Genomic DNA, 56,493 nt, shown 5'->3' with positions numbered 1-56,493 from the left:
CTGAGGGCGCGGGCATGAAACGCAGTAAAAGCGTGCGCCTGGTGCTGCTGGGCAGTGTGCCGTTCGCCCTGGTTGCCTGTGACGGCCAGCCTCAGGCAACCCGCGAAGTGCGCCAGACCCAGCATTTCAGCAGTGTCCGCGACTGCGTACTGGCACAGGTTCCGTCCGCGATCTGCCAGGACGCTTTCGATGATGCCCGCGAGCGTGGAGAGCTGATAGCGCCGCGTTATCTCGACCTGCAACGCTGTGAAGACGACTTCTTCGCGGGCAACTGCATGGTGTCCAGAGACAACCGCGCCTACGTGCCGATTGCCAAGGGCCTCGCCCTGACCACCCAGCGCACGGTGCCGGTTCAGCCCGAAGACGAACAACCCGAGCAGGCCAGCTCCAGCAGTTCGGGTGGTGGTGGTGGTGGTGGTGGTGGTGGTGGTGGTGGTGGTGGTGGTCACTCCTATGGCGCCCGCGCAGGTTCCAGCTTCTGGCGCTGGATCGGCCTGGATTCCACGCCCGAGCCGCGCTATTTCAGCGAGACGCTGTACAAGGAGCGTGACGGTCGGGGCGGCTCGCAACTGAGCACCCTCAGCCAGCAGGTGGAGGCCGGCAAGACCTTCTCCGGCGCCAACGGTGGACGCTTCGGCATTTCCAGCCCGGACCACTTCACCAGCGCCGGCAATCCCCTGGCCGGTGCCCATGAAGTGGTCAGTCGTGGCGGCTTCGGTTCCTCCAGCCACAGCAGTTGGAGCTTCGGTTCTTGAAGCGCATCCCCAGCACCCCGCGTGCGGATTGGCAGGCCACGGCGCAGCAGTTGGGCTTTGCCTTCCACACTTTCGACGGCGAGCCGTACTGGGACGAGTCGGCCTACTACCGCTTCAGCCTGCGGCAGATCGAGGACGACCTGGAAGACCCGACCCGGGAACTGCACGAGCTGTGCATGGCCCTGGTGGCCGAAGTGGTGGACAGCGAAGCCTTGCTGGAGCGCCTGGCGATCCCTGCGGCCTTTCATGACTTGGTCCGCCAGTCGTGGAAGCAGGGCGACCCCCATCTCTACGGGCGCATGGACCTGTGCTACGACGGCAGTGGCCCGGCCAAGCTGCTGGAGACCAATTACGACACGCCGACTTCGCTGTATGAGGCGAGCTTCTTCCAGTACGTCTGGCTTGAGCAGCAGTTGCAGCGCGGGCAGTTGCCGGCTGGCTGCGATCAGTTCAACAGCATCGAGGACAAGCTGCTGCAGGCCTTTGTCCAGGGCGGCTTCAAGTCGCCGATGCACTTTGCCTCGGTGCGGGACTCGCTGGAGGATCGCGGCACCGTCGAATACCTGCGCGACATTGCCCGTCAGGCTGGCCTGGGCACGCGCCTGATCAATATCGAGGACATCGGCCTGAATGCCGGTGGGCGTTTCGTCGACCTGCTGGAGATGCCCATCGACAGCCTGTTCAAGCTCTATCCCTGGGAACAGCTGTTCACCGAAGCCTATGGCCCGGCGCTTGCCGGCAGCGGCACGCAGTTTGTCGAGCCGCCGTGGAAGGCGATTCTTTCCAACAAGGGCGCGCTGGCCCTGCTCTGGGAGCGGCATGCGGGGCATCCGAACCTGTTGCCGGCGTTCATCGACGACGATCCCACTGCCAGCCTGGGCCCGGGCTGGGTGCGCAAGCCGTTCTTTTCCCGAGAGGGCGCCAATGTGGAAATCTGCACCGAGGGCGGTGAGCGCCTGATCGAGGCCGGGCCCTATGGCGGGCCGTGCATCCGCCAGCGGTTTCACCCGCTGCCGGTGTTTGCCGGCAACCACACGGTGATTGGCAGTTGGGTGATTGGCGACCAGCCGGCGGGGATCGGCATTCGTGAAGACAACTCGCCGATCACCAAGGACAGCAGCCGTTTCCTGCCCCATGTGATCAGCGATTGATCAGCGGCGTTCGCTCAGCAGTTCGCTGATGCGCTGGTCCTTGTCGGTCCACAGCCGGTTGACCCAGTCCTGCACCTGCTGGCGGAACGCCGGGTCGTTTTCGTAATCGCCGTGCCACAGCGCCCGGTCCAGCTCGCGGGTGCGGATGTCGATGATCACCTTGGGCACGCTGCCGCTGATCAGGTCCCAGAAACCGGGAATGCGTTGCTGGGGATAAACCACGGTCACGTCCAGCACCGCGTCCAGCTGTTCGCCCAGGGCCGCGAGGACGAAGGCCACGCCGCCGGCCTTGGGCTTGAGCAGGTGCTGGAAGGGCGAGTCTTGCTGCTGGCGCTTGGCCTCGGTGAAGCGGGTGCCTTCCAGGTAGTTGACCACGGTCACCGGCTGGCGCTTGAACAGCTCGCAGGCGGCCTTGGTGATCTCCAGGTCCTTGCCTTGCAGCTCCGGGTGCCTGGCCAGGAACGCCTTGCTGTAGCGCTTCATGAAGGGGTAGTCCAGGGCCCACCAGGCCAGACCGAGGAACGGCACCCAGATCAGCTCCTTCTTGAGGAAGAACTTGAAGAACGGCGTGCGCCGGTTGAGGGTCTGGATCAGCGCCGGGATGTCGACCCAGGACTGGTGGTTGCTCACCACCAGGTAGGAGGTGTCGACCCGCAGGCCTTCGCCGCCGCGAATGTCCCAGCGGGTCGGGATGCACAGTGCGAAGATCAGCTTGTCGATCTCGGCCCAGGTCTCGGCGATCCACATCACCGCGGCCGAGGCGTAATCGCGCAGGCGCCCCGGCAGGACCAGCTTGAGCAGGGCAAACACCATCAGCGGGCCGAACAGCACCAGGGTGTTGAGCAGCAGGAGCAGGGTGACGAAACAGCCGGTGAGCAGGCGGCGCATAAGGCACTCTTTGCAATCTTTTGGGCGCGCCATGATAAGCAGCTTCGGTGGGCAGGCCAAATTCTAAGTGGCAGCGGCAAGCGGCAAGCGGCAAGCTCCAAGCTTGAGGCTTGAGGCTTGAGGCTGCTTCTATACGAACCAATTCGTTGGCTGCGGTCTAAAATCCCGCTGCCCCTCTCTTCAAGGAATCCACTGTCGTGAAATCTGTCCTTGCTCTTGTTTCGCTGTTGGCGCTGCCGGTGATGGCCGCCGAGCCGACCCTGTATGGCCGTTACGAATACATCCGCCTGCCGGAAATCGGCGAAACCCTGCAGGCCAAGATGGACACCGGGGCCCTGACCGCGTCGCTGTCGGCCAGGGATATCCAGACCTTTACCCGCGACGGCGAGGACTGGGTGCGTTTCCGCCTGGCGACCAAGGATGCCGGGAACAAGGTCTACGAGCACAAGGTGGCGCGCATCAGCAAGATCAAGAGCCGCGCCGACGAGGGCGATGAGGCTGAAGAACCGCAGTCGGCCAAGCGCCCGGTGGTGGAGCTGGAGATGTGCCTGGGCAACGTCAAGCGCACGGTGGAGGTCAACCTCACCGACCGCAGCAGCTTCAACTATCCGCTGCTGATCGGTGCCAAGGCGCTGCGGGAATTCGGTGCGGCGGTGAACCCGGCGCGGCGCTACACCGCGGATAAACCCGACTGCTGATTGACGGCTTACCAGGCATCCGGCACCGTTCGCCCACTGAATTTGCGTGCTTGGATGCCATGCCCCATATCCTGATTGTCGAAGACGAAGCGGCCATTGCCGACACCCTGATCTTTGCCCTGCAAGGCGAAGGTTTCACCACCACCTGGCTGAGCCTGGGGCGTGCGGCCCTGGACTATCAGCAGGCAACCCCGGCGGACCTGATCATCCTCGATATCGGCCTGCCGGATATCAGCGGCTTTGAAACCTGCAAGCAGCTGCGCCGCTTCAGCGAGGTGCCGGTGATGTTCCTCAGCGCCCGGGACGGTGAGATCGACCGGGTGGTGGGCCTGGAAATCGGCGCCGACGATTATGTGGTCAAGCCCTTCAGCCCCCGGGAAGTGGCGGCGCGGGTCAAGGCGATCCTCAAGCGCATGGCTCCGCGAGCGGCTCCCGAGGCAGCCCCGGCGCTGTTCGTCATCGACGCCGAGCGGGTGCAGATCAGTTACCGGGCCCAGCCCCTGAGCCTGACCCGGCATGAGTTCCGCCTGCTGCAATGCCTGCTGGAGCAGCCCGAGCGGGTGTTCAGCCGCGAGCAGTTGCTCGATGCCCTGGGGGTGGTGGCGGACGTTGGCTACGAGCGCAATATCGACAGCCACATCAAGAGCCTGCGGGCCAAGCTGCGCCTGGTGGCGGCCGAGGCCGAGCCGATCCAGACCCATCGCGGCCTGGGCTACAGCTACAGCCCGAGCCACGCCTGATGACCTTGGGCATCCGCATCTTCCTGGTCTATTTGCTGTTCATCAGCCTGACCGGCTATTTCGTGCTGAGCACGGTGATGAAGGAGATCCGCCCCGGCGTGCGCCAGTCCACCGAGGAAACCCTGGTGGACACCGCCAACCTGCTGGCGGAGATCCTGCGGGACGACTTCAAGGCCGGCACCCTCAGCGAGAACCGCTGGCCGCAATTGCTGCGGGCCTATGGCGAGCGGCAACCGGCGGCGACCATCTGGGGCCTGCCAAAGAATCAGGTCAACCACCGCATCTACGTCACCGACGCCAAGGGCATCGTGGTCCTGGACTCCAGTGGCCTGGCGGTGGGCCAGGATTATTCGCGCTGGAACGACGTGTACCTGACCTTGCGCGGCCAATATGGCGCGCGTTCGTCGCGCTCGCTGGCCGACGATCCCAATTCTTCGGTGATGCACGTGGGCGCGCCGATCCGCGACAACGGCCAGATCATCGGCGTGGTCACCGTGGCCAAGCCCAACAGTTCCCTGCAGCCCTACGTCGACCGCACCGAACGCCGCCTGCTGTGGTACGGCGCCGGGCTGATTGCCATGGGCCTGCTGTTTGGCGCCTTGCTGTCCTGGTGGCTGAGCGCGGCGTTGCGACGCATGACCGCCTACGCCCTGGCGGTCAGTGAAGGGCGCCGCGCCGAGCTGCCGCACTATCGCGGTGGCGAGCTGGAGCAACTGGCGACGGCGGTGGAACACATGCGCACCCAGCTCGAAGGCAAGGCCTATGTCGAGCGCTACGTGCACACCCTGACCCACGAACTGAAGAGCCCCCTGGCGGCGATTCGCGGGGCGGCGGAACTGCTGCAGAGCGAGATGCCCCTGGAGCAGCGCCAGCGTTTCGTCGGCAATATCGACAGTGAAAGCGCGCGCATGCAGCAGTTGATCGAGCGTCTGCTGAACCTGGCGCAAGTGGAGCAGCGTCAGGGCCTGGAAGAGCGGGTGAAGGTGCCCCTGGCGCCGTTGTGCAAGGAGCTGCTGAACAGCCAGCACGGGCGTATCGAAGGCAAGCAACTGCAGGTGCAACTGCGGGTGCCGGCGGACCTGGCCTGGTCCGGCGAGCCGTTCCTGCTGCGCCAGGCCCTGGGCAACCTGCTGACCAACGCCCTGGACTTCAGCCCCGCAGGCGGCCTGCTGCGTTGCAGCGCGCAACCTGTGGAGGAGGGCGTGGAGCTGGTGCTGTTCAACCAGGGCGAGCCGATTCCGGACTATGCCCTGCCGCGCCTGTGCGAGCGCTTCTATTCCCTGCCGCGCCCGGACAGCGGACGCAAGAGCACCGGCTTGGGGCTGAATTTTGTCGAGGAAGTGGTGCAACTGCATGGCGGCCAGATGCGCATTGAGAACGTTGCGGGTGGGGTGCAGGTGACCTTGCGGCTGCCCTGAGCGGGGATTCTCCACAGAGTCTCCACATTGCCCCCATAAAACCCCCATGCCCGGGTTCCAGACTCTCGCCCATTCCAACTGGGAGAGCCTCATGAACCGTAACCTGACCTTCAAACTCGGGGCCATTGGCCTGTTGATCGTGCTGTTGCTGATACCGCTGCTGATGATCAGCGGCCTGATCGGCGAGCGCCAGAGCCTGCGCGACGGCGTGCTCGAGGATATCGCCCGCAGCTCCAGCACCCAGCAGCAGATCAGCGGCCCGGTGATGGTGGTGGACTACCGCAAGACCGTGCGCACCTGGAAAACCGACGAAAAGACCAAGAAGCGCTACCAGGAAACCAGCGAGCAGCAGGGACGGCTGTTCTTCCTGCCCGAGCATTTCGAACTGGACAGCAAGGCCCAGACCGAGCTGCGCGCCCGGGGGATCTACGAGGCGCGGCTGTTCCACGCCGACAACTACATCAGCGGCCACTTTGCGGTGCCCGAGCAGTACGGCATCAAGGAGGATTTTGCGGATTACCAGTTCGACCAGCCGTTCCTGGCGGTGGGCATCAGCGACATCCGCGGCATCGAAAACGCCCTGCAACTGCAGCTCAACGGCCAGACCCTGGACTTTGCCCCCGGCACTTTTGTCAGCTGGCTGGACGAAGGCGTGCACGTGCTGCTGCCGCCCCTGGACCTGAAGAAGAACACTCGCCTGGACTTCGCCTTCGACCTGCGCCTGCAGGGCACCGGGCAACTGCAGGTGCTGCCGGTGGGCAAGACCAGCAAGGTGCTGTTGACGGCCAACTGGCCCCATCCGAGCTTTGTCGGCAACTACCTGCCGGTGCAGCGTGAGATTACCGAGCAGGGCTTTTCGGCGCTCTGGCAGACCTCGTTCTTCTCCACCAACCTGGAACAGGCCATGGAGCGCTGCGCCTACAGCAGCCAATGCCAGGACTTCAACAGCCGCAGCTTTGGCGTGAGCTTCATCGACCCGGTGGACCAGTACCTGAAAAGCGACCGGGCGATCAAATACGCCCTGCTGTTCATCGGCCTGACCTTTGCCGGCTTCTTTCTCTTCGAGGTGCTCAAGAGCCTGTCGGTGCACCCGATCCAGTACGCCCTGGTGGGCGTGGCACTGGCGTTCTTCTACCTGTTGCTGCTGTCGCTGTCGGAACACCTGGGTTTCGAACTGGCCTACGGCGTGTCGGCGGCGGCCTGTGTCGGCTTGATCGGCTTCTACGTCAGCCATGTGCTGCACAGCTGGCGTAACGGCGCAGTGTTCGCGCTCTCGCTGGCGGCCTTGTACGGCTTGCTGTATGGCCTGCTCAGCGCCGAGGACTATGCGCTGCTGATGGGCTCGCTGTTGCTGTTCGGCCTGCTGGGCGTGTTCATGGTGCTGACCCGCAAGCTGGACTGGTATGGCCTGGGCCAGCGCAAGGAACCGGCCCCCCTGCAGTTCGATCTGGAGGCCATCCATGAGTAAGTCACTGGGCTTGCGTGAGGACCAGCGTCAGCGCGAGCGCCTGACGCAGCGGATTGGCCTGTTGTTTCCACCGGAGGCGTGGTGGCGGGTGCGCCAGCAAGCTGCTCCCCGTGCTACAGGAGCCGGCTTGCCGGCGAACAGGGCCGAGCGCCTGACCGACTAGACCGGCGGTTGGGTCGCCAGCATCGACGGCCGCTGACTGACCTCGAAGTACCAGGCCGCGAGCCCGGGCTGTTGCTGGCGCCACTCCAGGTCCGGATGGCGGAAGTCCAGGTAAGCCAGGGCACAGGCGACGCTGATGGCGGCCACGTCGAAGTGGCTGGCCAGCTCGGCCAGCGCCTGCGCCTCAAGCACTGCCAGGGCCCGTCGGATCTTGTCGCGCTGGCCTTCGAGCCACGGCGCCCAGTGGTGTTCCGGTGGCCGCAGGGTCAGCTCGTAACGCACCAGCACTGCCGCCTCCAGGATCCCGTCGGCCAGGGCCGCCAGGGTCAGGCGCCGCCAGCGGGCCGAACCCTCTTGGGGAATCAGTGGGTTGCCGACATGTTGCTGGTCCAGGTACTCGAGGATCACCCGGCTGTCGTAGAGCACCTGGCCGTTGGCCAGGCGCAGGGCAGGAATCTTGCCCAGGGGGTTGTCCTGGTTCAGCGCGTTGTCCGGGTTTACCGGGGTCAGTTGGCAGGCTTGCAGGGCCACACGGTCGAGCTGCCCGGTTTCGTGCAGCAGCACCATGATTTTGCGTACGTAAGGTGATGCCCGGTTGTGGAACAGCGTCATGCTTGGGGTAGACATGAATATTCCTCGCGGTTGGTAACGGAGCACAGGCTCGCGGCCCGAGGATCTTAGCGCAGCCTGTGGCACTGGCCACAGGGGCGGCACAAGGGACAGACAAGGAGTGATGAATGCGCAGGTCCTATCTTTTGCACGGGCTGTACAGTCTGGCCCTGACCCTGTTGGGTGGGCTGGCGGTGTACCTGGCCCTGCAGTACGAGTTCCGCCGCAAGGGCGAGGGTGAGCCTGAGCTGATCATGGCGTTTGCCTACATGGCCTGGTACTGGGCGCTGCCGGCGCTGGCCCTGCCGGCCCTGGGGTGTGGGCTGCTGGGCCTGCGTGGCCCAGAGCCGGTGACCCGGCCCTGGCGCTGGAGTCTGGCGGCGAGCTATGTGCCGCTGCTGGGGCTGGCGCTGTTTTGCGTACTGGTCGCGGCTGAGGCGCTGCTGGAAAACCGCGTGTTCATTCCGGTGCTGCTGATCAGCCTGGGGCTGTCGGTGTATCTGTGGCGCGGTTTCCCCTCGGCAGCCGTCAAGCCGCTCGCCCGCGGCTGAACAAGCCCCGCAGGGCGATCAGCGCCGGCAGGCCCAGGCCGAGCCAGCTCAGGCTGTCCCAGATCCCATCCCCCAGCAGCGCCGCGAACAGGCCGCCGGCGCTGAGCAGGGCCAGGGCCAGCGGCGCCCTGAAGACTTTCCAGAAGTTCGATTGCCGGGGCTTCATGGGCGCACCTGCGCAACCGACTTCGCAGCACGCCGCCGGACTGTCCACAGGTACAGGCCACTGCCCAGGACAATGATGGTCAGCCCATCCATGGTTGCCCACAGCACCTTCATCGGCATGCCGCCGTAGTCACCGAAGTGCAGCGGCTGGGACATGCCCATGGCATCCATGTACCAGGGGCGCGTGCCCACGGCGGTGACCTGCAGGGTGCTGGCGTCGATCAGCACCGGGGTCAGCAGGTGCGAAGTCAGGTGGCTGCTGCCCTTGAGGAACACCGCGTAGTGGTGCTCGCTGGAGAAGCGCGTACCGGGGAAGGCGATGAAGTCCGGCTGCATGCCTGGGGCGGCTTCCCGGGCGATGTCCAGCAGGCGGCTGGCGGGAGCCAGCGCGGTCAGGGGCGGGGCGTCGCGGTAGGGTGCGACCATGGCGCTGAGGCTGTCGTTGCGCCAGGCGGCGATGATCAGGTCGGCGCAGGCGCTGATGACCCCGGTCACCCCCACCACCAGGGCCCAGGTCAGGGTGACCACGCCAATCAGGTTGTGCAGGTCGAGCCAGCGCAGGCGGCTGGATTTGTCCTGGCGCACGCTGGCGAATTTCAAGCGGCGCATGAACGGCAGATAGAGCACGGTGCCAGAGATGATCGCCAGCACGAAGAGGATGCCCATGAAGGCCAGCAGCAGCTTGCCCGGCAGCCCGGCGAACATGTCCACATGCAGGCGCAGCATGACCATCATCAGCCCGCCGTTGGCCGAGGGCATGGCCACGGCTTCGCCGGTGCGGGCGTCGAGCATGAAGGTGTGGGAGGAATTGGGCTCGGTGCCGGCGGTCTTGGCCATGATCGCCATCACACCGTTGGGCTCGTCTTCGTCCCAGCCGAAGTACTGCATGACTTCCCCCGGGCGGTGAGCTTCGGCGGCCTTGACCAGCTGTTGCAGGTCCAGGCGCGGGGTGTCGGCGGGCAGCTCCCGCAGCTCGGGGGAATCCCCCAGCAGGTGGTCGATCTCGTGGTGGAAGATCAGCGGCAGGCCGGTGAGCGCGAGCAGCAGCAGAAATACCGTGCAGATCAGGCTGGTCCAGGTGTGGATAAAGGACCAGCGGCGGATTGTCTTGCTTTTCATTTCTTAGCCTTCAGGCACACCAAGGCCGTCCTTGTCGGACGGCCTGGTTGTTAATTCAGCCGATTACCATTGATAGGTGGCGCTGGCGACCACGCTGCGCTGATCGCCGAAATAGCAGTAGGAACCATCGCAGGTGGACAGGTAGTCCTTGTCGAACAGGTTGGTGGCGTTGAGTTTCAGCGACGCCCCTTTGAGGCTGTTGTCCAGGCGACCGAGGTCGTAATGCACGGCAGCGTCGAACACCGTGTAGGCGTCGGCCTTGCCCAGCCAGGTGTTGGCCTGGTCGCCATAGGTATTGCCGGTGTAGCGGGCGCCGGCACCGATGCCGAAACCGTCGAGTACGCCGGAGTGCCAGGTGTAGTCCGTCCACAGGGAGGCTTGCTGGTTGGGCATCAGCTGCAGACGGTTGCCTTTGTGGATGCCTTTTTGTACCTCGGACTTGGCCAGGGTGTAGGCCGCGATGACCTTGAGGTTTTCGGTCAGGTCAGACACGGCTTCCAGTTCCAGGCCTTTGACCTTCACTTCGCCAGTCTGGTTGGTGATCGATTCGCCTCCTGCCCCGATGCTGGTGACCAGGACATTCTTCTGGGTCAGGTCGTAGACCGCCGCACTCAGCAGCGTGTTCGAACCCGGTGGTTGATACTTGATACCCAGCTCCCACTGGCTACCTTCCGTGGGTTTATACGATTCGGTCGGTGAAACGCTGGCGTTGCTCGCTGGCTGGAAGGATTCGGCGTAGGAAATGTACGGCACGACACCTGAGTCGAACACATAGCTGAGCGCCGCATTGCCACTGAAGTTCTTGCTGCGATCAGTGTTGGTCGCGTCTTTCTTGTTGAGGTAGGTGGTGCCTTGGTGCACCCAGTCCTCACGGCCACCCAGGGTCAGGCGCCAGTTGTCCAGGGCCATCTGGTCCTGGACGTAGAGGCCGGTCTGAATGGTTTTCTGGTCGTAGTCGTAGTAAGCGTCGGTGCGCGAAGGACGAACAATCGGCTGGCCATAGACCGGGTTGAAGATATTGGTTTTGCCCCCGTCGCCATAGATCGACAGGTACGAAGTGCTGGTGCGCTGGTGGTCCAGGCCGATGAGCACGGTGTGGTCGATGTCGCCGGTGGCGAAGTTGGCCTGGAAGTTGTTGTCGACCGCGAACTGGCCGATGTCTTCGTTGACGTTGGTCGAGGTCCGGCTGATGTTGCCCGCCGCATCAGCCGGGGAGTAGGCATAGGAACCCACGGTCAACTGCTGGAAGGACAGCTCCGATTTGGTGTAGCGCAGGTTCTGACGGAACTGCCAGACATCGTTGAAGCGGTGCTCGAAGGCGTAGCCCAGGGCGTAGTAGGTGCGGTCGTAGAACTCGTAGTCCGGGTCACCCAGGTTCTTGTGATGGGAGACCTCGCCCAGTGGCGACTTGATCTTGGTGCCCTGGATCGGCATGAACTGGCTGGTGGCACCGGTATCGTCGCGGGTGAACTGCGTGAGCAGGGTCAGCTTGGTATCGGTATCGATGTTCCAAGTCAGGCTGGGGGCAATGTTGTAGCGCTTGTTGTCGATGTGGTCGACCTGGGTACCGGCATCGCGCACCACGCCGCTGAGCCCATAGAGGAACTGGCCTTCGTCGTCGATCTTGCCGGTGCTGGCGAAGTTGATCTGGCGGTAGTTGTCGCTGCCGTACTGGATCTGCACGGCATGGCTGGTGTCTGCGCTGGGGCGGCGGCTGACCATGTCCAGCAGGCCACCCGGCGGGGTCTGGCCATACACCGAGGACGCCGGGCCGCGCAGCAGGGCCAGGCGGTCGAGGTTCCAGGTTTCCGCTTTCGGGTTGGCATACACACCGCGGGGCAGGGGCAAGCCGTCGAGGAACTGTGTGGGTTCGAAGCCCCGTACACGCATCCAGTCATAGCGGGTGTCGCTGCCGTAGCTGGCAGAAACAATCCCGGGCATGTAACGCACGGCATCGTCGAGGTTCTGCACGTTGCGGTCTTCCATCTGCTGGCGGGTAGCGACGGAAATCGAGCGCGGAGCCTCAACCAGCGAGGTGTCGGTCTTGGTGCCGGCGGCGGTACGTGTGGCGAGGTAACCGTCGACCGGGCCCCAGGCACTCTCGCCAGCCAGCTGGCCAGTGATATTGGTTTCCGGCAAGGTCACCACGCCTTCCGGTGCCGCCACCAGGCTGTAGGTGCCGGCGCTGCTGTGCTCCAGTTGCAAGCCGGTGCCGCGCAGGGCTTCGCGCAAGGCGCCCGGGGCGTCGAACTGGCCATTGACTGGAGCCGAGGTCTTGCCCGCCGCCAGGGCCGGATTCAGGCTCAGGGCCAGGCCAGCCTGACTGGCAATCTGGTTCAGGGTGCTGGCCAGGGGCGCTGCTGGCAGGTTGTAGGCGCGCACGCTGCTGGCCTGTTCGGCGGCCATCAGCGCTGGGCTGGTCAGGGGGGCGCTGAGCGCGATGGCAACGGCCAAGAGACTGGGGCGCAACAGAGTGTCTAGCGGGCGGTACATACGGCGGCTCCTGAATGGAAATGTTTCGCAATTGCCTAGGTGCCGGACGAGATTGGAAAAGTGATAGGGCAGATTGAAAATAATTTAGATTTAGATTGATTGAGGTTAATTCGCTGGCAAGCCAGCTCCCAAGGGATCGGTGTAGGAGCGGGCTTGCTAGCGAAGGCCACGACACCGACCTCAGCGCTTGGCGTCAGCCTTGGCCACCACCGTCACCCACCAGTCGGTGTGCCGCTCGATCTTCACGGGCAGGGTCGGCAGCAGGGCATTGAGGGCCAGGTCGGTGTCCTGCAACGGGAAGCTGCCGGTGATCCGCAGGTCGGCCACTTCCGGGGCCACGCCCAGGTGACCGCGGCGATAACGGCCCAGCTCATCGATCAGGTCACCGAGGCGGGCGTTGTCCACCACCAACATGCCTCGGGTCCAGGCATCGGCGCCCAGGTTCAGCGCCTGCAGCGGCCCGAGACCGTCGCGGCGCATCAGCACTTGTTGGCCTTCCTTGAACACCTGCTCGTCCTGGCCGGCTTCCGGCCGTGCCGCCACCGCCGATTGCAGCACGCCGAGGCGGGTGCCCTGGTCTTCACGCTTGACCAGGAAGCGCGTACCCAGGGCACGCATCCGGCCGTCGCGGGTTTCGACGATGAAGGGGCGACTGTCGTTGTGCCCGGTCTCGATGAGGATTTCGCCTTCCTGGAGAACGATTCGGCGCTGCTTCTCATCGAAGCGCACATCCAGCGCACTGTGGGTATTGAGGTTGATCACCGTGCCGTCTGTCAGGCGTAGGGTGCGCTGCTCACCGGTGGCGGTGCGCTGGTCGGCCAGCCAGTAGTCCACCGGCAGGTAGCGCTCGCTGGCAAACAGCGCCAGCCCCGCCACCAGCACCACGCTGGCGACTCCGCGTCCCATTTTGCGCACGCGCCGGCGCAGGCCTTCGCGAGATTGCACCAAGGCATTGCGGGCCGGGCCGGCCGCCACGCTAAAGCGCTGGTCGAGCATGCCCAACTGGCGCCAGGCGCGGGCGTGTTCTTCATGGGCGGCATGCCATTTGGCGAACTCTTCGCGCTCCACGGCACTGGCGCCGCCGTCCAGGGACAGTTGCCAGGCAATGGCGGCATCCAGCACCCGGGCGGACACCGGCTTGGAGCTGATGGGGGTCATACCGGCTCCCCGTACAGGGCGATGTAGCACTGGCGGATGCCCTGGGCCAGGTACTGACGCACCCGTGGCACCGAGACCCCCAGGCGTTCGGCGATCTCGGCGTGGCTCAGGCCGTCGAGGCGGTTATAGAGGAAGGCCATGCGCGCCTTGCTGGAGAGTTTGCCCAACAGGCGGTCGATGGCCTTGAGGTCTTCGAGGATCATCTGCTGCTCTTCCGGCGACGGTTGTTCGCCTTCGGGGATCAACATCAGTTCACTGAGGTAGGCCTGTTCCAGGGCGGCGCGGCGGAAGTAGTCGAACAGCAGGCCCTTGGCGATGGCCACCAGAAAGGCCCTGGGTTCCCGTGGAGCCTTGAGTTCATCGCGGCCCAGCAGGCGCACGAAGGTGTCCTGGCTCAGGTCCTCGGCCCGTTGAGCGCAGGCAACGTTGCGCCGCAGCCAGGCCAATAGCCAACGGCGATGGTCGCGATACAGCGCACCAACCAGCTCATTGTGGGGGCTTTGGACTGACGACAACGGGGCTCACCGATCGAGAAGTTTAAAATAACGAGAACTATTCGCGATTGTGGCAGAGGCGAAACACAGGCGCAATTGGCGCTGGTCGGCTGCTCTTTCCCGAGGGTTGCACGCTTTTTTCTGATGTGGCGAGGGAGCCTGTGCCCTCGCTACGGTCAATTGCCGCGGATCAGAACGAGTGTGCCTGCTGGCGGCGTTTCCATTGGCTGAGGCGCTGTTGCAGGTTCAGCGGGCTGTCAATCTGCTGCTGGCGGGCACGGTTGAACAGGATCAGTGCCAGCTCTGCGGTGGCCAGGGCGTCGGCCGCTGCGTGGTGACGCTCGGCCACTTGCAGCTTGAACACGTTGATCCAGTCATCCAGGCCGGCCTCACGGAAAGCGGCCTTGGGACAGAGCATGGGCGCCATGTCCGCCACGTCGAGGAAACTGTGCTGCAGGCGATAGCCCAGGCTGTCCTTGAGTGCCCGACCGAGCATGTGCTGGTCGAAGGGGGCATGAAACGCCAGGAGCGGGCTGTCACCGACGAACTCCATGAAGTCCAGCAGAGCCTCCACCGGATCGCAGCCGGCGGCGATGGCGCTGGGCCCCAGGCCATGGATCAGCACGCTGGGGCTGAGCTTGTGGCCTTCACGCTGCAGGGTGCGTTCGAACTGCTGGCTGAAGTCGATGGCACCGTCCTCGATCACCACCGCGCCGATGGACAGCACCTGATCGCGGTTGAGGTTGAGGCCGGTGGTTTCCAGGTCCACCACCACCCAGCGTTGCTCTCGCAGGCTGCACTCACCCAGCTCGGTGAACGCGGGCAGGCGGTCGCGGCGTTGTTGCTGTTGGGCCGTCAGGACGCTGACGGCGGGACGGAACCAGGCAAACAGGCTCATGACTGATAGCTCATAACTGGTAGCGCAGGGCCAGGCTGCTTTGCAGGCGCTGGGCCTGGCGCAGGGACTCGCGCAGGATGCGTCGGTCCAGGTGATTGAGGCTGTCGGGGTCGACCCGATTGGAATAGGGCTGGTTCTCCCGGGTCTGGCGTTGATGTTGCTGCATGCGGGTCTGCTGGATGAAGTGGTAGGCCTCTTCATAAGCGGCGCCGTCCAGGGGCTCGATGACCTGCTTGGACACCAGCTGGCGCAGACGCTCCAGGGTGTTGATGGCGCCGATGCCGTTGGCCAGGGCCAGCAGCCGGGCGCCATCGACGAAGGGGGTGAGGCCCTGGACCTTGAGGTCGAGGGTGGCTTTTTCGCCGTTCTTTTTGGCCAGGACGAATTCGCGGAAGCGGCCCACGGGCGGGCGCTGGCGCAAGGCGTTTTCCGCCAGCATGCGCTGGAACAGACGGTTGTCGCCGACTTGGTCGAGGATGGCCCGGCGCAGTTGTTCGGCGCCTTGTTCATCGCCCCAGACCACCCGCAGATCGAAATAGATGCTCGAACCCAGCAGGTTCTCCGGTGTTGCCTCGCGGATGAAGGCGGCAAAGCGTCGGGCCCATTCGGCTCGGGACAGGCACAGCTCGGGGTTGCCGGCCATGATGTTGCCCTTGCACAGGGTAAAGCCGCACAGCGCCAGGCTCTGGTTGATCTGCTGGGCGATGGGCAGCAGCTTGCCGCGGATCTCGGCGGCGTGGGCCGCGTCTCGGGCCTCGAACAGGATGCCGTTGTCCTGGTCGGTGTGCAGGGTCTGTTCGCGCCGGCCTTCGCTGCCGAAGCACAACCAGCTGAAGGGCACGCCGGGGTCGCCCTTGTCCGCCAGGGTCAACTCGATCACCCGGCATACGGTGTGATCGTTGAGCAGGGTGATGATGTGGGTGATCTGGGTCGACGACGCACCGTGGGCCAGCATGCGCTCCACCAGTTGGCCGATCTCGCCTCGCAGCGCCACCAGGTGTTCCACCCGGGGAGCATTGCGGATGGTTCGCGCCAGGTGCACCAGATCGACCCGTTGCAGGGAAAACAGGTCGCGCTCGGAGACCACGCCGCACAGGCGCTGGTCTTTCACCAGGCAGACGTGGGCGATATGGCGCTCGGTCATGGCGATGGCGGCGTCGAAGGCACTGTGGTCCGGGCTGAGGAAGAAAGGGGCCTGGGTCATGTGCTGTTCGATGGGCTGGTTGAGGTCCTGGGTGCGGTCGGCGACGACCTGGCGCAGGTCCCTCAGGGTGAAGATCCCCAGGGGTGCCTTGTGCTCGTCCACCACCACGATGCTGCCCACCTGTTGCTCGTGCATCAGCGCCACGGCCTCACGCAGCGGCATCTGTGGGGCGCAGGCGACCGGATGACGCATGGCCAGTTCGCCCAGGCGGGTGTTCAGCGAGTATTGGGTGCCAAGGGTTTCCACGGCCTTTTGCTTGACCTGCTGATTGACCTGATCCAGCAGGCTGCTGACCCCGCGCAAGGCGAAATCGCGGAACTCGTCGGACAAGGCGAAGAGTTTGATGAAGGCGCTCTTGTTCAATTGCAGGCAGAAGGTGTCTTCGGCGGCCCGGTGTTCGGTGCGGGTGGCGCGTTCGCCCAGCAGTGCAGCCAGGGGAAAACATTCGCCGGTGGTGATTTCGAAGGTGGTTTCGGTGCTGCCCTTGGCGGCGTGGGTGCGTTCGCCCACCACGCGTCCCTGCTTGACGATATAGAAGTGCTCAACCGGGCCGTCGGCGGGCTTGATGATGCTGTCGCCGGGCCCGTAGAAACGCAGATGGCATTGTTCCACCAGATAGGCCAGGTGGAGGTTTTCCATCTGGTTGAAGGGCGGGAACCGCTGCAGGAACTGCACGGTCCCCTGGATGTTCTGCAACACCGCGGTCTTCCCTGCCTGGGTGAAGGCGTCCGCTTTACTCATAACGATTACCGCAGTCTTTTTGGATTTGTTGTGGTCGGATCACGGCAATGGTCGGACTCCCAGCGCGAGGTGCCCATTGGACGTAAGTCTAGGTAGCGGCCGGAGCCCGGACATTTGGCTTTGAGCGGCGTTTAATCAATGCAAAAAAGCTCTGATCAAGGCTCTTGGCAATTTTTCCGACGAAGTGCACATTGGAGGTCTGCTTAGCGATGTCTGACCAATGTGCTAGGGGATTGATCTGTTCATGTAGAGAAATGTATGCCCGACCACGATATTTTGAGTGACGCCGAGCGCGAGGCGCTGAGTGCAGTCATGCTGGAGCCGGATCTGCCGGCCCAGCGGGTATTGATTGCCGATGACGACAAGGATGCACGGGAACTGCTGGCGGAAATTCTTGGCCTGGATGGTATCCGTTGCATCACGGCTGCCAGCGGCAAGGCCGCTCTTGAATTACTCGAATCGAACAAGTCCATCGGCCTGCTGATCACCGATCTGCGCATGGCGCCCTGCAGTGGTCTTGACCTGATTCGCCAGGTGCGGGAATCGGAACGGGCGGCGCTGCCGATCATCATCATTTCCGGTGACGCCGATGTGCGCGACGCCATCGCTGCCATGCACTTGAGCGTGGTGGACTTCCTGCTCAAACCCATCGACACCGGCAAGTTGCTGGCCCTGGTCAAACACGAACTGGGTGTCATTCACTGAGCTGCAAGCGCCGAGTCAGGGCGACACACTAAAAAGCCCCGGCGGACCGGGGCTTTTTGTCTGTTGCCAGGCGTGCTTACAGGCCGTTCTTGGCCTTGAACTCGCGACGACGACGGTGCAATACCGGCTCGGTGTAGCCGTTAGGCTGCTTGGTGCCTTCGATCACCAGCTCCAGGGCGGCCTGGAAGGCGATGTTGCTGTCGAAGTCCGGAGCCAGCGGGCGGTACAGCGGGTCACCGGCGTTCTGCCGGTCGACCACCGGGGCCATGCGCTTGAGGCTTTCCAGCACCTGCGCCTGGGTGACCACACCGTGGCGCAGCCAGTTGGCGATGTGCTGGCTGGAGATGCGCAGGGTGGCGCGGTCTTCCATCAGGCCAACGTCGTTGATGTCCGGCACTTTCGAGCAACCCACGCCCTGGTCGATCCAGCGCACCACGTAACCGAGAATGCCCTGGGCGTTGTTGTCCAGTTCGTTCTTGATCTGCTCGGCCGACCAGTTGGTGTCGCTGGCCAGAGGGATGGTCAGGATGTCGTCCACCGAAGCGCGGGCACGCTTGGCCAGTTCGGCCTGACGGGCGAACACGTCGACCTTGTGGTAGTGCAGTACGTGCAGGGCGGCGGCGGTCGGCGACGGCACCCAGGCGGTGTTGGCACCGGCCAGCGGGTGGGCGATTTTCTGTTCGAGCATGGCGGCCATCAGGTCCGGCATGGCCCACATGCCCTTGCCGATCTGCGCACGGCCTTGCAGGCCGGTGGACAGGCCGATATCGACGTTCCAGTTCTCGTAGGCGCCGATCCATTTCTCGGCCTTCATGTCGGCCTTGCGCACCATGGCGCCGGCTTCCATGGAGGTGTGGATCTCGTCACCGGTGCGGTCGAGGAAGCCGGTGTTGATGAACACCACGCGCTCGCTGGCCGCCTTGATGCAGGCCTTGAGGTTGACCGTGGTGCGGCGCTCCTCGTCCATGATCCCGACTTTCAGGGTATTGCGCGGCAGGTTCAGCACCTCTTCGATGCGGCCGAACAGTTCGTTGGTGAACGCGGCTTCTTCAGGGCCGTGCATCTTCGGCTTGACGATGTACACCGAGCCGGTGCGGCTGTTCTTGCGCGAGGTGTTGCCGTTGAGGTTGTGGATCGCCGCGAGGCTGGTAACCAGGCCGTCGAGGATGCCTTCCGGCACTTCGTTGCCATGCTTGTCGAGGATCGCGTCGATGGTCATCAGGTGGCCGACGTTACGCACGAACAGCAGCGAACGGCCGTGCAGCTTCACCGGCTCACCGTTGACGCCGGTGTACTCGCGGTCGGCATTCATGGTGCGGGTAAAGGACTTGCCGCCCTTGGAAACCTCTTCCGCCAGGTCGCCCGTCATCAGGCCGAGCCAGTTGCGGTAGATCACCACCTTGTCGTCGGCATCAACCGCGGCAACCGAGTCTTCGCAGTCCATGATGGTGGTCAGGGCCGCTTCCATCAGCAGGTCCTTGACCCCGGCGGCGTCGGTCTGGCCGACCGGGCTTGCGGCGTCGATCTGGATCTCGAAGTGCAGACCGTTGTGCTTGAGCAGGATCGCGCTAGGAGCTGCGGCGTCGCCCTGGTAGCCGATCAGTTGCGCGTCGTTGCGCAGGCCGCTGTTGCTGCCGCCCTTGAGGCCCACCACCAGCTTGCCGCCGACGATCTTGTAGCTCACGGAGTCCACGTGGGAGCCGGCGGTCAGTGGCGCCGATTCATCGAGGAAGGCGCGGGCGAAGGCGATGACCTTGTCGCCGCGAACCTTGTTGTAGCCTTTGCCTTTTTCCGCGCCATCGGCTTCGCTGATGGCGTCGGTGCCGTACAGCGCGTCGTACAGCGAGCCCCAGCGGGCGTTGGAGGCGTTGAGGGCGAAGCGCGCGTTCATCACCGGCACTACCAGCTGCGGGCCGGCCATGTGGGCGATTTCTTCATCGACGTTCTGGGTGCTGGCCTGGAAGTCAGCCGCTTCTGGCAGCAGGTAGCCGATGTCTTGCAGGAAGGCTTTGTAGGCCACGGCATCGTGTGCCTGGCCGGCACGGGACTGGTGCCAGGCATCGATCCGTGCCTGGAAATCATCGCGTTTGGCGAGTAGGGCTTTGTTCTTCGGCGCCAGGTCGTGGATGACCTTGTCGGCACCGGCCCAGAATGCGTCGGCGGTGAGGCCGGTACCGGGAATGGCTTCGTTGTTCACGAAGTCGAACAGGACTCTGGCGACCTGCAGGCCACCGACTTGAACGTGTTCAGTCATTGCTTGCCTCACTCTGCTCAGCTATTTCGCTTTTCAGCTCTTCAAATTAACAATGAAGCCGGCGGCCATTTAAAGCACAACCCTGTTCACCAGTACATGCCATTGCTGGCGGCTGGGTGCTTCCAATCAACGGCGGAGCCTTGCTGATGGGCGGTTGCGAGGGTTGCGATCAGGCCTTGGCAGACATCGTTCCAACGTTATGTAGTGCGCGCTGCGGCATACTACATGATGAATTGCGCTTGTGAAAATTAGACTAAATACGTCGTTCCGCGACTTAAGAATGCAGTGCGGTCACGCTGGGGAACGTGATGTTCTCAAAAAAGCTGGTGGATTGTTCCATATAAATACAAAAAGTTGTACACGATTTGTGTTTTGCCCTGTGCGCCCACGTAGGAGCCGGATTGCCGGCGAGTGGGCCTTCGGGGGGCGTCGGCCTTGCGGGCACTTTCGCTGGCAAGCCAGCGCCTACGCAAGCTGCTGCGATGTGGGTTGGAAGGCGCGGGGAGTGAGGCTGCCTATAATTGCTCTTTCATCAAGCAAAGAGGGCTGCGCCATGGACCATCTCGTTCTCACGGTTTTCGCCCCGGACAAGGCCGGACAGGTCGAGCGTATTGCCCAGTGCATCGCCGAGCACGGCGGCAACTGGCTGGAAAGCCGTCTGTCGCGCATGGCGGGGCAGTTTGCCGGCATCTTGCGGGTCGGGGTCCCGGCCGAGGCCTACGATGAGCTGGTGGATGCCTTGCAGGGGCTCTCCGCCCAGGGCATCCGGGTATTGATCGCCGAAAGCGGCATCGAGCAGTCCTGCACCTGGAAACCCATCGCCATGGAGCTGGTGGGCAATGATCGTCCGGGAATCGTCCGGGATATCACCCGCTTGCTGGCGGAGCAGGGGGTCAACCTTGAACGGCTGGTGACCGAGGTGCGCCCAGCGCCCATGAGCAGCGAGCCGTTGTTTCATGCCGAGGCGATTCTGGCGGTGCCCCTGACGTTGTCCCTGGAGGTATTGCAGTCGCGCCTGGAAACCCTGGCCGACGATCTGATGGTGGAGTTGGTGCTGCGCAGCGAGGTCTGAACACCGTCCCGCAGGTTATCCCAGTAATCCGTGCATGCGCCTGTGGATAACCTGTAGAGACCTGTCGCCAGCCCAGTGCAGCCGCGGCTTAGCCCGCTCTGATCAAAAAACCAGCAGTTTCAAGGGCTTGTGCACAAACGGCGGGGATCAGGTTGTGGATAACCTTGGGAAGAACCGCTGCAGGCCACGAATGGCCTGGCCTGCAGGGCGTTGTACGTTTATTGATCAGCGGCGGCCGCGCAGGCTGAGCCAGGCATCGACGCTGTACACCGCCAGGCCGGCCCAGATGAACATGAACGCCAGCAAGGTGCTGGAGGACAGGTGTTCGCCAAACAGCAGCACCGCTTGCAGCAGCACCAGGGTTGGCGCCAGGTACTGAAGGAAGCCCAGGGTGGTGTAGGGCAAGTGCCGAGCCGCGGCGTTGAAGCACACCAGCGGGATCAGCGTGACCGGGCCGGCGGCTACGAGCCACCAGGCTTCGGAGCTGGTCCAGAAGGCGGCATGGGCACTGCTGGCTTCGGGGTGCAGGAGCAGCCAGGCCATGGCGATGGGCACCAGCATCCAGGTTTCCACCACCAGCCCGGGCAAGGCCTTGACCGGGGCCTGTTTACGGATCAGGCCATAGAAGCCGAAGCTCAGGGCCAGTATCAGTGAGACCCAGGGCAAACTGCCTACTTGCCACACTTGCTGGGCCACGCCCACCGCCGCCAGGATCACCGCCAGCCACTGCATGCGCCGCAGGCGTTCGCCAAGAATCAGCATGCCCAGCAGCACATTGATCAGGGGATTGATGTAGTAGCCCAGGCTGGCCTCAAGCATGCGCCCATTGTTCACGGCCCAGACATAGGTCAGCCAGTTGCCGGCGATCAGGGTGCCACTCAGGGCCAGGATGGCCAGGCGCCTGGGGTTTTCTCGCAGCTCGCGCCACCAGCCGGGATGTTTCCATACCATCAGCAACACAGCGCCGAACAGCGCCGACCAGAGTACCCGGTGGACGATGATTTCCACGGCCGGAACGCTGGCGATGGCTTTGAAGTAGATCGGAAACAGACCCCAGATGATGTAGGCGGTCAGGCCCAGGATGTACCCGCGACGCGGGTTGGCGGCTTGCATGCAGAGTCCTTGCTTAGGCAGCTAACGAAGACGGGATTGTAAGGACAATTGTCAGGACATGTCCTGACTTTTGCGCCGCCCGTTTCTGCGGGGGAGGGCTGGTGGGCGAAGGCGAACTTACGGGCCTCTTCGCTGGCGAGCCAGCTCCTGCGGTTGGCGTTGTATCGAGGCGGATTCTTGTAGGAGCCGGCTTGCCGGCGAAGGCGACCGCATGGGCCTCTTCGCTGCCAAGCCAGCTCCTGCAGGCAGGGTCAGAACAGTTTGAGAGGTTCTTCGTTGAGGGCCGCCAGCTGTTCGCGCAGGGCCAGGACCTGATCCCCCCAGTAACGTTCGCTGCCGAACCAGGGGAAGCTGTGGGGAAAGGCCGGATCGTCCCAGCGTCGTGCCAGCCAGGCGCTGTAGTGCATCAGGCGCAGCGCTCGCAGCGGTTCGATCAGGGCCAGTTCCCGCGGGTCGAAATCATGGAACTCGCTGTAGCCGTCCATCAGTTCGGAGAGCTGGCTGAGGCACTCCTGGCGGTCGCCGGCCAGCATCATCCACAGGTCCTGCACCGCCGGGCCCATGCGGCAGTCGTCCAGGTCGACGATATGGAACATCTCGTCGCGGCACATCATGTTGCCGGGGTGGCAATCGCCGTGCATGCGGATGTTCTGGTGCGGGGTGGCCTGGTAGACCTCTTCCACCCGCTTGAGCAGGTCCCGGGCCACGGACTCGTAGGCCGGCAGCAGGCTCTTGGGAATGAAGTTGCCTTGCAGCAGGGTCGCCAGTGAGTCATGACCGAAGTTCTTCACGCCCAGGGCTTCGCGGTGCTCGAAGGGGCGGGTGGCGCCCACGGCATGCAGGCGACCGAGCAATTGCCCGAGGCGATAGAGTTGATCCAGGTTGCCCGGTTCGGGCGCGCGCCCGCCACGTCGGGGAAACAGGGCGAAGCGAAAGCCCGCATGCTCGAACAGGCTGGCACCGTCGTGGATGATCGGTGCGACCACCGGCACATCGCACTCGGCGAGTTCGAAGGTGAAGCGGTGTTCTTCCAGGATCGCTTCGTTGGTCCAGCGCTGGGGGCGGTAGAACTTGGCGATCAGCGGTTCGCCTTCGTCGATGCCGACTTGATAGACGCGATTTTCGTAGCTGTTGAGCGCCAGCACGCGGGCGTCGCTGAGAAAACCGATGCTTTCAACGGCGTCCAGAACCAGGTCGGGGGTCAGTGTTTCAAACGGGTGCGACATGCTTACTCCTGCGCGCAGCAGGCTGCCGCGTCCGGCCAAGCATGGTAACGCAGACGGGGAGCCAGCGGGGGAGGGTTTGCTGGTGGTTCGGCCGGGCGCCAGGTTGGCCGGCGAGCCGGCTGCTACGGATGTAGGAGCCGGTTGGGCGCGGGGCGGGTTCAGGCGCCGATGATGCCGCCGTCTTCCCGGGTGATAGCCATCACCGAGGAGCGCGGCTTGCCGTTGGGCAGGTGCTCGGGGAAGGTTGAGCCACCGGTTTCTCCCGGGTGCTGGATGCCGACGAACAGGGTCTTCTGGTCCGGGGCGAAGGCGATCCCGGTGACTTCGCAGCCCACAGGTCCGACCATGAAACGACGGATTTCACCGCTGTCCGGGTCGGCGCAGAGCATCTGGTTATTGCCCATGCCGGCAAAATCGCCGCTGTTGCTGTAGTCGCCGTCGGTGAGGATCCACAGGCGTCCGGCTTGGTCGAAACCCAGGCCGTCGGGGCTGTTGAACATGTTCTCTGGGGTGATGTTGGAGGAGCCGCCCTTGGGCTGGCCGGCATGCACAGCGGGGTTGCCGGCGACCACGAACAGGTCCCAGGAAAAACTCATCGCGCCATGATCGTCGCCGCCGGTGCGCCAGCGCAGGATCTGTCCGTAGACATTCTTCTCCCGCGGGTTGGGGCCACCTGCTGGCTGGCCGTCTTCGCCACGCTTGGCGTTGTTGGTCAGGGTGCAATAGACCTGGCCGTCCTTGGGACTGACCACAATCCATTCCGGGCGGTCCATGCGCGTGGCCTGGACCACGCTGGCCGCCAGGCGTGCCTGGATCAGTACCTGGGCCTGGTCGGCGAAGCCGCTGCTGGCGTCGATGCCGTTCTTGCCGTGAGTCAACTCGATCCACTGGCCCTGGCCCTTGGGACGGTCCGGGTTGCCGTCGCCGGCATCGAAGCGCGCCACGTACAGGGTGCCGTGGTCCAGCAGGTCGCGGTTGGCCTTGGGGTTGCGGTGGTTGATCTTGTCGCGGCTGATGAACTTGTAGATGAATTCCCCGCGCTCATCGTCGCCCATGTAGACCACGGCGCGGCCGTCGCGGGTTTGCGCCAGGGCCGCGTTTTCATGCTTGAAGCGGCCCAGGGCGGTGCGTTTGACCGGGGTCGATTGCGGGTCGAAGGGATCGATTTCCACCACCCAGCCGTGACGGTTGAGCTCGTTGGGATTCTTGGCCAGGTCGAAACGCGGATCGTGGGGGTGCCAGTTGATGTCCTTGCTGGTCACCACCGCGCCGTAGCGTTTCTGCGCGGCGTCGAACTTCTGCTCGGGGTTGCTGCTGCCGAAGCAGTCGGTGAAGTTCTCTTCGCAGGTCAGGTAGGTGCCCCAGGGGGTCTTGCCGTTGGCGCAGTTCTGGAAGGTGCCGAGGACTTTCCTGCCCTTGGGGTCGGCAGCGGTCTTGAGCAGGTCGTGACCGGCGGCAGGGCCGCTGAGGCGGATTGGCGTGTTGCCGTGGATGCGCCGGTTGTAGCGTGAACCCTGGACGAACTGCCACTGGCCGTTCTTGCGCTGCACTTCGATGACCGACACCCCTTCGCTGGCCTGGGCCTTGCGCACGTCCTCGGCCGATTGCGGCTGGCCGCCGTGGGAATAGAGGTAGCGGTAGTTGGTGTATTCGTTGTTGATCGCCATCAGTGCCCGGTGCTTGTCGTCCGGGAAGGCGAACAGGCTCATGCCGTCGTTGTTGTCGCCAAACTGCACTTCCTGGGCCTGGGCGGTGCCATTGCCGCTGGGGTCGAAGGCCGGCCCGTTCTTGGTCAGCGGCTGGCCCCAACTGATCAGTACCGAGGATTTGTAGCCCGCCGGCAGGGTGATGTTGTCGCTGGTGGCGGCGGCAATGCCGGCAAAACCCAGCAGCTGGCTGTTGCCGGCGCTGACACTGGTGGCCAGGGCGCTGCGGCCGAGCAGTCCGCCACCGAGAAACAGGGCGGCGCCGCACAGGGCACCGGCACCGATGAAACCCCGGCGGCTGAGGCCGACCATCTGTTCCAGGTCGGTGGGTTGGTCTTCTTCTAACAGGCTCATAGCAGGCTCCCTGCGGGTTTTTGCAGCCACCTTAATGAGCGCCTATGACGAATATGTTGCAGCCTGAAGTCGTCGCATTCCGCTTACAGCGGGGTGCCGAGCAGGACATGGGAGGCAGAGAACTGCACCTGGACCGGTTTGCCCTCTGTCATTTCCAGCGTCTTGAGCCGGTGCGGCTCGGCCAGGGCGCAGAGGGTCTGGCCGTTGGGCAGGGTGATGCGCACCTCGCAGGGGCCGTCTTCGGCGTCGAGAATCTGCTCGACGGTCCCGCTCAGGCAATTGTGTCCAGTTGTTACTTGGGCGTCGGCAGGGTGCAGGTCCAGCCAGCCGGCCTTGATCAAGGCCACCACTTCAGTGCCGGTTTCCAGTTCCAGGCGCTGGGTGCTGTCGTGGGTGATCTGCGCTTTGAGGAGCAGGCCTTCTGGCAGCTCCAGGCTGATCAGGTCATTGCAGCCTAGAGGTGCGATCTCGCGGATCTTGCCGTGCAGCTGGTTGCGGGCACTGGTGCGCAGCATCAGGCGCCCCAGCAGATCGAGATCGCTGGCATCTTCTGCGGCTTCCAGCACTTGGGCCTGCAGTGCTTGCAGGCGTTGGTAAAGCCGCAGCACGCGTTCGCCCTCGGCGGAGAGTTTGGCCCCGCCACCGCCCTTGCCGCCGACGTTGCGCTCTACCAGCGGGCGCTGAGCCAGGTTGTTGAGCTCATCGATGGCATCCCAGGCGGCCTTGTAGCTCAGGCCGGCGCTTTTGGCCGCGCGGGTGATGGAACCCTGTTCGGCAATGTGTTGCAGCAGGGCGATGCGTTGCGGGCGGCGGGCGATGTGCTGGGTCAACAGAGTGGGCAAGGACATGGCAGGGACGCTTTGGGCACTGAAGATGGACAGGGAGTTTGCGGTTTGAGCGATGAGAGTCAAGTCAGTCGGGGGTGTCGGGTCTTGCGGTTCGGGCCAGGCAATAGACATCCACTTGACGGGCGCCGGCATTGATCAGCATCCGGGCCAGGGCCTGGGCAGTGGCACCTGTGGTGAGGACGTCGTCCACCAGGGCCAGGTGGCGGCCGGCCACAGGCGCGTCGGCGGCGAGGGCGAAGGCCTGGCGCAGGTTGCGCTGACGGGCACGTGCCCCCAGGCCTTGTTGTGCCGGGGTGTCCTGGGTGCGCAGCAGCAGAAGGGGCTCCACCGCCAGTTGCAGGTGTTCTCCCAGCCACTGGGCCAGCATGCCGGCCTGGTTGAAGCCTCGCTGGCGCAGGCGTCGACGGGACAGCGGCACCGGCAGCAGGCAGTCTGGCCGGGGCAGGCCTTCATCGTAGCGATAGTGAAGGAATTGGCTGAGAAGTTCGGCCATCAGTCGGCCAAAAGGCCACTTTTCATGATGTTTGAAACGACTGATCAGGCTGTCCACCGGAAAATCGTAACGCCAGGGGGCGATGACCCGTCGAAACGCGGGGAGACGTTGCAGGCACTGGCCACAGGTCAGGCTGGCGGCGGGCAGGGGCAGGGCGCAGACCGAGCATTGAGCGCCGAGCCAGGGCAGTTCGTCCTGACATGAACTGCACAGGGCCAGGGCTGAATCGCTGGGTTCATCGCAAAGCAAACAGAGTTGTTTGTTTTTTGACCAGATGTAAACTGGTCCTTTGTATTCGGGTTGACAGTGCATGGCTCTTCCTTAAATATGCCGAACATCCGTGTTGCGGCTGTGGACTTTCCCTGTCCTGCGCCGCTTGCCAAGCATAATCAAGGAATCGCCCATGAGCGCCAGCACCACCGCTACCCTGCGTCATGACTGGACTTTGGCTGAAGTCAAAGCCCTGTTCGTCCAGCCATTCAATGACCTGCTGTTCCAGGCGCAGACGGTGCACCGCGCGCATTTCGATGCCAATCGGGTCCAGGTTTCGACCCTGCTGTCGATCAAGACCGGCGCCTGCCCGGAAGATTGCAAATATTGTCCGCAGTCCGGCCACTACAACACCGGCCTGGAAAAGGAAAAGCTCCTGGAAGTGCAGAAGGTGCTGGAGGAGGCCGCTCGGGCCAAGGCCATCGGCTCTACGCGTTTCTGCATGGGCGCCGCCTGGAAGCACCCTTCGGCCAAGGACATGCCCTATGTGCTGGAGATGGTCAAAGGCGTGAAGGCCATGGGCCTGGAAACCTGCATGACCCTGGGCCGTCTCGATCAGGACCAGACCGAGGCCCTGGCCAAGGCCGGCCTGGACTACTACAACCACAACCTCGACACCTCGCCGGAGTTCTACGGCAGCATCATCACCACCCGCACCTACAGCGAGCGCCTGCAAACCCTGGCCTACGTGCGTGACGCCGGGATGAAGATCTGTTCCGGCGGCATTCTCGGCATGGGCGAGTCCCTGGACGACCGCGCCGGCCTGCTGATCCAGCTGGCCAACCTGCCGGAGCATCCGGAGTCGGTGCCGATCAACATGCTGGTGAAGGTGGCCGGCACGCCGCTGGAAAATGCTGAGGACGTGGACCCATTCGACTTTATCCGCATGCTCGCCGTGGCACGGATCCTCATGCCGCAATCCCACGTGCGCCTGTCTGCCGGCCGCGAAGCAATGAACGAGCAGATGCAGGCCCTGGCCTTCTTCGCCGGTGCCAATTCGATTTTCTACGGCGACAAGCTGCTGACCACCGCCAACCCGCAGGCCGACAAGGACATGCAGTTGTTCGCGCGCCTGGGCATCCAGCCCGAAGCCCGGGAAGAGCACGCCGACGAAGTGCATCAAGCGGCCATCGAGCAGGCCCTGGTGGAGCAGAAGAGCAGCGAGCAGTTCTACAACGCTGCCGTCTGACCTTCTGTGGTAGGAGCCGGCTGGCCGGCGAACCCCGTGAACGGCGCAAGTGCGACGGGTTTCGCGTCGTCTGTTTCGCTGGCAAGCCAGCTCCTACGGGTAATGTGTCTGTGAGCCAATATCGAGGCCAGCATGTCTTTTGATCTCGCAGCACGGCTTGCAGCCTGTCGTGCTGAACATCTGTATCGCCAGCGTCCGCTGCTGGAGAGCCCTCAGGGGCCGCAAGTGGTGGTGGACGGCCAGCCATTGCTGGCTTTCTGCAATAACGACTACCTGGGCCTGGCCAATCACCCGCAGGTGATCGAAGCCTGGCGCGCTGGTGCCAGCCGCTGGGGCGTGGGCGGCGGCGCTTCCCATCTGGTGATCGGTCACAGCGCTCCTCATCACGCTTTGGAAGAAGCCCTGGCCGAGTTCACGGGGCGCCCGCGGGCGTTGCTGTTTACCACGGGCTACATGGCCAATCTCGGTGCGGTCACGGCGTTGCTCGGGCAGGGCGACACGGTGCTGGAAGACCGTCTCAACCACGCTTCCCTGCTGGATGCCGGCCTGCTCTCTGGTGCGCGCTTCAATCGCTATCTGCACAACGATGCAGGGAGCCTGGTCAAACGCCTGGAGAAGGCCACTGGCAACACCCTGGTGGTCACTGATGGGGTGTTCAGTATGGACGGCGATGTCGCCGACCTGCCGGCCCTGGCCCGGGAAACCAAGGCCCGCGGTGCCTGGCTGATGGTGGACGATGCCCATGGCTTTGGTCCGCTAGGGGCCAACGGTGCCGGGCTGGTGGAACACTTCGGCCTGGGGCTGGATGAAGTGCCGGTGCTGGTGGGCACCTTGGGCAAGGCCTTCGGTACCGCTGGGGCCTTTGTCGCCGGTAGTGAGGAGTTGATCGAAACACTGATCCAGTTCGCCCGGCCCTACATCTATACCACCAGCCAACCGCCGGCACTGGCCTGCGCCACGCGCAAGAGCCTGGAGTTGCTACGCAGCGAGCACTGGCGGCGTGAGCACCTGGCGAATCTGATTCGTCAGTTCCGGCTGGGGGCCGAGCAGATTGGCTTGGAACTGATGGACAGCTTTACCCCGATCCAGCCAATCATGGTGGGCGACAGTGCCCGGGCCATGGAGTTGTCACGGATGCTGCGTTCGCGGGGGATCATGGTTACCGCCATCCGTCCGCCGACCGTGCCGGCCGGCAGTGCGCGGCTGCGGGTGACGTTGTCCGCCGCCCACAGCGAGGCGCAGGTCCAGCTATTGTTAAGCGCGTTGGCGGATTGTTTCAGTGAACTGCAAACGAGGCCTAGCCATGCGTGATCGACTGATCCTGTTGCCGGGCTGGGGGCTGGGGGTGTCGCCCCTGGAACCTTTGGCTGCCGCTTTGCAGGGGCTGGATGAACACTTGCGGGTGGAGATCGAGCCCCTGCCGGAGCTGACGTCCAGCGATCTGCAGGCATGGCTGGACGAGCTCGACGATGCGCTGCCGGATGACGCCTGGCTGGGGGGCTGGTCCCTGGGCGGCATGCTCGCCGCGGAGTTGGCGGCCCGACGCGGCGAGCGCTGCTGCGGTTTGTTGACCCTGGCCAGCAATCCCAGCTTCGTTGCTCACGAGCAATGGTCCAGTGCCATGGCCGCTGAGACCTTTGGCGGCTTCCTGGCCGGCTGCGCCGCTGATCCGCGCACCACCCTCAAGCGCTTTTCCCTGCTGTGTGCCCAGGGCGCCGTCGATCCCCGCGGCTTGTCGCGGATGCTGCTGGGCGGGGCGCCGGCGACGCCGGGGGCGGTGCTGATGGCGGGTCTGGAGTTGTTGGCGCAGTTGGATACGCGCGAAGCCTTGCTGGCTTTTCGTGGCCCGCAGTTGCACCTGTTCGCCGGGCTGGATGCTCTGGTGCCTGCCGAGGCGGCCGCCGAGTTGCTGGTATTGCTGCCGGATATAGAAGTTGGCCTGATCGAGCAGGCCAGCCACGGTTTTCTTCTGGAGGACCCCCACGGAGTGGCGGGGGCGATCCAGGCTTTTTTGCATGAGTCCGGCGATGACTGATTTGTCTGTTCCTGTCTTACCCGCAGGCCTGCCTGACAAGCGTCAGGTGGCGGCTTCGTTTTCCCGCGCCGCAGCCACTTACGACAGCGTTGCCGAGTTGCAGCGCACGGTCGGCCAGCAATTGCTGAGCCGTTTGCCTGAAGGCTGGACGCCTGCGCGCTGGCTGGACCTGGGCTGTGGTACGGGGCATTTCAGTCGAGTGTTGGGGGCACGCTTCGCCGGCAGTCAGGGGCTGGCCCTGGATATTGCCGAGGGCATGCTCAAGCACGCGCGGCCCCTGGGTGGCGCCGAGCACTTTTTCGCTGGAGATGCTGAGCGCCTGCCGTTGCAGGGCAGCAGCTGCGAGCTGATTTTCTCCAGCCTGGCGGTGCAGTGGTGTGCCGACTTTGCTGCCGTGCTCAGTGAAGCCCAGCGGGTGCTCAAGCCGGGCGGTGTGCTGGCTTTTGCCAGTCTGTGCGTCGGCACTTTGCAGGAGCTGCGTGAGAGCTGGGGGCGGGTCGATGGGCAGGTCCACGTCAATCGCTTTCGTGAGTTCGCACGCTATCGCCACTTGTGCGATGCCAGTGGTTTGCGCGTACGTAGCCTGGAGAGCGTTCCCCATGTTCTGCATTACCCGGATGTGCGTAGTCTGACCCATGAGTTGAAAGCCTTGGGTGCACACAATCTGAATCCCGGTCGTCCCGGCGGCCTCACCGGACGCGCGCGTATCGCCGGGTTGATCGAGGCTTACGAGGGGTTTCGTCAGCCCCAGGGGCTGCCGGCGACCTATCAGGTGGTGTATGCCGTGTTGGAGAAACCGCTATGAGTGCTGCCTATTTCATTACTGGCACCGACACCGATGTGGGTAAAACCACCATTGCCGCGGGACTGTTGCATGCGGCGCGGCTGGCCGGGCTGAGTACCGCGGCAGGCAAACCTGTGGCTTCCGGGTGCGAGTTGAGCGCCAAGGGCCTGCGCAATGCCGATGCTCTGGCATTGCTGGCGCAGTTGTCGTTGCCGTTGAGCTATGAAGAGGTCAATCCGGTCGCCTTCGAGCCGCCCATCGCACCGCATCTGGCGGCACGAGAGGCCGGGGTGGCATTGACGGTGCAGTCATTGCTGACGCCCATGCGCCACATTCTGGCCAAGGGGGCGGATTTCACCCTGATCGAAGGCGCGGGTGGCTGGCGAGTGCCCCTGGCGGATCAGGACAACCTGTCGGATCTGGCCATGGCGCTGGGCTTACCGGTGATTCTGGTGGTGGGCGTGCGACTGGGCTGCATCAATCATGCGTTGTTGACGGCCGAGGCCATTGCTCAGGACGGTCTGCAACTGGCGGGCTGGGTGGCCAATATCATCGATCCCAAGACCTCTCGTCTGGAAGAAAACCTCGCGACTTTGGCGGAGCGCCTGCCTGCGCCGTGCCTGGGCCGAGTGCCGCGACTCAAGTCAGCCAGTGCCGAGGCAGTGGCCGAACACCTGCAGTTGGATCTGCTGGACTAGATTTTGCCTATGGCAAGGCATATTGCCATTAGTGTTTTTGACGGGTGTTTTTTTGACAGGTCTGCTTCAATAACACCTGTCATTCATTTTCAAGGTCGAGTTCTCTTATGGAAATTTCCGGGAACAGCGCTTTCTACGCCGGACTGAACGCGATTCAGACTGGGCAGAATCGTGTCGATCAAGGTTCCAGCCAGATCGCCAGCAGCGCCGTTGAGCGCTCTGCCGACAGCCAGGCGTCGGCGGATTCGGTCAATCGCCTACGGGGCGTTGATCGCAGCCAGAGTTCGGACCTGGCCAGCAGTATGGTCGAGATGTCCATGGGCAAGGTCCAGGTGGAACTGGGCGTCAAAGTTGCCAAGGCCTCTGATGAGGTACTCGGTACCCTGATCGATACCTACGCTTGATCACTCTGCGCTAAAGCCCGCTTCTCTCACGCGAGGCGGGCGTTTGCTCATGCCTTTCCCTTCTGTGGTTCCTCTTCTTCATTTCTTTGTGTAACTGATCGTCGGCGAGCCGGCTTCTACACTTCACGGCAGCGCTGTGGGTATTTGCCTGCGCGTGCATTTTGTTTCGATGACGAAAGGCATGGGAGCGACGCTTGACAAGATTTGGGCCTAAACGTATGTTTCAAACACCTGTTTGACCGCTATAAAAAATCAACGCGGTTGTTCATTCCCGGTTACATCAGCAGAGGTTTATCGCTATGCCTGACTACAAGGCCCCCTTGCGTGATATTCGCTTCGTTCGTGACGAACTGCTCGGCTATGAGGCGCACTATCAGAGCCTCCCGGCTTGCCAGGACGCCACTCCGGACATGGTTGACGCCATTCTCGAGGAAGGTGCGAAGTTTTGTGAGCAGGTACTGGCGCCGCTGAACCGTGTGGGCGACCAGGAAGGTTGCACCTGGAGTGAATCCGGCGTTAAGACCCCGACTGGCTTCAAAGAGGCCTACAAGCAATTCGTTGAAGGCGGCTGGCCAAGCCTGGCTCACGACGTCGCGCACGGTGGTCAGGGCCTGCCTGAATCCCTGGGCCTGGCAGTCAGCGAAATGGTCGGCGAAGCCAACTGGTCGTGGGGCATGTACCCAGGCTTGTCCCACGGCGCGATGAATACGATTTCCGAGCACGGTACTCCTGAGCAGCAAGAGGCTTACCTGACCAAGCTGGTGTCCGGCGAGTGGACCGGTACCATGTGCCTGACCGAGCCGCATTGCGGCACCGACCTGGGCATGCTGCGCACCAAGGCCGAACCTCAGGCTGATGGTTCCTACAAGGTCACCGGTACCAAGATCTTCATCTCCGCCGGTGAACACGACATGGCCGACAACATCGTCCATATCGTTCTGGCCCGTCTGCCGGACGCACCGGCCGGCACCAAAGGCATTTCGCTGTTCATCGTGCCCAAGTTCCTGCCTAACGCTGACGGCAGTGTCGGCCAGCGCAACGCGGTCAGCTGCGGTTCCCTGGAACACAAGATGGGCATCCACGGTAACGCCACCTGCGTGATGAACTTCGACGCGGCCACCGGTTTCCTCATCGGCCCGGCGAACAAAGGCCTGAACTGCATGTTCACCTTTATGAACACCGCGCGTCTGGGCACCGCTCTGCAGGGCCTGGCCCACGCCGAGATCGGCTTCCAGGGTGGCCTGAAATACGCTCGCGACCGTCTGCAAATGCGCTCCCTGACTGGCCCGAAAGCGCCGGACAAGGCCGCGGACCCGATCATCGTGCACCCTGACGTACGTCGCATGCTGCTGACCATGAAAGCCTTCGCCGAAGGTAACCGGGCGATGGTGTACTTCACTGCCAAGCAGGTCGACATCGTCAAATACGGTGTGGACGAAGAAGAGAAGAAGAAAGCCGATGCACTGCTGGCTTTCATGACTCCGATCGCCAAGGCATTCATGACCGAAGTCGGCTTCGAGTCCGCCAACCACGGTGTGCAGATCTACGGTGGCCACGGTTTTATCGCCGAGTGGGGCATGGAGCAGAACGTTCGCGACAGCCGTATCTCGATGTTGTACGAAGGCACCACTGGCATCCAGGCTTTGGACCTGCTGGGCCGCAAAGTGCTCATGACTCAGGGCGAGGCCCTCAAGGGTTTCACCAAGATCGTCCACAAGTTCTGCCAGAACAACGAAGGCAACGAAGCCGTTAAGGAATTCGTCGCTCCGCTGGCGGCACTGAACAAGGAATGGGGCGAGCTGACCATGAAAGTGGGCATGGCCGCGATGAAGGACCGTGAAGAAGTGGGCGCTGCTTCGGTGGACTACCTGATGTATTCCGGTTATGCCTGCCTGGCCTACTTCTGGGCCGACATGGCCCGTCTGGCGGCTGAAAAGCTGGCAGCCGGCACTACCGAAGAGGCTTTCTACACGGCCAAGTTGCAGACTGCGCGCTTCTACTTCCAGCGCATCCTGCCGCGCACCCGCACTCACGTTGCAACCATGCTGTCGGGCGCCAACAACCTGATGGACATGAAGGAAGAGGACTTCGGCCTGGCCTACTAAGCCTTACCGGACCTTTCAGAAAGCCGTTCGCCCTCCGGGTCGAGCGGCTTTTTTGTGTCTGCAGAATCTTCATGAAAATTCCCGACTAAATCGCTAAGCAGAAGCGATTTCCTGCCGTTAAAGAGATGGCAATGTGATGTCTGTCACACCGCGTGTGCTTAACTTCAATAAATGAAGGCACAATGCCATCTATTGATCAGCCGGGTCGGAGTTTTACCCTTGCCGCGTTCTTCCGCTGTACGTTTCAGTCATTTCCTACCGTCTTTGCTGCTTTTGCTTGCGGGGCTGGCGGCCGCTTACGTCAAGGACCTCAACGTCTTCTTCACTTCGCTGTTCAATGTGCTACCAACGCTGGTGCTGTTGCTTGGCGGAGCCTATTGCGCTGTGTACCGGCGCCAGCGTGAACTGTTTTTGATGGTCACGGTGTACATCGCCTATTTTCTGCTGGATACCCAAACCGATTTCTACCGGGATAACGGCAGGGTCCGCGAAGATGCCGCGGTGGTATTCCACCTTTGCTGCCTTTTGCTCCCCTTGTTGTTTGGCCTGTTCGCAGCCTGGCAGGAGCGTACCCACCTGTTTCAGGACATGGTTGCGCGTTTTGCCGTGTTATTGGCGTTTGGCAGCGTCGCCCTGGGCCTGGAGCAGAGTTACCCACAGGCGTTGCTGAACTGGCTGGCAGAGATCCGTTGGCCGGCTTTGCATGGCAGTTGGATGAGTCTGATCCAGTTGTCTTATCCGGTATTCTTCGCGGCATTCCTGCTGCTGGCGATCCAGTACTGGCGCAGTCCGCGACCGCTGCACGCAGCGCAGTTGGTGGGCTTGTTGGGTTTGTTCTGGATGCTGCCCAAGACGTTCATCCTGCCATTCACCCTGAACATCATGTGCAGTCAGGTCATGTTGATGATTGCTGCGGCGGTGGCCCATGAGGCTTACCAGATGGCGTTCCGTGACGAGTTGACCGGCTTGCCGGGGCGCCGGGCGCTCAATGAGCGCATGCAGCGTCTGGGTCGCAATTATGTGCTGGCCATGACTGACGTCGATCACTTCAAGAAATTCAACGACACCCACGGTCACGATGTCGGGGATCAGGTGCTGCGTCTGGTGGCCAGCAAGCTGTCAAAAGTCACTGGTGGTGGGCGCGCCTATCGTTACGGAGGGGAAGAGTTTGCCGTGGTATTTGCCGGCAAGACCCTGGACGAGTGCATGCCGCACCTGGAGATGATTCGCGAGATCATCGCTACCTACAACATTCAGTTGCGCAATCAGGACAACCGCCCCCAGGACGACCAGCAAGGCCGCCAACGCCGCGGCGTTGCTGCGGCATCCAGTGTTTCGGTGACCATCAGCATCGGTGTCGCCGAGCGACTGATGGAGCACCGGACCCCCGAAGAAGTGCTCAAGTCCGCCGACCAGGCGCTCTACAGTGCCAAGGGTGCGGGGCGTAACTGTGTCATGGCCTTCGGGCAGAATCGCCGTGGCGCAGTGCGCATGGATACGGCTGCGGGTTGAGTGATGATGGCGCATTCAGCGACTTGAACGTCATTGGCAGGCTGAGGACGGCGGCAGTAGGTTGGAGAAACCTGCTGCCGGAGAAATCATCATGCCCGAGTATCAAGCTCCCCTGCGCGACATGCGCTTCCTGATCGATCATGTCTTCGACTTTCATGGCAGTTACGCCGCACTGGGAGCCAGCGATGCCAGCCCGGACATGGTCAGCGCGATCCTCGAGGAAGGGGCGAAGTTCTGCGAGAACGTCCTGGCTCCGCTGAACCGCTCCGGTGACGAGGAGGGCTGCCATTTCGACAATGGCGTAGTGACCACCCCCAAGGGTTTCAAACAGGCTTTCGCCCAATACGTCGAAGGCGGTTGGCATGGTTTGGCCGCCGATCCTGCCTATGGCGGCCAGGGGCTGCCCCATTCCCTGGGGCTGGTGATCAGCGAGATGGTGGGCTCCAGCAACACTTCCTGGGGCATGTACCCGGGGCTGACCCATGGTGCGATGTCGGCGATTCATGCCCATGGCACCGACGAACAGAAGCTGCTGTACCTGAACAAACTCACCGCCGGGCAGTGGACCGGCACCATGTGCCTGACCGAAGCCCATTGCGGTACCGACCTGGGCCTGATCAAGACCCGAGCGGTGCCAGAGGCCGATGGCAGTTATGCGTTATCGGGGAGCAAGATTTTCATCTCTGCCGGCGAGCACGACCTGAGTGAAAACATCATTCACCTGGTGTTGGCCAAACTGCCGGACGCACCGGCCGGGACCAAAGGCATTTCCCTGTTCATCGTGCCCAAGTTCCTGCCGGACGTAGCAGGTGAGGTCGGTGAGCGCAACGGAGTGAGTTGCGGCTCCATCGAGCACAAGATGGGAATCAAGGCTTCGGCTACCTGTGTACTGAACTTCGACGGCGCCAAGGGCTTCCTGATCGGCGAGGCCAATAAAGGCCTGAACTGCATGTTCACCATGATGAATCACGCGCGCCTGGGCACCGGAATGCAGGGGCTGTGCCTGGGGGAGGCGAGCTTTCAAGGTGCGATCAAGTACGCCAACGATCGTTTGCAGATGCGCGCTCTGACCGGGCCCAAGGCGCCGGACAAGGCGGCTGACCCGATCATCGTCCACCCCGATGTACGGCGCATGCTGCTGACCATGAAGGCGTTCAATGAAGGCAACCGGGCCCTGGCCTATTTCACCGCCCAATTGCTGGATGTGGCTCATCTGAGCGCCGATCCGGCCCAGCGTCAGGACGCCGAGAACCTCCTGGCGTTCCTGACTCCGATCTGCAAGGCCTTCATGACCGAGACGGGCCTTGAGGTGACCAACCACGGCATGCAGGTGTTTGGCGGTCACGGCTACATTCGTGAGTGGGGCATGGAGCAACTGGTGCGCGATTGTCGTATCGCCCTGATCTATGAGGGCACCAACGGCATCCAGGCTCTGGACTTGCTGGGCCGCAAGGTGCTGGGCAGCCAGGGCAAGCTGTTACTGGGGTTTACCAAGATCGTTCATAAGTTCTGTGGGGCACATGCCGAGCATCCTCAGCTCAAGGCCTACATCGCGCAACTGGATGGCTTGAACCGTCAATGGGGCGAGTTGACCACCCGGGTGGGCATGGCCGCCATGAAAAATCCGGATGAAGTGGGGGCCGCAGCCCTGGATTACTTGATGTACAGCGGCTACATCGTTCTGGCCTATCTCTGGCTGCGTATGGCCCTGGTGGCACAGCAACGACTCGATGCAGGTGAAGGCGGCGGCGATTTCGCCACCGCCAAGCTGGCCACCTGTGCGTTTTACTTCAAGCGACTGCTGCCACGTACCGGCGCCCATCTGGCGGCAATTGAAGCTGGCGGTGATTGCCTGATGAGCCTGCCGGCGCAGATGTTCGCTTTGTAAGTACGCTGATGTGCCCTGGACAAGGCCCGCTTCTCGCGGGCTTTTTCTTGTGGCTATTTGGCTGTGACTAAAATTAACAATAAAGTCATGAGTTGACCCTATGTGTCGCAAAAGTTGTTCGGTTACACTCGACTTTTCGTAAATGGGCCCGTTCCGGCCCGCTTGTTTAGATCTTGCGAGGTTTGCCATGGCTGACTACAAAGCGCCCCTGCGCGATATGCGCTTCGTCCTCAATGAAGTCTTCGAGGTCGCCAAACTCTGGGCTCAACTGCCAGCTCTGGCCGAGACTGTGGACGCCGAGACTGTTGAGGCGATTCTGGAGGAAGCGGGCAAAGTCACCGCCCGCAGCATCGCTCCGCTGAGTCGCGGTGCCGACGAGGAAGGCTGTCATTGGAACGATACCGTCGTAACCACTCCCCAAGGATTCACCCAGGCTTATCAGACCTACGCCGAAGGCGGTTGGGTCGGCGTGGGCGGTGATCCCGAGTTCGGCGGCATGGGCATGCCCAAGGCGGTATCCGCCCAGGTCGAGGAAATGGTCAACTCCGCGAGCCTGGCATTTGGCCTGTATCCGATGCTGACGGCGGGAGCTTGCCTGTCGATCAATGCCCACGCCAGCGAAGAGCTGAAAGCCACTTACCTGCCAAACATGTACGCCGGTGTCTGGGCCGGTTCCATGTGCCTGACCGAGCCCCATGCCGGCACCGACCTGGGCATCATCCGTACCAAGGCCGAACCTCAGGCTGACGGTTCCTATGCCATCAGCGGGACCAAGATCTTCATTACCGGTGGTGAGCACGACCTGACGGAAAACATCATTCACCTGGTGCTGGCCAAACTGCCGGATGCGCCGGCCGGGCCTAAGGGGATCTCCCTGTTTCTGGTGCCCAAGTTCATGGTCAACGCCGACGGTAGCCTGGGTGAACGCAACCCGGTGAGTTGCGGCTCGATCGAACACAAGATGGGTATCCAGGCCTCGGCCACTTGTGTGATGAACTTCGATCAAGCGATAGGTTATCTGGTGGGCGAGCCGAACAAGGGCTTGGCAGCGATGTTCACCATGATGAACTACGAGCGCCTGGGTGTCGGTATCCAGGGCCTGGCCACCGGTGAGCGCTCCTATCAGAACGCGGTGGAGTATGCCCGTGACCGCCTGCAGAGTCGTTCACCGACCGGGCCGCAAGCCAAGGACAAGGTAGCCGATCCGATCATCGTGCACCCGGACGTGCGGCGCATGTTGCTGACCATGAAGGCGGCCAACGAAGGTGGCCGGGCATTCTCCACCTATGTGGCGATGCAACTGGATACCGCCAAATTCAGCGAAGATGCCGAGACCCGCACGCGCGCGGAAAGTCTGGTGGCTTTGCTGACTCCCGTGGCCAAGGCGTTCCTTACCGACCTGGGTCTGGAAACCACGGTTCATGGCCAGCAGATTTTTGGCGGCCACGGCTACATTCGCGAATGGGGCCAGGAGCAATTGGTGCGCGACGTGCGGATCACCCAGATCTACGAAGGCACCAACGGTATCCAGGCCCTGGACCTGGTGGGGCGCAAGATCGTCGGTAGCGGTGGGGCGTTCTACCGTCTGTTCGCTGATGAAATTCGCCATTTCACCGCCACCGCCGATGCGCAACTGGGCGAGTTCACCCTGCCTTTGAACGCGGCTCTGGACAATCTGGACGAGCTGACCGCCTGGCTGTTGGATCGGGCCATCAGTAACCCCAACGAAATCGGCGCGGCTTCGGTGGAGTATCTGCAGGTCTTTGGCTACACCGCCTACGCCTACATGTGGGCCCTGATGGCCAAGGCGGCGCTGGGCAAGGAGCAGGAAGAGGATTTCTACGCCAGTAAACTGGGAACCGCGCGGTTCTATTTCGCCCGTTTGCTGCCGCGTATCCACTCCCTGACCGCCTCGGTGAAAGCGGGTAGTGAATCGCTGTTCCTGTTGCAGGCGGAGCAGTTTTAATCGTGAGAACCTTTGTAAGTCATCTCTTACATAACGTGCTGCTGATCGTCCATATCGGTAGATGACGGCTGAGGCTAATCTACTTCACATGGACGTCGCGCAGGAAGCGCAAAGCAACAACACGGACACGTAGGATTCCGCCAGGATGGTGGAGTGAAAAGGATGTCAGGGAAACAGTCTGCAAAACCCCGCTTCGGCGGGGTTTTCTTTTGTCCGGATTTTTTATTTCGGCGACGTCAACCCAGGATTTCTGGCACCGCAGTGCCGCTCAAGCGCCCGTCTTGGGTGTTCATCGAATCCTCCAATAACGTACGCAGCAGTTCCAGCGTTCCTTGCTGACGCTGCAGATCGCGACACACCAATCCGACTTTCAATGGCACCCTGGGCTCGCTCAGCGGTTTCCACAGCAGTTCCCTGTTGCTGTGCTGTTGTTGCGAGCGCCCTGGAAGTACGGTGGCCAGTCGGGTATGAGGCAGGCTGTCGAGAATACCGGCCATATTGTTCAACTCCGCTTGCACCTGGGGGCGCCGTCCCAGGTTGGCCAGCTGCGCTTGCCAGATCTGGCGGATCTGAAACTCTTCGCCCAACAGCAGCATCGGCAACTCCGCTGCCTGGCTCATGGAGACCTTCTTGAATTCGCGCAGCGGATGCTGTTCGGGGATGACCAGTGTCAGCTCATCTTCGTACAGCGGGACACCATGCAAGCCGGGTTGGCGTGGCGGCAGGTAGCTGATGCCGATGTCCAACGTGCCATTAAGCAACCGTCGTTCGATTTCCAGACCGGTCAATTCGTAGATCTGCACCACCAGATGGGGCTGGGCCTTGCGCACTCGTTCGAGCATCTGCGGCACCAGGCTGCTATGCACCGTTTGCAGTACGCCGATGGCCAGGGTACGCAGGGCCTGGCCCTTGAAGTTGCGCAGGGCCTCACGGGCTTGTTGCAGGCCATCGAGCAGGGGCAGGGCGTGATTGTAGAGAGTATGGGCGGCCAGGGTCGGCAACAGGCGCTTGCTGCTGCGTTCAAACAGGCTGACGTCGAGGTTCTGCTCTAACTGACGGATCTGCTGGGAGAGTGCCGGTTGTGAGATCGACAGGCGCTCGGCAGCACGGCCCACGTGACCTTCTTCATACACCGCGACGAAATAACGCAGTTGCTTGAAATCCATAAGTATTTCTTATCGAAAAAGCTTAAAAAACGAAATGGCCGTAAGCCCGCAAGGCGCCTAGTCTAGCGCCTATTCACAGGGCTTACAGGGCCAAGGCGCGCGATGAATACCGTTTACGTCGATGGTGTTTACATAGGCAAGGCAAAAAATCTCGGCCAGGGTCTGGTCATCGATACCGACAAGTACCCGGTTGCAAACCGTCTCTGGTTATGGCCACAAGGCCTGGGCAGCGATGAACAGGGTGATCCGCGCTTTCATACTGGCCCAGAACGAGCCCTGCACCACTATCCCGCAGAGCATTACGCCCACTGGCGCAAACGTTATCCACAGTTCGACTGGTCGGCTCCGGCCTTTGGTGAAAACCTCTCGACACGTGGCCTGACCGAAGAACAGGTGTGCCTGGGGGACATGTTCCGTTGGGGTGGCGCGCTGTTGCAGATCAGCCAGCCCCGTTCTCCTTGCTATCGCTTGAGCCAGCGTTGGGGCCTGGTGAATCTGCCCCAGCAAGCCCAGGACAATGGACGCTGTGGCTGGTTCTACCGGGTGCTCAAGCCCGGCTTTGTCCAGGCGGACGAACCCTTCGAACTGATCCAGCGCAGTTATCCCGGCCTGACCGTAGCCTGGGCCCTGCGCTGTTTTTTCCAGGAGCCTCTGGAGCATAAAGGCTTGAAAATGTTGATTGATTGTCCGGCACTGTCCTCGCGCTGGCGCGATATCGCTATCAAGCGTATGCGTACCGGCTGCGTCGAGGATTGGTCTTCACGCCTGCTGGGCCTGCCATTGGAGGGGCTGCGGGCATGAATCTGTTCAATCTGCGCCGCACTCCGCCAAGCCTGGAGGATCTGGCTATCGAGCCCTGTGCGACCGCCTCGGACGATGCCAGCGCCAGTGAGTGCCTGATGCCCAGTGTGCAGCGCCCCCAGCCGGTGTTCGTTCGTGGCCAGGGCTCCTGGTTGTGGGACAGCAATGACCGCACCTACCTGGATTTCACCCAGGCCGGGGCGGCCAACAGCCTGGGCCACAGTCCTTCGGTACTGGTCAACGCCATCGCTGCCCAGGCCCAGTCGCTGATCAATCCCGGGTCGGGTTTCTATAACCGCGGCATGCTCAGGCTTGCCGACCGGCTGTGCCGTAGTACCGGTAGCGACCAGGCCTATCTGTTGAGCAGTGGCAGCGAGGCCTGCGAGGCGGCGATCAAGCTGGCACGCAAGTGGGGTCAACTGCATCGCGGCGGCGCGGCGGGCATCATCACTGCCAGCCGCAGTTGCCATGGCCGCGGTTTTGCCGCGTTATCAGCCGCGGGCGGTGGCTCCCCAGGCAATCGTTTCGAACCTCAACTGCCAGGCTTCAGCCAGGTGCCATTCAATGATCTGCCTGCTTTGCATGCGGCGGTGGATGCTCAGACCGTGGCCATCATGCTGGAGCCGATCCAGGGGGAGGCCGGGGTCATTCCGGCGACAGAACACTACCTCAAAGGGGTCGAGCGCCTGTGTCGTGAGCTGGGCATTCTGCTGATCCTCGATGAGGTCCAGACCGGCATCGGCCGCTGCGGCACCCTCTTGGCCGAGCAGTTGTACGGCGTGCGCGCCGACATCATCACCTTGGGCAAGGGCCTCGGCGGCGGCGTGCCCCTGGCGGCGTTGCTGGCGCGGGGCAAGGCCTGTTGTTTCGAGCAGGGCGAGCTGGATGGCACCCACCACGGCAATGCATTGATGACCTCCGCCGGCCTGGCCGTGCTGGACAGTCTGCAGGAGCATGGTTTTCTGCAGCAGGTGCGCAGCAACGGGCAGTACCTGGGGCAGCAGTTGACCCAACTGGCGGCCCGTTACGCCCAGGGCGAGGTACGAGGGCATGGGTTGTTCTGGGGCATGAGCCTGGCGGACGACTCAGCGCAGGCGGTGCTCAAGGCGGCGTTGCACGAGGGCCTGTTGCTCAGTGCTGTGCAATCGGATTGCTTGCGCTTCACCCCGGCCCTGAGTGTCAGCAAGGGCAATATCGATGAAATGCTCCTGCGCCTGGCCCGGGCCTTTTCCCGCGTGCGGACCGCGCAATTGCAATGCCGCAAGGGAGTAGCCGTGTGAAATCTGGCTGATCCTGGGGCATTCGCTGACGCTCAGTCCCGAGCACATCCGACTTTACGTTGACTGAATTCCTGAACCGTCTCGCGGTATAACGCGTCGCCCCGTGTCCGATTTTTCGCACGGGGCGTTTTTTTGTCTCCGTACCGTCAGGAGGACAATGATTGCGCTGAACCCTGACACGCAGCCAGGGTCGATTGCAGGTGAGGCTCAGCCGAGCCCGACTTCTATCAGGAGCTGCCTTATGGACTTGATTCGCATCATCTTCGCCATTCTCTTGCCGCCCTTGGGGGTCTTTCTGCAAGTGGGCTTTGGCGGCGCTTTCTGGCTGAACATCCTGCTGACCCTGTGCGGATACATCCCCGGTATCGTGCACGCGGTGTACATCATCGCCAAACGCTGATTATCCAAGCTGCCCGTTCCAGCGGAGCGGGCAGCACCCGCTCAGCGTTGGGCTTGCAGCACCTTCTGATAAAACCGCCATTCCTGTTCCAGTGCGTGAGCCTGATTGTCCGCCTTGCGAAAGCCGTGGCGTTCATCCGGGTAATAGTGGGCCTCGGCAGCAATGCCCTGATCCTGGAGCGCTTTGAGCATGTCGCGGGTCTGCTGGGGCACCACCACGGCGTCCAACTCACCCTGGAAAAACACCACGGGCACGCTGATGTTGCTGGCGTACAGCAGTGGCGTGCGCGCCAGATAGCGCTCGTTGTCCTGCTCTGGATCGCCAATCAGCCAGTCCAGATAGTCCCCTTCGAATTTGTGCGTGGAGCGGGTCAGGGCAATGGGATCGCTGACCCCGTACAGGCTGGCGCCGGCACAGAAGACCTTGGCGAAGGCCAGGGCGCAGAGGGTGGTGTAGCCTCCGGCGCTGCCGCCACGGATGAACGCCAGTCTTGGGTCGATCAGCCCTTGTTGGTCCAGATAGGACACCACCGCACAGGCATCTTCCACGTCCACTTCGCCCCAGCGCTGATGCAGGGCCTGGCGATAGGCCCGGCCATAACCGGTGCTGCCCCGGTAGTTCAGGTCGGCCACGGCAAAGCCGCGCTGGGTCCAGAACTGGATACGCGGGTCCAGGATCGGATAGCAGGCGGAGGTGGGACCGCCGTGAATGAACACCACCAGAGGCGGTCGGTTGACCCCATTCATGGCCGGGTAGAAGAAGCCATGGGCCTGTCCTTCGCCACTGGGATAGCACAGGGTTTGTGGTCGGCTGATGCGCTCCGTCGGTAGCGGCGCGACACCGCCGGCCAACACCTGCACCTGCTGGGTTTCACGTTCGATGGCGAGGATGGCCGAGGGACTGACGGGGGACGCGGCGATGCAATACAGGTAGTGCTGATCCAGCGCCAAGCCGCGAAAGCGACTGTAGTTGCCGCTGAAGTCCTGTTGCGAACCGTCGGCGTGACGCAGTCCGAGACGGCCAAACCCTTCCTCGGTCCAACTGCCGAACCAGGAGTCCCCACCAAGGGGCATCCAGGTGCGACACCCCAACTGCCAGGGGGCCGGGGCATGATCAGCTGCGGCACAGGGCAGCGGCCGCAAGCCGCTGTCTGACTCGGCCCAGGGTTGCCAGAAACCCTGGCGATCCGTGAGGCAATAGAGTTGGTTGTGCTGATCGAAGCGCGGTTGCTGCCGGGACTCTTCCTGGCCATCGCCCGCCATGCAACGGGGGGCGCCCCAGGTGCCGTCGGCCAGGCGTTCGGCGAGCATCAGGCGAGTGCTGGTCCAGGGCTGATGGGGGCGATCCCATTCGATCCAGGCCAGACGTTGGCCATTGGGGCTCAAGGTCGGCGCGGCATAGAAGTCGGCCCCGGCGGCGAGCAGGCGGCGCTGGCCGCTATGGATGTCGATGGCCACCAGCCGGTGCTCGTTGGCGCACTCTTCCACGGCCAGTACTTGATCGGCGTGCGCATGCAGGTCCCCGTAGCGGCAGTCGCCCCGGGTCAGGGCCACTGGCGCACCGTCTTTCAGGGACTGCCGATACAGTTGCTGGTCCGTTTCATTGACGAACAGCAGGACGTCGCCGCTGAGGCAGAAGGCACCTCCGCCGTATTCATAGACGCGGCTGCGGACGCTGAAGCCCGGCGGCGTCAGGCAGCGGGCCTGGCCTTGCTGCCAATGCCAGATGCGGCAGCTGGCGTCCGCAGGACGGTATTCATTCCAGAACACCCCATCGGGTGTCAGTTGCAGCTCGGCAAAATCGATCCCGGCGGTGGTGGCCTGGTTGGCGCTGAAGGGCTTAACCCTTGGCGATGAGGCGTGAGTTTCGTTCATTGCGAAAGGCCAGTTGTTCAATGGTTTGGGTGGCCGTTTCGGATTCTTCGCGGGCTTTGAGAATCATCCCGTGGTGTTCCGATTTACTGCACACCGGGTCGGCATTGCTGGCGTCCCCCGTGAGCATGAAGGCTTGGCAGCGGCAGCCGCCGAAGTCCTTTTCTTTCTCGTCACAGGAGCGACATGGCTCCGGCATCCAATCGTAACCGCGAAAGCGGTTGAAGCCGAAGGAGTCGTACCAGATGTGCTGCATGCTGTGGTCGCGCACATTGGGGAATTGCACCGGCATTTGCCGCGCGCCGTGACAGGGCAGGGCGGTGCCGTCCGGGGTGACGGTGAGGAAAATGCTGCCCCAGCCGTTCATGCAGGCCTTGGGGCGTTCTTCGTAGTAGTCCGGGGTGACGAAAATCAGCTTGCAGGGATGCCCTTGGGCTTCCAGCTTGGCGCGGTATTGGTTGGTGATGCGCTCCGCGCGCACCAGTTGCTCCCGGGTGGGCAGCAGGCCGACGCGGTTGAGCTGGGCCCAGCCGTAGAACTGGCAGGTGGCGAGTTCGACGAAGTCGGCTTCCAGGGCGATGCATAGCTCGATGATGCGGTCGATCTTGTCGATGTTGTGCCGGTGGGTGACGAAGTTCAGCACCATCGGATAGCCGTGAGCCTTGACCGCGCGGGCCATCTCCAGCTTCTGGGCGAAGGCTTTCTTGGAGCCGGCCAGCAGGTTGTTCACCTGTTCGTCGCTGGCCTGGAAGCTGATCTGGATATGGTCCAGGCCGGCTTTCTTGAAGTCGCTGATCTTCTGCTCGGTCAGGCCGATGCCGGAGGTGATCAAGTTGGTATAGAAGCCCAGCTTGCGCGCCTCGCCGATCAACTCGGCGAGGTCCTGGCGCACCAGCGGTTCGCCGCCTGAGAAGCCCAACTGCGCCGCGCCCATCTCCCGCGCTTCACGGAATACCTTGATCCATTGTTCGGTGCTCAGCTCCTTGCCCTGCTCGGCAAAGTCCAGCGGATTGGAACAGTAGGGGCATTGCAATGGGCAGCGATAAGTCAGCTCGGCCAGCAGCCACAGTGGCAGGCCGACTTCCGGTTTGTCGGGCAGCGGCACCGACTCAGCCGAGTTCGATCCAGTGCTGGGCACGGGCGACCTCCATGAACTGCTCAATATCGTCACCGAGCTCGGCCACTCCGGGGAACTGTACTTCCAACGCCTGGATGATCGCCGCCACGTCACGCTCGCCGTCGATCAGGCCGCCGATCAGTGCGGCACTGTCGTTGAGCTTGATCATGCCTTCCGGGTAGAGCAATACATGGCCTTTTTGTGCCGGCTCGTACTGGAAGCGGTAACCGGGACGCCAGCGTGGGGTTTTGCTGCGGTCGAAACTCATAGGGTGATCCCCTTATGCCAGACCCGCTGATCGGTGACGCTGTGATAGGGCGGGCGGTTCAATTCATAGGCCATGCTCATGGCGTCGAGCATGCTCCAAAGGATGTCCAGTTTGAACTGGAGAATTTCCAGCATGCGTTCCTGACCGGCACGGGTGGTGTAGTGCTGCAGGGTGATGGCCAGACCGTGTTCCACATCGCGCCGGGCCTGGCCCAGGCGGGTGCGGAAGTACTCGTAGCCGGTCGGGTCGATCCAGGGATAGTGCTGGGGCCAGCTGTCCAGGCGCGATTGGTGGATCTGCGGGGCGAACAGTTCGGTCAGCGAGCTGCTGGCGGCTTCCTGCCAGCTGGCGCGGCGGGCGAAGTTGACGTAGGCGTCCACGGCAAAACGTACGCCGGGCAGCACCAGCTCCTGGGAGCGCAGTTGGTCCGGGTCCAGGCCCACGGCCTGGCCCAGGCGCAGCCAGGCTTCGATACCACCGTCTTCACCCGGGGCTCCGTCATGGTCCAGCAGGCGCTGGATCCACTCGCGGCGAATGTCCCGGTCCGGGCAGTTGGCGAGGATCGCCGCATCCTTCATGGGGATGTTCACCTGGTAGTAGAAGCGGTTGGCGACCCAGCCCTGGATCTGTTCGCGGCTCGCCCGGCCTTCATACATCGCCACGTGATAGGGGTGATGGATGTGGTAGTAGGCGCCCTTGGCGCGCAGCGCCTGCTCGAATTCGGCGGGGGACAGCGGGGTGTCGGTCATGTGTGTTCTCCGGGGGGCTGCCCTTTCGCGGGCAAGCCCGCCCCTACGCAAAGGGGCCAAGGCTCTTGGGTCGAGCTTGTGGGCGATACGGCCTACAGCTCAATACTCATTCCGTCGTAAGCCACTTCCACCTTTCGGCGTACCAGTTCGGCACGTTCGGCGGAGTCTTCGTCGAGGATCGGGTTGGTGTTGTTAATGTGGATCAGCACCTTGCGCTGGCGGGGCAGCTGTTCCAGCACTTCGAGCATGCCTCCCGGGCCGTTCTGGGCCAGGTGACCCATTTCCCGGCCGGTGCGGGTACCGACGCCACGACGCTGCATTTCATCGTCTTCCCACAGGGTGCCGTCCAGCAGCAGGCAGTCGCTGGCGGACATGATTTTCAGCAGCGGCGCGTCCACCTTACCCAGGCCCGGCGCGTAGAAGAGCTTACCGCCGCTGCGCAGGTCTTCGACGATCAGGCCGATGTTGTCGCCTGGGTGCGGATCGAAACGATGGGGCGAATAGGGCGGTGCAGCACTGCGCAAAGGCAGTGGGGTGAAGCGCAGGTTGGGGCAGGCCGGAACCGTGAAGCTCTGGTCGAGCTCGATGCGGTTCCAGTTCAGGCCGCCGTTCCAGTGGCTGAGCATTTTGAACAGGGGGAAACCGGTGCTCAGGTCTTCGTGGACCATGTCGGTGCACCAGACCTGATGCGGGCAGCCTTCGCGCAGGCTGAGCAGGCCGGTGGTGTGATCGATCTGGCTGTCCATGAGGATGATGGCGCTGATCCCGCTGTCGCGCAGTGCACGGCCCGGTTGCATGGGGGCAAAACCCTGCAGTTGGGCGCGGATGTCCGGGGAGGCATTGCACAGTACCCAGTTCACCCCGTCATCGGAAATCGCGATGGACGACTGGGTACGAGCCTGGGCCCGCAGGCTGCCGTCGCGAAACCCTGCGCAGTTCACGCAGTTGCAGTTCCACTGCGGAAAACCACCGCCGGCGGCGGAACCTAGAATCTGGACAAACATGGACGCTCCCAGGGAAAAAAGACGTAGAACTGAAAATAAAAACGCCCCGGACGGACCGAGGCGTTGCGCTGCGTTTTCTGGCCAGAGGCAGAAATCAGCGGCTGGCGAAGTACATGGTGACTTCGAAGCCGATACGCAGGTCGGTGTAAGCAGGTTTGGACCAGGTCATAAAAATGCTCCTTTGAGGTGGGTGGGACGGGTATTGCCTATACATATAGTCCACCTCCGGCGGGAGATGTTCAGATGCTTAGGGGGCTATCTTACTAAATTCCCACAAAAGGTTGCCCGCAATTCTGAAGAAAGCTCGTTGCAGCACCGGTAATGATCATTCTGCCGCTTGCCAGGGCGCTCCTGGGCAACGCCCGTTGGCCAATACTGTCCAGCCGCCTGTCGCCGAATGCAGGGCCATGGCGGCCTGGGTCACGGCTGAGGGCGTGAGGGCCAGGATGCTGTCGTGCAGCCGCTCCAGGTAATCCGACGGATGGCCGGCCAGTTTCGCCTGCCATAGCAGTTCAGCGGCTTGCTCCAGGGGCAGGAGCGAGGCTTGGAACTGTTGAGCCAGAGCCTGTCGCTGTTCGTTCCAGAGCGGCTCGTCGAGCATCTGGAGCTGTTCCGGCAAATGCAGAAGGAATTGTTCCAGGTGCTGAAGTATTTCCGTGAGCGTCGCCTTGGGCGACTGCACGCCGAACAGCAGGCCGGTCTGGCCATTACGTTGGCGAATGGCGCTGAACACCGCGTAACCCAACTGCAACTCCACCCGCAGGCGCTGATAGAACGGCGTTTGGCAGAGTTGGCCCAGCAGGCGCCAGGCCGCTTCATCGGCAAGGCGGGTGCCGGGCGTTGGGCAGAACAGCAGCAGGGCCTGTTCGCTGGATGCCCCGGGGTACGTCTGCCAACGATAGGCGGTGTCTGGCGGTGAGGGTTGGCACAGGGCCGTATCTGCTGTTCCCGGCATCTTTTGCAGCGCTTGGCCAAGGGCTTCCTGAGTGCCGGCTGACAGCGCCAAGGCCAGGCCGTCCCATCGAGCACCAGCCCACAGGGCTTGCAGGGATTGAGGGTGTGCAACTGTCGGCTCGCCGGGTTGTGGTTGCTCGCTGAAGGCCTTGAGCAACTGACGGATCGGCATCAAGGGGGCATCGTCTGTCGTAGCTGCGCTCTGCAGCCAGAACGATTCGGCGGGCTGGTTCAGTTGCTTCAGCGCCTGCTGCAGCACTGCGGGCATGGGTTGCTGCAGGCCACTGAGTTTCAGCAACCAATCGGCGCCACGGGTGGTGAAGCTCAGTGCTACTCCAGCCTGAGCGGCATCGCTGCGCAAGGGCGCCAGGCTATGCAGGAGGCGCTCGTGCACACCAGCTGGGGCGGGTGAAGCCAGGCGCCAGCGCAGAATCAAGGTCCCTTCGCGGCTATCCGCAGGCAGGGCCTGGCTGATGTTCAACGCCGAGTTCTCTCGCCGGCTTCGCGAGCGATCCTGGGCGAAGGTGCGTAGTCCTCGGTGCGCGCTGGTCTGCCCGCGAATCAGTCCTGCCCGCGGTGCTTCAGCCGTGCTGCGCAGAAAAGGGTTACCCGGTGGCAGGCACCACTCATGGCTGAAGTTATCCACAGCCTGCGGTTGCAACTGTGCGAGCAGCACCCTGAGGGCCTCGAGTCCTTGCGCATCCAGCTCGCCGACGGTCTGCCGGCTGTCCCGCTGGGCCAACTCCAGGGCGCTGCCGACCTGCAGCTGGCGTTGTTGCAGCAAGGCATATTCTGTCCGCAGCGCTGGCCAATCGTCCTGGGCGCTGAAGAAACTCAGCCAATCTGCCAGCAGTTCGCGGACCTGGGCCGGGGCCGTCGCCTCTGTTGTGCTCAGGTTCAATTGCAGATGCAGCAAGGCCTGACCGGCAAACTCGTATAGCGTCTGTGCCTTGAGGCTCTGGGCCAGTTGGCGTTGCTGGAGTCCGGCAAGCAGCCCGCCCGGCTTGGCCGATTGCAGCCAGGTGCAGAGAAAGTCCAGGGCGGGCGCTGCGCTCTCGGGCAGTTGTTCCAGGGTGAACAGCAGGTCCAGACGGTGAGCATCGAGCTGCTGATAAGTGCCGATGCCGGTAGTCGACAGCGCAGGAGGCACGCTCTGCTCAAGGCGCTGGCCTTTCGGTAGATCTGCACCATAGCGTGTGGCCAGGGCGCGGAGTTCTTCCAGAGACTGTGGCCCGGCGAGGCTCAGGGTCATTTGCCCGGCTTGGTAAAAGTCTTGGTGAAATTGCTGCAGCGCTTGCTGAAAAGCCTGGCTGGGCAGGTTGAGGCTGTAGCGGTTGCCAGCATGGAAGGCACGCAGCGGGTGAGCAGCGGACAGGCCATCGAACAGCGCGAACTGGCGTTGCGCCGCCCCATCCCGGGACCAGGCGATAAATTCCGCATGCAGCACTTCTCGCTCCCGACGCTGGTCTTCAAGACTCATCCGCGGTCGGGCGAGCATGTCGCACAGACGCTCCAGGCCACCGGCCAGGGCGCTGACCGGCAGCTCGAAAAAGAACTCGGTCGCGCGCTCACAAGTCTTGGCGTTCAGTTGTCCTCCCTGGCCCCGCACATAGGCCATCAATCCCTGTTCGGCGGGAAAGCGCTCGGTGCCGAGAAACAGCAGGTGCTCCAGGAAGTGCGCCAGCCCCGGCCAGGCCAGTGGTACATCGTGGCTGCCGGCCGATACCCGCAGTGCGGCGGCGCAACGTTTCAAGTGAGGGGCATGACGCAAGGACACCCGCAGGCCGTTGGCCAGGGTTTCCATGTGAGGCAGAGGGTGGTTCAGCGCGGGCATGAGCACTTCCAGAACAGAGAGGCGCTCATGCTAGCGGATATCCTCGGATCAGCGCTTGCTCAGGTCGTCGTAAAGCTCGGGACGGCGATCGGCAAGATAGTGGTTCAGTGCCCGGGACTCGTGCATCAGCTGACGATCCAGGGTGCCGATGATCAGGGCCTCGTCCAGTCCGGCCAGGGCGATCCGGCTGCCATCGGGGGCGGCGATGCTGCTCTGGCCGCAGTAGCGGATCTGATCTTCCCGGCCGCAGTAGTTGGCGTAGGCCACGTAACACTGGTTCTCGAAGGCCCTGGCGCGAATGGTCACATCGGCGACGAAGTCGTAGGGAATCATGTTCGCCGTCGGCACCAGGATCAGCTCGGCACCGGCCAGGGCCAGACGCCGGGCGTTCTCCGGAAACTCGATGTCGTAGCAGATCAGGAAACCGAGCTTCCAGCCGTTGAGCTCCACCAGGGGGAAGTCATCTGCGCCGGCGCTGAACATCGAGTGATCAAGGTCACCGAACAGATGGGTCTTGCGGTAGTTGCACAGGCGCTGGCCGTGGGCGTCGATCAGTTGCACGGCGTTGTAGATCTGTCCGTCGGCGCTGCGTTCCGGATAGCCATAGAGAATCGCCGTACCCGCCGCTTGAGCGATAGCAGCGATGTGCTGGGCCGAGGGGCCATCCTGGGCCTCGGCCAGAGCGCCGACTGCTTCCACACCGATGTTGTAGCCGCTGAGGAACATTTCCGGCAGCACCAGCAGATCGGCATCGGTGGCCTCCATGGCCACCTGATGCAAGCGTTGCAGATTGGCCGTCACGTCCAACGGCAATGGTGGGCACTGATACAGGGCGACACGCATGGTCCTCACTCCTCTGACTGGCTGACCGGGCACTGTAGCCGATGTCTCGTGTTCGGCGTACGGTCCGGCGCCGAGCCCCCAAGGAGCTCTCGCCGGTATTCGCGGCAGCCGCGGTCAGTATTGTTCAATCCGCCAGGGCGATAGGCCCGATCTCATGGAACACATCCCCTGGCCCCGGGTTCTCGGCATGGGTAGCGCCGCCGAAGTGTTTCATGATCCCCCACACGGCGTTGAGCGACGTTTGCACCGCGCCCTCGACCCAGGCCGGGGTCCAGGACACATCGTCACCTGCGATGAAAATGCCGCGCTGTTCGGCAGGCATGTCGTCCTGCATGAAGTGCGCGTACATCCGCTGGTTGTAGCGGTAGTGGCCCGGCAATGCGCCCTTGAAGGCGCCGAGGAAGTGCGGATCGGCTTCCCAGGACACGGTGATCGGATCGCCGATGATGCGGCTGGCGATGTCCACTTTGGGGTAGATCTTTTTCAGTGCGTCCAGGGCCAGTTTTACGCGCTTTTCCACGGGCTGCGGGAGCATCTTCAGGGCATCGCTCATCCACGAGTAGGACAGGCAGATCACCCCCGGCTTGTCGTCGCCGTTGTCGAACAGGTAGGTGCCGCGGGTCAGGCGGTCGGTGAGGGTCATGCTCATCAGGTCGCGGCCGGTTTCCGGGTCCTTGTCCTTCCAGAACGGCCGGTCGACCATGACGAAGGTCTTCGACGATTGCATGTAGCGGGTGCGGTCCAGGGCCATCCACATCTTCTGCGAGAACAGCGACTCCTCGCATTCGATCTGGGTGGTCAGCAGCCAGCTCTGGCAGGTGGTCAGCACGGCCGCGTATTCCCGGGTATCGCCCCAATTGTCGGTGACACTGAAGCGGCCGTCGGCGGCCCGGGCAATGCGCTTGACCCCGGTGCGTGGTGCACCGTTGTGCAGCGAGCTGAGGCTGGTGCCGGTCGGCCAGTGGGCGCAACGCTCGGGTACGTGGCGCCAGATGCCCAGGGGCACTTGCTCGACGCCGCCGACCACCAGATGCTGGTGATCGTCGCAGTTGGTCATCACCACGCGGAAGATTTCCAGCATCGAGTTGGGGAAGTCCGAGTCCCAGCCGCCGGTGCCGAAGCCCACCTGGCCGAACACTTCACGGTGATGGAACGACAGCTTGGCGAAGGCCTTGGAGGTGGCGACGAAGTCGTAGAACGTGCGGTCGTCCCACAGCGGCACCAGGGTGTTCCACAACTCTTTGAGGCGCGGCACATCGCGATCGCGAATGGCTTGCTGGATCTCGCTGAAGCGCGAGCCGTCCTCCAGGGCGTCGGCCCAGGCGTCGGCGACTTCCTGGAACAAGGCCGGTAGGTCAGCCAGTTTTTGTGCGTAGTGGGTCTGGCCTTCCAGATCGATGACCGTGCTGCCCGACGCCGGGGTCAGCGGGTTGGGGAAGGGCTTGGTTTCAAGGCCGAGCTTGTCGACGTAGTGATAGAAGGCCGTGGACGACACCGGAAAGCGCATGCCGCCCAGCTCGGCGATGATCCCTTCGGCACCTTCGAAGGCCTGGGAGCGCAGGCGGCCGCCCATCTTCGACGCTTCATAGACCACCGGCTTGAGGCCCAGCTTCATCAGTTCGTAGGCGGCCACCAGCCCGGCGATACCGGCGCCGACAATGGCCACTTCGGTGCCGTGCTGGGCTTGGGGAATGCTGCCCAGGCCGGCGGTATGCTCGATCCAGTCGTCGAAGGCGAAAGGGAAATCCGGGCCGAAAATGGTGATCGGCTTCTTACCGTCTGCAGGATGGCGATTGTTCTTGTTCATGGCTGACCTTGGCGGGCGGCTCAGCAGAGTGCTGAGTATAGGAAAAGATGGCAGCCATTCTAGAGAGGGTGAAACACGTAAATAAGACGCAAACTGTCGTCGTTATGCGTTGTTATTTATCAATATGACGAATAGATGATTCAGATTGACGGCGGAGTGCTATCGGCTGCGGCGCGTCAGAGCGCATGCCCGCGATCGATCTTGCTGCTGAGGATGATCGAGGTGGTGGTCTTTTCCACACCGTCGACGCTGCCGATCTGGTCCAGCAACTGGTCCAGCTGTTCCGGCGAGTCGGTGCGCAGCCAGGCCACGTAATCGAACTCACCGCTCACCGCGCACAGTTGCTGGACCTGAGCCATGCCACTCAGGCGGCGCAGCACTTCCTTGCCGGAGCGCGGCTGGACCTTGATGCCCACATACGCCTGCAAGCCGCCGTCGACCACCCTCTGGCCCAGGCGCACGCCATAGCCGGTGATGACCCGGGTCTTTTCCAGGCGCGCCAGGCGCGAGGTCACGGTGGTGCGGGCGATACCCAACTGCCGGGCCAGCATGGCCACGCTCTCGCGGGCGTTGATCTGCAGGGCGGCGATCAACTGACGGTCGACTTCATCAAGAACGGGAGGGCGGCTATCGGACAAGATGGGCTCCAGCACGGCTATCGAGGGAGCGAGCATGTTACAGCCTCGGGCAAACCCTGGCTGCTGCTGCCGATTGTCTGTTCGGATCGGGGGCTGATCTTTGGCGATCGGGACTTTTTTTGAAACAAATAGCCTGCGACAAGTTGTCATAAGTAACTAGTTAGTACATTCTCGCGACCTGGTTTTACAGATGGCAGAGGTTTGACATGAAAAACACGGGGGCTGCCACCGGCAGCCGATGGCTCCTGATGGGGCTGGGCGTTCTGATTGCCCTGATCGGGCTCGGCCTGGCGGGGGGCGGTGGCTATCTCCTGAGCCTGGGAGGCAGCGCCTACTTCTTGTTGATGGGCCTGGCGATGCTGGTGTCCGGCGTGCTGATCGCCCGGGCGAATCCCCGTGGTGCAAGGCTGTACGGCGTGGCCTTGGTGCTGACTGCGATCTGGGCGGTCTGGGATGCGGGCCTGGAATACTGGCCGCTGGTTTCGCGGGTGCTGACCTTTGCCGTGATCGGCCTGGTGGTGGCGCTGATCTACCCGACCCTGGTGCGCGCCTCCGGTGCTCGCCCCGGGCGTGGGGCCTATGGCTTGGCGGGGCTGCTGGGCGTTGGCGTAGTGGCGACCCTGGCCTACATGTTCGTGCCGACCCATGTGGTCAAGGCGGACAAGGTGCCGGCGATCCAGCCAGTGGCACCGGGCACTGAACAGAAAGACTGGGCCCATTGGGGCAACACCACAGCGGGTAACCGTTTTGCCGCCCTGGACCAGATCAACAAGGGCAATATCGGCCAACTGCAAGTGGCCTGGACCTTTCGCACCGGTGACCTGCCTGAAAGCAACGGTGCCGGTGCCGAAGACCAGAACACTCCACTGCAGATCGGCGATACCGTCTACACCTGCACCGCCTACGGCAAGGTGTTCGCCCTGGACGCCGACACCGGCGCCGAGCGCTGGAAGTTCGACCCCAAAGGCTACGCGCCCAACTGGCAGCGTTGCCGTGGCTTGGGCTATTTCGACGCCTCGGCCGCCGCGGTGACCGCGTCCTCGACGCCTGCTGCTCCTGCGGCTTGCACCAGGCGCCTGTTCCTGCCGACCGGCGATGCGCGCCTGATTGCGCTCGATGCTGAAACCGGCAAGCCTTGTGAAGACTTCGGCCACCAGGGCACGGTCGACCTGAAAACCGACATGGGCGAGATCAAGCCGGGTTACTACCAGCAAACCTCGACGCCTCTGGTGGCGGGCACTGTAGTGATCGTGGGCGGCCGGGTGGCGGATAACTTCTCCACGGGCGAACCGCCAGGCGTGGTGCGGGCTTTTGATGTGCGCAGCGGCGAGCTGATGTGGGCCTGGGACCCGGGCAACCCGGCCACCACCAAACGTCCGCCGGCGGGTGAAACCTATACCCGTGGCACCCCGAACGTCTGGTCGGCGATGTCCTATGACGCCAAGCTGGGCCTGGTGTACCTGCCCACCGGCAACGCCACGCCGGATTTCTTCGGCGGTCAGCGCAGCGAGTTCGATGACCAGTGGAGCTCCTCGGTCGTCGCCCTCGACGTGAAGACCGGCCAGGTGCGCTGGCATTTCCAGACCACCCACCATGACCTCTGGGATTTCGACCTGCCGGCGCAGCCGCTGCTGTACGACATTCCGGACGACAAGGGTGGCGTGCAACCGGCATTGGCCCAGGTCACCAAACAGGGCGAGATCTTCCTGCTCAACCGCGAGACCGGCAAGCCGATTGCCCGGGTCGAAGAGCGGCCGGTGCCCCAGGGCAATGTGCCGGGTGAGCGTTACTCGCCGACCCAGCCGTTCTCGGTGGAGATGCCATCCATTGGCAACCAGACCCTGACCGAATCCGATATGTGGGGCGCAACGCCCTTCGACCAACTGATGTGCCGCATTCAGTTCAAGGGCATGCGCCATGAAGGTGTGTACACCCCGCCTGGCCTGGATCACGCACTGCAGTTCCCAGGCTCCCTGGGAGGCATGAACTGGGGCAGCGTGTCGGTGGATCCGACCAGCCACTACATGTTCGTCAACGACATGCGCCTGGGCCTGGCCAACTACATGATCCCTCGGGATCAGATCGCCGCCGGTGCCAGTGGTATCGAAATGGGCGTAGTGCCCCAGGAAGGCACGCCGTTCGGCGCCATGCGTCAGCGTTTCCTCTCGGCTGTTGGTATTCCTTGTCAGAAGCCGCCGTTCGGCACCATGTCGGCCATTGATCTGAAGACCAGGAAATTGGTGTGGCAGGTGCCTGTGGGCACTGTGCAGGACACAGGTCCGCTGGGGATTCGCATGCACCTGCCGATCCCGATTGGCATGCCGACTCTGGGCGCGTCCCTGGCGACCCAATCGGGCCTGTTGTTCTTCGCTGGCACCCAGGACTTCTACCTGCGGGCCTTCGATACCGGCAATGGCAACGAAATCT

General features: G+C 62.9%; 51 protein-coding genes (2 of these 51 cut by a window edge). 25 read left to right on the top strand and 26 right to left on the bottom strand.

The window, feature by feature from the left end; translation table 11 throughout:
• The 3 genes in view from Q8O96_RS15290 to Q8O96_RS15280 are tightly spaced (at most 10 nt apart) and all read left to right on the top strand, a layout consistent with a single transcriptional unit that may run on beyond the window.
• Positions 1–4, top strand: partial view of a DUF350 domain-containing protein gene (locus tag Q8O96_RS15290; protein ID WP_016963056.1) — the final stretch only. Its footprint begins 425 nt before the window's first position; the window shows 4 of its 429 coding nt (coding positions 426–429); the start codon falls outside the window, past its left edge; the stop codon is at positions 2–4.
• A gap of 10 nt (positions 5–14) precedes the next feature.
• Positions 15–755, top strand: coding sequence for a DUF1190 domain-containing protein (locus Q8O96_RS15285; protein WP_305949057.1), 741 nt, complete (start codon positions 15–17; stop codon positions 753–755).
• Entirely contained in the window at positions 752–1,906 is a 1,155-nt protein-coding gene (locus tag Q8O96_RS15280; RefSeq protein WP_305949056.1) for a glutathionylspermidine synthase family protein, read from the top strand. Before Q8O96_RS15285 ends, Q8O96_RS15280 begins: the two co-directional genes overlap by 4 nt.
• On the opposite strand, the gene Q8O96_RS15275 is transcribed toward Q8O96_RS15280, so the two are convergent.
• Positions 1,907–2,794, bottom strand: a complete 888-nt coding sequence (locus tag Q8O96_RS15275; RefSeq protein ID WP_305949055.1) for an acyltransferase — start codon at positions 2,792–2,794, stop codon at positions 1,907–1,909.
• A 197-nt stretch (positions 2,795–2,991) separates the two neighbouring features.
• On the opposite strand from Q8O96_RS15275, the gene Q8O96_RS15270 reads away from it, so the two are divergent.
• The 5 genes from Q8O96_RS15270 (at position 2,992) to Q8O96_RS15250 (ending at position 7,281) form a co-directional block, all read left to right on the top strand.
• The gene (locus Q8O96_RS15270; RefSeq protein ID WP_016963060.1) at positions 2,992–3,492 is read left to right on the top strand and encodes an ATP-dependent zinc protease; all 501 of its coding nucleotides are present in this window, start codon (positions 2,992–2,994) and stop codon (positions 3,490–3,492) included.
• 59 nt (positions 3,493–3,551) lie between these two features.
• Positions 3,552–4,232: a two-component system response regulator CreB gene (creB, locus tag Q8O96_RS15265; protein ID WP_115582443.1), complete on the top strand. Its 681-nt coding sequence runs from the start codon at positions 3,552–3,554 to the stop codon at positions 4,230–4,232.
• The gene (gene creC / locus Q8O96_RS15260) at positions 4,232–5,650 is read left to right on the top strand and encodes a two-component system sensor histidine kinase CreC (protein WP_115581096.1); all 1,419 of its coding nucleotides are present in this window, start codon (positions 4,232–4,234) and stop codon (positions 5,648–5,650) included. Before creB ends, creC begins: the two co-directional genes overlap by 1 nt.
• Positions 5,651–5,741: 91 nt before the next feature.
• The gene (gene creD, locus Q8O96_RS15255; RefSeq protein WP_305949054.1) at positions 5,742–7,118 is read left to right on the top strand and encodes a cell envelope integrity protein CreD; all 1,377 of its coding nucleotides are present in this window, start codon (positions 5,742–5,744) and stop codon (positions 7,116–7,118) included.
• Positions 7,111–7,281, top strand: coding sequence for a hypothetical protein (locus Q8O96_RS15250; protein ID WP_162884044.1), 171 nt, complete (start codon positions 7,111–7,113; stop codon positions 7,279–7,281). The genes creD and Q8O96_RS15250 overlap by 8 nt, the downstream gene beginning before the upstream one ends.
• On the opposite strand, the gene Q8O96_RS15245 is transcribed toward Q8O96_RS15250, so the two are convergent.
• On the bottom strand, positions 7,278–7,907 hold the full coding sequence (locus tag Q8O96_RS15245; RefSeq protein WP_305949053.1) for a glutathione S-transferase: 630 nt from the start codon (positions 7,905–7,907) through the stop codon (positions 7,278–7,280). The two genes, Q8O96_RS15250 and Q8O96_RS15245, sit on opposite strands and share 4 nt — an antisense overlap.
• Positions 7,908–8,017: 110 nt before the next feature.
• On the opposite strand from Q8O96_RS15245, the gene Q8O96_RS15240 reads away from it, so the two are divergent.
• Positions 8,018–8,440: a hypothetical protein gene (locus tag Q8O96_RS15240; protein ID WP_102861971.1), complete on the top strand. Its 423-nt coding sequence runs from the start codon at positions 8,018–8,020 to the stop codon at positions 8,438–8,440.
• Here Q8O96_RS15240 and Q8O96_RS15235 read toward each other — a convergent pair.
• The 7 genes from Q8O96_RS15235 to Q8O96_RS15205 all read right to left on the bottom strand — a co-directional run bounded on the left by Q8O96_RS15235 (position 8,418) and on the right by Q8O96_RS15205 (position 16,712).
• On the bottom strand, positions 8,418–8,606 hold the full coding sequence (locus Q8O96_RS15235; protein ID WP_102861970.1) for a hypothetical protein: 189 nt from the start codon (positions 8,604–8,606) through the stop codon (positions 8,418–8,420). The genes Q8O96_RS15240 and Q8O96_RS15235 overlap by 23 nt on opposite strands.
• The gene (locus Q8O96_RS15230) at positions 8,603–9,724 is read right to left on the bottom strand and encodes a PepSY domain-containing protein (RefSeq protein ID WP_207166666.1); all 1,122 of its coding nucleotides are present in this window, start codon (positions 9,722–9,724) and stop codon (positions 8,603–8,605) included. Before Q8O96_RS15230 ends, Q8O96_RS15235 begins: the two co-directional genes overlap by 4 nt.
• Before the next feature lie 63 nt (positions 9,725–9,787).
• Positions 9,788–12,217 (bottom strand): TonB-dependent siderophore receptor, encoded by a 2,430-nt coding sequence (locus Q8O96_RS15225; protein WP_305949052.1) that lies wholly within the window; start codon positions 12,215–12,217, stop codon positions 9,788–9,790.
• A 180-nt stretch (positions 12,218–12,397) separates the two neighbouring features.
• Positions 12,398–13,375 carry a FecR domain-containing protein gene (locus Q8O96_RS15220; RefSeq protein ID WP_305949051.1) on the bottom strand — a complete coding sequence of 326 codons (978 nt, stop codon included), beginning with the start codon at positions 13,373–13,375 and terminating at the stop codon, positions 12,398–12,400.
• Complete coding sequence (locus Q8O96_RS15215; protein WP_102861966.1) at positions 13,372–13,890, bottom strand: RNA polymerase sigma factor; 519 nt, start codon at positions 13,888–13,890, stop codon at positions 13,372–13,374. The genes Q8O96_RS15220 and Q8O96_RS15215 overlap by 4 nt, the downstream gene beginning before the upstream one ends.
• Positions 13,891–14,059: 169 nt before the next feature.
• Positions 14,060–14,767 carry a PolC-type DNA polymerase III gene (locus tag Q8O96_RS15210; protein WP_115581090.1) on the bottom strand — a complete coding sequence of 236 codons (708 nt, stop codon included), beginning with the start codon at positions 14,765–14,767 and terminating at the stop codon, positions 14,060–14,062.
• 10 nt (positions 14,768–14,777) lie between these two features.
• Positions 14,778–16,712 (bottom strand): putative nucleotidyltransferase substrate binding domain-containing protein, encoded by a 1,935-nt coding sequence (locus Q8O96_RS15205; RefSeq protein WP_305949050.1) that lies wholly within the window; start codon positions 16,710–16,712, stop codon positions 14,778–14,780.
• 258 nt (positions 16,713–16,970) lie between these two features.
• Between Q8O96_RS15205 and Q8O96_RS15200 the strand changes: the two genes are divergently transcribed.
• Positions 16,971–17,417, top strand: coding sequence for a response regulator (locus Q8O96_RS15200; protein ID WP_102861963.1), 447 nt, complete (start codon positions 16,971–16,973; stop codon positions 17,415–17,417).
• A 76-nt stretch (positions 17,418–17,493) separates the two neighbouring features.
• On the opposite strand, the gene Q8O96_RS15195 is transcribed toward Q8O96_RS15200, so the two are convergent.
• Positions 17,494–19,671 carry a malate synthase G gene (locus Q8O96_RS15195; RefSeq protein WP_305949049.1) on the bottom strand — a complete coding sequence of 726 codons (2,178 nt, stop codon included), beginning with the start codon at positions 19,669–19,671 and terminating at the stop codon, positions 17,494–17,496.
• Between the two features lie 553 nt (positions 19,672–20,224).
• On the opposite strand from Q8O96_RS15195, the gene Q8O96_RS15190 reads away from it, so the two are divergent.
• On the top strand, positions 20,225–20,743 hold the full coding sequence (locus Q8O96_RS15190; RefSeq protein ID WP_016964741.1) for a glycine cleavage system protein R: 519 nt from the start codon (positions 20,225–20,227) through the stop codon (positions 20,741–20,743).
• 225 nt (positions 20,744–20,968) lie between these two features.
• Here Q8O96_RS15190 and rarD read toward each other — a convergent pair whose 3' ends face one another.
• The 5 genes from rarD to Q8O96_RS15165 all read right to left on the bottom strand — a co-directional run bounded on the left by rarD (position 20,969) and on the right by Q8O96_RS15165 (position 26,795).
• Positions 20,969–21,856, bottom strand: a complete 888-nt coding sequence (rarD, locus tag Q8O96_RS15185; protein WP_115581087.1) for an EamA family transporter RarD — start codon at positions 21,854–21,856, stop codon at positions 20,969–20,971.
• A gap of 251 nt (positions 21,857–22,107) precedes the next feature.
• Positions 22,108–23,082, bottom strand: coding sequence for a serine/threonine protein kinase (locus Q8O96_RS15180; protein WP_102861960.1), 975 nt, complete (start codon positions 23,080–23,082; stop codon positions 22,108–22,110).
• Between the two features lie 158 nt (positions 23,083–23,240).
• Complete coding sequence (locus tag Q8O96_RS15175) at positions 23,241–25,142, bottom strand: PhoX family phosphatase (protein ID WP_170002873.1); 1,902 nt, start codon at positions 25,140–25,142, stop codon at positions 23,241–23,243.
• 83 nt (positions 25,143–25,225) lie between these two features.
• The gene (locus Q8O96_RS15170; protein WP_102861958.1) at positions 25,226–25,990 is read right to left on the bottom strand and encodes a TOBE domain-containing protein; all 765 of its coding nucleotides are present in this window, start codon (positions 25,988–25,990) and stop codon (positions 25,226–25,228) included.
• A 64-nt stretch (positions 25,991–26,054) separates the two neighbouring features.
• Positions 26,055–26,795, bottom strand: a complete 741-nt coding sequence (locus tag Q8O96_RS15165) for a ComF family protein (protein WP_305949048.1) — start codon at positions 26,793–26,795, stop codon at positions 26,055–26,057.
• A 91-nt stretch (positions 26,796–26,886) separates the two neighbouring features.
• Here Q8O96_RS15165 and bioB point away from each other — a divergent pair, with 91 nt between their 5' ends.
• The 10 genes from bioB (at position 26,887) to Q8O96_RS15115 (ending at position 39,334) form a co-directional block, all read left to right on the top strand.
• Positions 26,887–27,942 (top strand): biotin synthase BioB, encoded by a 1,056-nt coding sequence (bioB, locus tag Q8O96_RS15160; protein WP_102861956.1) that lies wholly within the window; start codon positions 26,887–26,889, stop codon positions 27,940–27,942.
• A gap of 132 nt (positions 27,943–28,074) precedes the next feature.
• Positions 28,075–29,253 carry an 8-amino-7-oxononanoate synthase gene (gene bioF / locus Q8O96_RS15155; RefSeq protein ID WP_305949047.1) on the top strand — a complete coding sequence of 393 codons (1,179 nt, stop codon included), beginning with the start codon at positions 28,075–28,077 and terminating at the stop codon, positions 29,251–29,253.
• Positions 29,246–29,977, top strand: coding sequence for an alpha/beta fold hydrolase (locus Q8O96_RS15150; protein ID WP_305949046.1), 732 nt, complete (start codon positions 29,246–29,248; stop codon positions 29,975–29,977). Before bioF ends, Q8O96_RS15150 begins: the two co-directional genes overlap by 8 nt.
• The gene (gene bioC, locus Q8O96_RS15145; RefSeq protein ID WP_305949045.1) at positions 29,970–30,782 is read left to right on the top strand and encodes a malonyl-ACP O-methyltransferase BioC; all 813 of its coding nucleotides are present in this window, start codon (positions 29,970–29,972) and stop codon (positions 30,780–30,782) included. The genes Q8O96_RS15150 and bioC overlap by 8 nt, the downstream gene beginning before the upstream one ends.
• Positions 30,779–31,459, top strand: a complete 681-nt coding sequence (gene bioD, locus Q8O96_RS15140; RefSeq protein WP_305949044.1) for a dethiobiotin synthase — start codon at positions 30,779–30,781, stop codon at positions 31,457–31,459. The genes bioC and bioD overlap by 4 nt, the downstream gene beginning before the upstream one ends.
• A 107-nt stretch (positions 31,460–31,566) precedes the next feature.
• Positions 31,567–31,863 (top strand): pyrroloquinoline quinone biosynthesis protein PqqE, encoded by a 297-nt coding sequence (locus Q8O96_RS15135; protein ID WP_102861951.1) that lies wholly within the window; start codon positions 31,567–31,569, stop codon positions 31,861–31,863.
• Between the two features lie 299 nt (positions 31,864–32,162).
• Positions 32,163–33,968, top strand: a complete 1,806-nt coding sequence (locus Q8O96_RS15130) for a phenylacyl-CoA dehydrogenase (protein WP_102861950.1) — start codon at positions 32,163–32,165, stop codon at positions 33,966–33,968.
• 219 nt (positions 33,969–34,187) lie between these two features.
• Complete coding sequence (locus tag Q8O96_RS15125; RefSeq protein WP_102861949.1) at positions 34,188–35,480, top strand: GGDEF domain-containing protein; 1,293 nt, start codon at positions 34,188–34,190, stop codon at positions 35,478–35,480.
• 91 nt (positions 35,481–35,571) lie between these two features.
• Positions 35,572–37,368: an acyl-CoA dehydrogenase C-terminal domain-containing protein gene (locus Q8O96_RS15120; protein WP_305949043.1), complete on the top strand. Its 1,797-nt coding sequence runs from the start codon at positions 35,572–35,574 to the stop codon at positions 37,366–37,368.
• 187 nt (positions 37,369–37,555) lie between these two features.
• On the top strand, positions 37,556–39,334 hold the full coding sequence (locus Q8O96_RS15115) for an acyl-CoA dehydrogenase C-terminal domain-containing protein (RefSeq protein WP_110594467.1): 1,779 nt from the start codon (positions 37,556–37,558) through the stop codon (positions 39,332–39,334).
• A gap of 236 nt (positions 39,335–39,570) precedes the next feature.
• Here the strand turns inward: Q8O96_RS15115 and Q8O96_RS15110 are convergent, their stop codons facing one another.
• Positions 39,571–40,500, bottom strand: coding sequence for a LysR family transcriptional regulator (locus tag Q8O96_RS15110; RefSeq protein ID WP_305949042.1), 930 nt, complete (start codon positions 40,498–40,500; stop codon positions 39,571–39,573).
• 102 nt (positions 40,501–40,602) lie between these two features.
• Between Q8O96_RS15110 and Q8O96_RS15105 the strand changes: the two genes are divergently transcribed.
• The 3 genes from Q8O96_RS15105 (at position 40,603) to Q8O96_RS15095 (ending at position 42,981) form a co-directional block, all read left to right on the top strand.
• Positions 40,603–41,301: an MOSC domain-containing protein gene (locus tag Q8O96_RS15105; protein ID WP_102881055.1), complete on the top strand. Its 699-nt coding sequence runs from the start codon at positions 40,603–40,605 to the stop codon at positions 41,299–41,301.
• Positions 41,298–42,581, top strand: a complete 1,284-nt coding sequence (locus Q8O96_RS15100) for an aspartate aminotransferase family protein (protein ID WP_102861944.1) — start codon at positions 41,298–41,300, stop codon at positions 42,579–42,581. Before Q8O96_RS15105 ends, Q8O96_RS15100 begins: the two co-directional genes overlap by 4 nt.
• A 241-nt stretch (positions 42,582–42,822) precedes the next feature.
• A complete protein-coding gene (locus Q8O96_RS15095; protein WP_011063854.1) occupies positions 42,823–42,981 on the top strand; it encodes a YqaE/Pmp3 family membrane protein in 159 nt (52 codons plus the stop codon).
• 41 nt (positions 42,982–43,022) lie between these two features.
• Here Q8O96_RS15095 and Q8O96_RS15090 read toward each other — a convergent pair whose 3' ends face one another.
• From Q8O96_RS15090 to Q8O96_RS15045, 10 genes are all read right to left on the bottom strand, one after another.
• Complete coding sequence (locus tag Q8O96_RS15090) at positions 43,023–44,855, bottom strand: S9 family peptidase (RefSeq protein ID WP_305949041.1); 1,833 nt, start codon at positions 44,853–44,855, stop codon at positions 43,023–43,025.
• On the bottom strand, positions 44,821–45,990 hold the full coding sequence (gene pqqE, locus Q8O96_RS15085; RefSeq protein WP_115581074.1) for a pyrroloquinoline quinone biosynthesis protein PqqE: 1,170 nt from the start codon (positions 45,988–45,990) through the stop codon (positions 44,821–44,823). Before pqqE ends, Q8O96_RS15090 begins: the two co-directional genes overlap by 35 nt.
• Positions 45,962–46,237 (bottom strand): pyrroloquinoline quinone biosynthesis peptide chaperone PqqD, encoded by a 276-nt coding sequence (pqqD, locus tag Q8O96_RS15080; RefSeq protein WP_102861941.1) that lies wholly within the window; start codon positions 46,235–46,237, stop codon positions 45,962–45,964. The genes pqqE and pqqD overlap by 29 nt, the downstream gene beginning before the upstream one ends.
• Positions 46,234–46,986, bottom strand: coding sequence for a pyrroloquinoline-quinone synthase PqqC (gene pqqC / locus Q8O96_RS15075; RefSeq protein ID WP_102861940.1), 753 nt, complete (start codon positions 46,984–46,986; stop codon positions 46,234–46,236). Before pqqC ends, pqqD begins: the two co-directional genes overlap by 4 nt.
• A 92-nt stretch (positions 46,987–47,078) precedes the next feature.
• Positions 47,079–47,990: a pyrroloquinoline quinone biosynthesis protein PqqB gene (gene pqqB, locus Q8O96_RS15070; RefSeq protein ID WP_305949040.1), complete on the bottom strand. Its 912-nt coding sequence runs from the start codon at positions 47,988–47,990 to the stop codon at positions 47,079–47,081.
• Between the two features lie 94 nt (positions 47,991–48,084).
• Positions 48,085–48,159, bottom strand: coding sequence for a pyrroloquinoline quinone precursor peptide PqqA (gene pqqA, locus Q8O96_RS15065; RefSeq protein WP_003194766.1), 75 nt, complete (start codon positions 48,157–48,159; stop codon positions 48,085–48,087).
• Between the two features lie 156 nt (positions 48,160–48,315).
• Positions 48,316–50,778: a pyrroloquinoline quinone biosynthesis protein PqqF gene (pqqF, locus tag Q8O96_RS15060; RefSeq protein WP_305949039.1), complete on the bottom strand. Its 2,463-nt coding sequence runs from the start codon at positions 50,776–50,778 to the stop codon at positions 48,316–48,318.
• Positions 50,779–50,826: 48 nt separating this feature from the next.
• A complete protein-coding gene (locus Q8O96_RS15055; RefSeq protein WP_102861937.1) occupies positions 50,827–51,621 on the bottom strand; it encodes a carbon-nitrogen hydrolase family protein in 795 nt (264 codons plus the stop codon).
• Between the two features lie 124 nt (positions 51,622–51,745).
• Positions 51,746–53,428 (bottom strand): NAD(P)/FAD-dependent oxidoreductase, encoded by a 1,683-nt coding sequence (locus tag Q8O96_RS15050; RefSeq protein ID WP_305949038.1) that lies wholly within the window; start codon positions 53,426–53,428, stop codon positions 51,746–51,748.
• A 176-nt stretch (positions 53,429–53,604) separates the two neighbouring features.
• On the bottom strand, positions 53,605–54,066 hold the full coding sequence (locus tag Q8O96_RS15045) for an Lrp/AsnC family transcriptional regulator (RefSeq protein ID WP_011063845.1): 462 nt from the start codon (positions 54,064–54,066) through the stop codon (positions 53,605–53,607).
• Positions 54,067–54,272: 206 nt separating this feature from the next.
• Between Q8O96_RS15045 and Q8O96_RS15040 the strand changes: the two genes are divergently transcribed.
• Positions 54,273–56,493: the 5' portion of a glucose/quinate/shikimate family membrane-bound PQQ-dependent dehydrogenase gene (locus tag Q8O96_RS15040; protein WP_250329810.1), read on the top strand. It continues 152 nt past the right edge of the window; only the first 2,221 of its 2,373 coding nucleotides appear in the window; its start codon is at positions 54,273–54,275; the stop codon falls past the right edge of the window.

This window comes from Pseudomonas sp. LPH60 (genome assembly GCF_030718165.1).
Classification (GTDB): domain Bacteria; phylum Pseudomonadota; class Gammaproteobacteria; order Pseudomonadales; family Pseudomonadaceae; genus Aquipseudomonas; species Aquipseudomonas danubii.
Note: the sequence above shows the minus strand (reverse complement) of the source record. Positions and strands in the feature narration are given on the sequence as shown.

What these genes read in the sequence shown, in the direction of transcription:
- Q8O96_RS15285 (WP_305949057.1), top strand. Translation starts at nt 15, where the DNA reads ATGAAACGCAGTAAAAGCGTGCGCCTGGTGCTGCTGGGCAGTGTGCCG.
- Q8O96_RS15230 (WP_207166666.1), bottom strand. Translation starts at nt 9,724, where the DNA reads ATGAAAAGCAAGACAATCCGCCGCTGGTCCTTTATCCACACCTGGACC.
- Q8O96_RS15250 (WP_162884044.1), top strand. Translation starts at nt 7,111, where the DNA reads ATGAGTAAGTCACTGGGCTTGCGTGAGGACCAGCGTCAGCGCGAGCGC.
- bioF (WP_305949047.1), top strand. Translation starts at nt 28,075, where the DNA reads ATGTCTTTTGATCTCGCAGCACGGCTTGCAGCCTGTCGTGCTGAACAT.
- Q8O96_RS15240 (WP_102861971.1), top strand. Translation starts at nt 8,018, where the DNA reads ATGCGCAGGTCCTATCTTTTGCACGGGCTGTACAGTCTGGCCCTGACC.
- Q8O96_RS15180 (WP_102861960.1), bottom strand. Translation starts at nt 23,082, where the DNA reads ATGTCGCACCCGTTTGAAACACTGACCCCCGACCTGGTTCTGGACGCC.
- bioC (WP_305949045.1), top strand. Translation starts at nt 29,970, where the DNA reads ATGACTGATTTGTCTGTTCCTGTCTTACCCGCAGGCCTGCCTGACAAG.
- Q8O96_RS15090 (WP_305949041.1), bottom strand. Translation starts at nt 44,855, where the DNA reads ATGAACGAAACTCACGCCTCATCGCCAAGGGTTAAGCCCTTCAGCGCC.
- Q8O96_RS15175 (WP_170002873.1), bottom strand. Translation starts at nt 25,142, where the DNA reads ATGAGCCTGTTAGAAGAAGACCAACCCACCGACCTGGAACAGATGGTC.
- pqqF (WP_305949039.1), bottom strand. Translation starts at nt 50,778, where the DNA reads ATGCCCGCGCTGAACCACCCTCTGCCTCACATGGAAACCCTGGCCAAC.
- Q8O96_RS15050 (WP_305949038.1), bottom strand. Translation starts at nt 53,428, where the DNA reads ATGAACAAGAACAATCGCCATCCTGCAGACGGTAAGAAGCCGATCACC.
- Q8O96_RS15225 (WP_305949052.1), bottom strand. Translation starts at nt 12,217, where the DNA reads ATGTACCGCCCGCTAGACACTCTGTTGCGCCCCAGTCTCTTGGCCGTT.
- Q8O96_RS15130 (WP_102861950.1), top strand. Translation starts at nt 32,163, where the DNA reads ATGCCTGACTACAAGGCCCCCTTGCGTGATATTCGCTTCGTTCGTGAC.
- Q8O96_RS15200 (WP_102861963.1), top strand. Translation starts at nt 16,971, where the DNA reads ATGCCCGACCACGATATTTTGAGTGACGCCGAGCGCGAGGCGCTGAGT.
- Q8O96_RS15190 (WP_016964741.1), top strand. Translation starts at nt 20,225, where the DNA reads ATGGACCATCTCGTTCTCACGGTTTTCGCCCCGGACAAGGCCGGACAG.
- Q8O96_RS15150 (WP_305949046.1), top strand. Translation starts at nt 29,246, where the DNA reads ATGCGTGATCGACTGATCCTGTTGCCGGGCTGGGGGCTGGGGGTGTCG.
- creC (WP_115581096.1), top strand. Translation starts at nt 4,232, where the DNA reads ATGACCTTGGGCATCCGCATCTTCCTGGTCTATTTGCTGTTCATCAGC.
- Q8O96_RS15095 (WP_011063854.1), top strand. Translation starts at nt 42,823, where the DNA reads ATGGACTTGATTCGCATCATCTTCGCCATTCTCTTGCCGCCCTTGGGG.
- bioB (WP_102861956.1), top strand. Translation starts at nt 26,887, where the DNA reads ATGAGCGCCAGCACCACCGCTACCCTGCGTCATGACTGGACTTTGGCT.
- Q8O96_RS15120 (WP_305949043.1), top strand. Translation starts at nt 35,572, where the DNA reads ATGCCCGAGTATCAAGCTCCCCTGCGCGACATGCGCTTCCTGATCGAT.
- Q8O96_RS15100 (WP_102861944.1), top strand. Translation starts at nt 41,298, where the DNA reads ATGAATCTGTTCAATCTGCGCCGCACTCCGCCAAGCCTGGAGGATCTG.
- Q8O96_RS15245 (WP_305949053.1), bottom strand. Translation starts at nt 7,907, where the DNA reads ATGTCTACCCCAAGCATGACGCTGTTCCACAACCGGGCATCACCTTAC.
- creB (WP_115582443.1), top strand. Translation starts at nt 3,552, where the DNA reads ATGCCCCATATCCTGATTGTCGAAGACGAAGCGGCCATTGCCGACACC.
- Q8O96_RS15115 (WP_110594467.1), top strand. Translation starts at nt 37,556, where the DNA reads ATGGCTGACTACAAAGCGCCCCTGCGCGATATGCGCTTCGTCCTCAAT.
- Q8O96_RS15195 (WP_305949049.1), bottom strand. Translation starts at nt 19,671, where the DNA reads ATGACTGAACACGTTCAAGTCGGTGGCCTGCAGGTCGCCAGAGTCCTG.
- Q8O96_RS15235 (WP_102861970.1), bottom strand. Translation starts at nt 8,606, where the DNA reads ATGAAGCCCCGGCAATCGAACTTCTGGAAAGTCTTCAGGGCGCCGCTG.
- Q8O96_RS15220 (WP_305949051.1), bottom strand. Translation starts at nt 13,375, where the DNA reads ATGACCCCCATCAGCTCCAAGCCGGTGTCCGCCCGGGTGCTGGATGCC.
- Q8O96_RS15170 (WP_102861958.1), bottom strand. Translation starts at nt 25,990, where the DNA reads ATGTCCTTGCCCACTCTGTTGACCCAGCACATCGCCCGCCGCCCGCAA.
- Q8O96_RS15165 (WP_305949048.1), bottom strand. Translation starts at nt 26,795, where the DNA reads ATGCACTGTCAACCCGAATACAAAGGACCAGTTTACATCTGGTCAAAA.
- Q8O96_RS15110 (WP_305949042.1), bottom strand. Translation starts at nt 40,500, where the DNA reads ATGGATTTCAAGCAACTGCGTTATTTCGTCGCGGTGTATGAAGAAGGT.
- pqqC (WP_102861940.1), bottom strand. Translation starts at nt 46,986, where the DNA reads ATGACCGACACCCCGCTGTCCCCCGCCGAATTCGAGCAGGCGCTGCGC.
- Q8O96_RS15210 (WP_115581090.1), bottom strand. Translation starts at nt 14,767, where the DNA reads ATGAGCCTGTTTGCCTGGTTCCGTCCCGCCGTCAGCGTCCTGACGGCC.
- Q8O96_RS15105 (WP_102881055.1), top strand. Translation starts at nt 40,603, where the DNA reads ATGAATACCGTTTACGTCGATGGTGTTTACATAGGCAAGGCAAAAAAT.
- rarD (WP_115581087.1), bottom strand. Translation starts at nt 21,856, where the DNA reads ATGCAAGCCGCCAACCCGCGTCGCGGGTACATCCTGGGCCTGACCGCC.
- bioD (WP_305949044.1), top strand. Translation starts at nt 30,779, where the DNA reads ATGAGTGCTGCCTATTTCATTACTGGCACCGACACCGATGTGGGTAAA.
- creD (WP_305949054.1), top strand. Translation starts at nt 5,742, where the DNA reads ATGAACCGTAACCTGACCTTCAAACTCGGGGCCATTGGCCTGTTGATC.
- Q8O96_RS15205 (WP_305949050.1), bottom strand. Translation starts at nt 16,712, where the DNA reads ATGAGTAAAGCGGACGCCTTCACCCAGGCAGGGAAGACCGCGGTGTTG.
- pqqB (WP_305949040.1), bottom strand. Translation starts at nt 47,990, where the DNA reads ATGTTTGTCCAGATTCTAGGTTCCGCCGCCGGCGGTGGTTTTCCGCAG.
- Q8O96_RS15275 (WP_305949055.1), bottom strand. Translation starts at nt 2,794, where the DNA reads ATGCGCCGCCTGCTCACCGGCTGTTTCGTCACCCTGCTCCTGCTGCTC.
- Q8O96_RS15135 (WP_102861951.1), top strand. Translation starts at nt 31,567, where the DNA reads ATGGAAATTTCCGGGAACAGCGCTTTCTACGCCGGACTGAACGCGATT.
- pqqD (WP_102861941.1), bottom strand. Translation starts at nt 46,237, where the DNA reads ATGAGTTTCGACCGCAGCAAAACCCCACGCTGGCGTCCCGGTTACCGC.
- Q8O96_RS15055 (WP_102861937.1), bottom strand. Translation starts at nt 51,621, where the DNA reads ATGCGTGTCGCCCTGTATCAGTGCCCACCATTGCCGTTGGACGTGACG.